The organism is Streptomyces sp. NPDC024632 (assembly GCF_055559175.1).
This window is the reverse complement of record NZ_JBVHLD010000002.1, coordinates 195574-240813: the sequence shown is the minus strand read 5'-3', so window position 1 is coordinate 240813 and position 45240 is coordinate 195574. Positions and strand designations below refer to the sequence as shown.

General features: G+C 70.3%; 42 protein-coding genes, 1 tRNA gene and 1 riboswitch (1 of these 44 only partly in view). Of the genes, 23 read left to right on the top strand and 20 right to left on the bottom strand.

Going from position 1 to position 45240, the window contains the following annotated elements; translation table 11 throughout:
* Positions 1–245: 245 nt before the first annotated feature.
* Complete coding sequence (locus tag ACZ37P_RS04405; RefSeq protein ID WP_467344815.1) at positions 246–1583, bottom strand: hypothetical protein; 1338 nt, start codon at positions 1581–1583, stop codon at positions 246–248.
* Between the two features lie 301 nt (positions 1584–1884).
* On the opposite strand from ACZ37P_RS04405, the gene ACZ37P_RS04400 reads away from it, so the two are divergent.
* The 3 genes from ACZ37P_RS04400 (at position 1885) to ACZ37P_RS04390 (ending at position 4738) form a co-directional block, all read left to right on the top strand.
* Positions 1885–2220, top strand: a complete 336-nt coding sequence (locus ACZ37P_RS04400; RefSeq protein ID WP_401310484.1) for a hypothetical protein — start codon at positions 1885–1887, stop codon at positions 2218–2220.
* 55 nt (positions 2221–2275) lie between these two features.
* Positions 2276–3862: a DHA2 family efflux MFS transporter permease subunit gene (locus tag ACZ37P_RS04395; RefSeq protein ID WP_355337808.1), complete on the top strand. Its 1587-nt coding sequence runs from the start codon at positions 2276–2278 to the stop codon at positions 3860–3862.
* A gap of 78 nt (positions 3863–3940) precedes the next feature.
* The gene (locus ACZ37P_RS04390; protein WP_467344813.1) at positions 3941–4738 is read left to right on the top strand and encodes an ABC transporter ATP-binding protein; all 798 of its coding nucleotides are present in this window, start codon (positions 3941–3943) and stop codon (positions 4736–4738) included.
* 60 nt (positions 4739–4798) lie between these two features.
* Here ACZ37P_RS04390 and ACZ37P_RS04385 read toward each other — a convergent pair whose 3' ends face one another.
* Entirely contained in the window at positions 4799–5284 is a 486-nt protein-coding gene (locus tag ACZ37P_RS04385; protein ID WP_391162382.1) for a MarR family winged helix-turn-helix transcriptional regulator, read from the bottom strand.
* Between the two features lie 287 nt (positions 5285–5571).
* Between ACZ37P_RS04385 and ACZ37P_RS04380 the strand changes: the two genes are divergently transcribed.
* A complete protein-coding gene (locus tag ACZ37P_RS04380; protein WP_391043333.1) occupies positions 5572–6255 on the top strand; it encodes a TetR/AcrR family transcriptional regulator in 684 nt (227 codons plus the stop codon).
* A 186-nt stretch (positions 6256–6441) separates the two neighbouring features.
* Positions 6442–7947, top strand: coding sequence for an MFS transporter (locus ACZ37P_RS04375; RefSeq protein ID WP_391162381.1), 1506 nt, complete (start codon positions 6442–6444; stop codon positions 7945–7947).
* Positions 7948–8072: 125 nt separating this feature from the next.
* Here the strand turns inward: ACZ37P_RS04375 and ACZ37P_RS04370 are convergent, their stop codons facing one another.
* The 3 genes from ACZ37P_RS04370 to ACZ37P_RS04360 form a co-directional block, all read right to left on the bottom strand.
* Positions 8073–8699 (bottom strand): hypothetical protein, encoded by a 627-nt coding sequence (locus ACZ37P_RS04370; protein ID WP_467344810.1) that lies wholly within the window; start codon positions 8697–8699, stop codon positions 8073–8075.
* Positions 8700–8718: 19 nt separating this feature from the next.
* Complete coding sequence (locus tag ACZ37P_RS04365) at positions 8719–9504, bottom strand: dioxygenase family protein (RefSeq protein ID WP_467344809.1); 786 nt, start codon at positions 9502–9504, stop codon at positions 8719–8721.
* A 130-nt stretch (positions 9505–9634) separates the two neighbouring features.
* Positions 9635–10156, bottom strand: coding sequence for a GNAT family N-acetyltransferase (locus ACZ37P_RS04360; RefSeq protein WP_401716308.1), 522 nt, complete (start codon positions 10154–10156; stop codon positions 9635–9637).
* A gap of 208 nt (positions 10157–10364) precedes the next feature.
* Here ACZ37P_RS04360 and ACZ37P_RS04355 point away from each other — a divergent pair, with 208 nt between their 5' ends.
* The gene (locus ACZ37P_RS04355) at positions 10365–11363 is read left to right on the top strand and encodes a sigma-70 family RNA polymerase sigma factor (RefSeq protein ID WP_355337827.1); all 999 of its coding nucleotides are present in this window, start codon (positions 10365–10367) and stop codon (positions 11361–11363) included.
* A gap of 123 nt (positions 11364–11486) precedes the next feature.
* Entirely contained in the window at positions 11487–12221 is a 735-nt protein-coding gene (locus tag ACZ37P_RS04350; protein WP_355337831.1) for a VIT1/CCC1 transporter family protein, read from the top strand.
* Here the strand turns inward: ACZ37P_RS04350 and ACZ37P_RS04345 are convergent.
* Both ACZ37P_RS04345 and ACZ37P_RS04340 read right to left on the bottom strand, forming a co-directional pair.
* The gene (locus tag ACZ37P_RS04345) at positions 12179–13411 is read right to left on the bottom strand and encodes a low temperature requirement protein A (protein WP_467344805.1); all 1233 of its coding nucleotides are present in this window, start codon (positions 13409–13411) and stop codon (positions 12179–12181) included. The two genes, ACZ37P_RS04350 and ACZ37P_RS04345, sit on opposite strands and share 43 nt — an antisense overlap.
* A gap of 62 nt (positions 13412–13473) precedes the next feature.
* Entirely contained in the window at positions 13474–14556 is a 1083-nt protein-coding gene (locus ACZ37P_RS04340; RefSeq protein WP_467344804.1) for a PLP-dependent cysteine synthase family protein, read from the bottom strand.
* 281 nt (positions 14557–14837) lie between these two features.
* Between ACZ37P_RS04340 and ACZ37P_RS04335 the strand changes: the two genes are divergently transcribed.
* Entirely contained in the window at positions 14838–15062 is a 225-nt protein-coding gene (locus tag ACZ37P_RS04335; protein ID WP_355337840.1) for a hypothetical protein, read from the top strand.
* A gap of 13 nt (positions 15063–15075) precedes the next feature.
* Here ACZ37P_RS04335 and mscL read toward each other — a convergent pair whose 3' ends face one another.
* The 6 genes from mscL to ACZ37P_RS04305 form a co-directional block, all read right to left on the bottom strand.
* Positions 15076–15546 carry a large conductance mechanosensitive channel protein MscL gene (gene mscL / locus ACZ37P_RS04330; RefSeq protein WP_317452500.1) on the bottom strand — a complete coding sequence of 157 codons (471 nt, stop codon included), beginning with the start codon at positions 15544–15546 and terminating at the stop codon, positions 15076–15078.
* A 102-nt stretch (positions 15547–15648) separates the two neighbouring features.
* A complete protein-coding gene (locus ACZ37P_RS04325; protein ID WP_467344801.1) occupies positions 15649–16095 on the bottom strand; it encodes a hypothetical protein in 447 nt (148 codons plus the stop codon).
* Positions 16096–16431: 336 nt separating this feature from the next.
* Positions 16432–17289, bottom strand: a complete 858-nt coding sequence (locus ACZ37P_RS04320) for an S-methyl-5'-thioadenosine phosphorylase (protein WP_401310451.1) — start codon at positions 17287–17289, stop codon at positions 16432–16434.
* Between the two features lie 93 nt (positions 17290–17382).
* Complete coding sequence (locus ACZ37P_RS04315; protein WP_467344798.1) at positions 17383–17715, bottom strand: FmdB family zinc ribbon protein; 333 nt, start codon at positions 17713–17715, stop codon at positions 17383–17385.
* A gap of 66 nt (positions 17716–17781) precedes the next feature.
* Entirely contained in the window at positions 17782–19035 is a 1254-nt protein-coding gene (locus ACZ37P_RS04310; RefSeq protein WP_467345223.1) for an MFS transporter, read from the bottom strand.
* Between the two features lie 291 nt (positions 19036–19326).
* Positions 19327–20856, bottom strand: coding sequence for a potassium/proton antiporter (locus ACZ37P_RS04305; RefSeq protein ID WP_391043588.1), 1530 nt, complete (start codon positions 20854–20856; stop codon positions 19327–19329).
* A gap of 157 nt (positions 20857–21013) precedes the next feature.
* On the opposite strand from ACZ37P_RS04305, the gene ACZ37P_RS04300 reads away from it, so the two are divergent.
* Positions 21014–23728, top strand: a complete 2715-nt coding sequence (locus ACZ37P_RS04300; protein WP_355337855.1) for a penicillin acylase family protein — start codon at positions 21014–21016, stop codon at positions 23726–23728.
* Between the two features lie 53 nt (positions 23729–23781).
* On the opposite strand, the gene ACZ37P_RS04295 is transcribed toward ACZ37P_RS04300, so the two are convergent.
* Positions 23782–24375, bottom strand: coding sequence for a 5-formyltetrahydrofolate cyclo-ligase (locus ACZ37P_RS04295; protein WP_467344796.1), 594 nt, complete (start codon positions 24373–24375; stop codon positions 23782–23784).
* An 82-nt stretch (positions 24376–24457) separates the two neighbouring features.
* Here ACZ37P_RS04295 and galU point away from each other — a divergent pair, with 82 nt between their 5' ends.
* From galU to ACZ37P_RS04250, 9 genes are all read left to right on the top strand, one after another.
* Positions 24458–25372 carry a UTP--glucose-1-phosphate uridylyltransferase GalU gene (gene galU / locus ACZ37P_RS04290; RefSeq protein WP_467344795.1) on the top strand — a complete coding sequence of 305 codons (915 nt, stop codon included), beginning with the start codon at positions 24458–24460 and terminating at the stop codon, positions 25370–25372.
* Positions 25369–26721: a molybdotransferase-like divisome protein Glp gene (gene glp, locus ACZ37P_RS04285; RefSeq protein WP_391162371.1), complete on the top strand. Its 1353-nt coding sequence runs from the start codon at positions 25369–25371 to the stop codon at positions 26719–26721. The genes galU and glp overlap by 4 nt, the downstream gene beginning before the upstream one ends.
* 106 nt (positions 26722–26827) lie before the next feature.
* Positions 26828–27310: a cyclic pyranopterin monophosphate synthase MoaC gene (gene moaC, locus ACZ37P_RS04280; RefSeq protein WP_467344793.1), complete on the top strand. Its 483-nt coding sequence runs from the start codon at positions 26828–26830 to the stop codon at positions 27308–27310.
* The gene (locus ACZ37P_RS04275; RefSeq protein ID WP_467344791.1) at positions 27307–27855 is read left to right on the top strand and encodes a MogA/MoaB family molybdenum cofactor biosynthesis protein; all 549 of its coding nucleotides are present in this window, start codon (positions 27307–27309) and stop codon (positions 27853–27855) included. Before moaC ends, ACZ37P_RS04275 begins: the two co-directional genes overlap by 4 nt.
* Entirely contained in the window at positions 27852–28472 is a 621-nt protein-coding gene (locus ACZ37P_RS04270) for a GNAT family N-acetyltransferase (RefSeq protein WP_188279753.1), read from the top strand. The genes ACZ37P_RS04275 and ACZ37P_RS04270 overlap by 4 nt, the downstream gene beginning before the upstream one ends.
* A gap of 117 nt (positions 28473–28589) precedes the next feature.
* The gene (sepX, locus tag ACZ37P_RS04265) at positions 28590–29654 is read left to right on the top strand and encodes a divisome protein SepX/GlpR (protein WP_467344790.1); all 1065 of its coding nucleotides are present in this window, start codon (positions 28590–28592) and stop codon (positions 29652–29654) included.
* Between the two features lie 87 nt (positions 29655–29741).
* Positions 29742–29815, top strand: a tRNA-Ala gene (locus ACZ37P_RS04260).
* A 190-nt stretch (positions 29816–30005) separates the two neighbouring features.
* Positions 30006–30092: riboswitch (ZMP/ZTP riboswitch) on the top strand.
* Positions 30093–30141: 49 nt separating this feature from the next.
* Positions 30142–30972 (top strand): bifunctional 5,10-methylenetetrahydrofolate dehydrogenase/5,10-methenyltetrahydrofolate cyclohydrolase, encoded by an 831-nt coding sequence (locus ACZ37P_RS04255; protein ID WP_355338087.1) that lies wholly within the window; start codon positions 30142–30144, stop codon positions 30970–30972.
* A gap of 108 nt (positions 30973–31080) precedes the next feature.
* Positions 31081–31710: a dihydrofolate reductase family protein gene (locus ACZ37P_RS04250; protein WP_467344788.1), complete on the top strand. Its 630-nt coding sequence runs from the start codon at positions 31081–31083 to the stop codon at positions 31708–31710.
* On the opposite strand, the gene ACZ37P_RS04245 is transcribed toward ACZ37P_RS04250, so the two are convergent.
* Entirely contained in the window at positions 31695–32324 is a 630-nt protein-coding gene (locus ACZ37P_RS04245) for an AEC family transporter (RefSeq protein WP_467344787.1), read from the bottom strand. The genes ACZ37P_RS04250 and ACZ37P_RS04245 overlap by 16 nt on opposite strands.
* Positions 32325–32532: 208 nt before the next feature.
* Between ACZ37P_RS04245 and ACZ37P_RS04240 the strand changes: the two genes are divergently transcribed.
* From ACZ37P_RS04240 to ACZ37P_RS04225, 4 genes are all read left to right on the top strand, one after another.
* Complete coding sequence (locus tag ACZ37P_RS04240; RefSeq protein WP_355337878.1) at positions 32533–33213, top strand: GTP cyclohydrolase II; 681 nt, start codon at positions 32533–32535, stop codon at positions 33211–33213.
* A gap of 182 nt (positions 33214–33395) precedes the next feature.
* On the top strand, positions 33396–33992 hold the full coding sequence (locus ACZ37P_RS04235; protein WP_188282412.1) for a TetR/AcrR family transcriptional regulator: 597 nt from the start codon (positions 33396–33398) through the stop codon (positions 33990–33992).
* Positions 33993–34188: 196 nt separating this feature from the next.
* On the top strand, positions 34189–36423 hold the full coding sequence (locus tag ACZ37P_RS04230; RefSeq protein WP_467344785.1) for an MMPL family transporter: 2235 nt from the start codon (positions 34189–34191) through the stop codon (positions 36421–36423).
* Between the two features lie 210 nt (positions 36424–36633).
* Complete coding sequence (locus ACZ37P_RS04225) at positions 36634–39423, top strand: YfhO family protein (RefSeq protein WP_467344784.1); 2790 nt, start codon at positions 36634–36636, stop codon at positions 39421–39423.
* 99 nt (positions 39424–39522) lie between these two features.
* Here ACZ37P_RS04225 and ACZ37P_RS04220 read toward each other — a convergent pair whose 3' ends face one another.
* From ACZ37P_RS04220 to ACZ37P_RS04200, 5 genes are all read right to left on the bottom strand, one after another.
* A complete protein-coding gene (locus tag ACZ37P_RS04220; RefSeq protein WP_355337888.1) occupies positions 39523–40050 on the bottom strand; it encodes a methylated-DNA--[protein]-cysteine S-methyltransferase in 528 nt (175 codons plus the stop codon).
* Positions 40047–41666, bottom strand: coding sequence for an AlkA N-terminal domain-containing protein (locus tag ACZ37P_RS04215; RefSeq protein WP_467344783.1), 1620 nt, complete (start codon positions 41664–41666; stop codon positions 40047–40049). The genes ACZ37P_RS04220 and ACZ37P_RS04215 overlap by 4 nt, the downstream gene beginning before the upstream one ends.
* Before the next feature lie 149 nt (positions 41667–41815).
* Positions 41816–42145, bottom strand: coding sequence for a GNAT family N-acetyltransferase (locus ACZ37P_RS04210; RefSeq protein WP_355337894.1), 330 nt, complete (start codon positions 42143–42145; stop codon positions 41816–41818).
* Positions 42142–42351: a DUF2630 family protein gene (locus ACZ37P_RS04205; protein ID WP_391043593.1), complete on the bottom strand. Its 210-nt coding sequence runs from the start codon at positions 42349–42351 to the stop codon at positions 42142–42144. Before ACZ37P_RS04205 ends, ACZ37P_RS04210 begins: the two co-directional genes overlap by 4 nt.
* A 182-nt stretch (positions 42352–42533) precedes the next feature.
* The gene (locus ACZ37P_RS04200) at positions 42534–43388 is read right to left on the bottom strand and encodes a MerR family transcriptional regulator (RefSeq protein WP_467345220.1); all 855 of its coding nucleotides are present in this window, start codon (positions 43386–43388) and stop codon (positions 42534–42536) included.
* 461 nt (positions 43389–43849) lie between these two features.
* Here ACZ37P_RS04200 and ACZ37P_RS04195 point away from each other — a divergent pair, with 461 nt between their 5' ends.
* Positions 43850–45240 carry the 5' portion of a flavin-containing monooxygenase gene (locus ACZ37P_RS04195; protein WP_467344782.1) on the top strand. The gene runs 112 nt beyond the window's last position, so 1391 of the gene's 1503 nt are visible here — the first part of the coding sequence; the start codon lies at positions 43850–43852; its stop codon lies beyond the right edge, outside the window.

The following is a 45240-nucleotide window of genomic DNA, read 5'->3' as shown; positions in this document are numbered from 1 at the left end:
TCTAACCCCCCCTCGCCGCTCTCACCGACAACCGCGCCCCCCCCCCCCCCCCCCTCACCCCCCCCCCCCCCCCCCCCCCGCCCCCGGCCGGGGGCGCGACGACGGACGCCGGTATGGGTGCCGGTGCCGACGACGAGGTCGTGCCGTTCGCCGAGCAGTTGGCGGCGCTCGGCGCGCGAGGGTGACGGCGCCACAAGAGTGACCGTGCGACGGAGCCGGGGCGAGGGACCCGACGACGGCGTCAACTACGACGTCAACGCCCCGGATCCGCGCTCACCCCCGCCGGTCGTATCAACGGCCGGACGCTCGTCCAGGAACTCGATGACCGCGAGCCCCGCCACCGTCACCAACGCGATCCAGAAGATCACCATGCCGGTCGGATACGGCCACAGCGCCAGGACCACCGACGCGACCGCGACGACGACCCACCGCAGCCAGACGCGGAAACGGTCCACCCACGGCCCCACCGGCCCGGTCGACCGCACCCCCGCCGCCTCCCGCACCGCCGCGATCCCCGACTCCCACATCGTCCGCACCCGTACCGCCCACTGCCCCGAACCGCTCAGCCACGCCCCCAGCGCCACCACCACCCCCAGGGTGATCACCATCCGAACGCTCGCCCGCAGAAACCGCACCACCTGGTCGTAGATCGCCGCGGCGGCCGCATGGTGCACATCGGGAGACAGGTGGTCGAGGTAGAAGGTGCGGAAGAGAGCGAGCGCGACGCCGAGTACGGCCACCCCCGCCGCGACACCCAGCGCGGCGGCGACCAGCGCGCGGCGACGCCGTACGGCCAGCAGCACCCCGGCGCCCGCGACGACGACGGTGACCACCGGCAGCCAGTCCCCGGCCAGTTGCAGCGCCCGGAAACCGGTCTTCACCCGCCCGATCTCGTCCGACTTCAGCAACGTGAAGTCGGTGTGCACGTCGGGCAGCCGCCCGGCGACCTTCAGCCCGCGGTCCACCAACTGCTGCTTCACCCCGGCCACCACGGGCGCGAGATCGAGCGTCACGGTGTTGTGCTCGACCTGCACCGCCGAATCGTTACTGCCGGTCAGCGCGTCGACGACCGTCGCGTGCGCCCTCCGGTTCAGCTCCTCCCAGATCGTCGAGAAGGCACTGCTCGACACGAACGTCGCCACCGTGCCGTGCACGAAATCCGTCACCCCCGACGTGATCGGGCCGCTGATCCCGCCCAGCGCCGCCTTCACCCCCGGCAGATCCGAGGGCGCCACGCTCGACAGCAGCGAGTCGAGGTCGATCCGGTCCATGACGGCCGCCGTCACCTGATCGGTGACGGCCCTCCGCACCTGCGGGTTGTCGGCGAGCGGCGCCATCGTCGCCACATAGCGGTCGGTGTTGCCGACGATGTCGGCGGCCCACACCGCCACGGCGCCGAGCGGAGCCAGTACCGCGGCCAGTGTGATGAGCAGCGCGGAGAAGAACGACCGCACCCGGTGCCGCGATCGCGACACCGCCAACCGCGCCCGCAGCGCCGTCAACTCCGCGCGCTCGTCGTCACCCAACGGTCCCGACCCTGACGCGCCGTCCCCGGCGGCGGGTCCGTCGGCGGTCGCCGCCATCCACGTACCCCCTGCCTGTGCGAGTGCCGCCCGACCGGGCCCGTTCCTCTCAGGGAACGTGCTGCCGGGCGGGTGCGCGCGCGGAGTTGGTACGTCAGGGTTGTCGCCAAATCGCCTTTCGCGCGGTGTGTGACGGTGTGCGGCGCTACCTCAGCGCACGCGGTCGCGCTCATTGGGTCGCGCCATTCGGGTGACGACGCGTTAGTCCTATGGGATGGGCGGTTACTGATCGTTGTGTCGGTGCCGCAGACCCGGTGAAGCGCGGGTCGCGCGGCGGTCAGGTTCGTGAAGGGCGCACCGCGTGATCACCACCCGTCTGCTGCTGGACAGGACAGGCACGGCCACCGCCGTGCGGTTCCCGGCCGCGCGGACGACGCCCGCCCACGCCGCCACCGCGGACCGCGGAGCGGCCGACCACTCCGTGACCGTCATCGCCACCCGGGACGGTCGTCCGATGGCGGTCGCGGTGGACTCCAGGGCCTTGCGGGCGACCACCGCCGCGGACGCGACGACCGACACCGAAGACGGAGGAGCCGCCGCGGTTCCGGTACGGGGACCGGACCGCGGCGGCTCCTCGGCACTGCCCAGGGCCCTTGCGCCGTCCGGGCGACGGCTTCCCGCGTGGCGAGGCCGCTGAGCTGCGCCTAGCGTGGAGTCCCCGGGGGGTGGTCGCGCCAAGGGAGAACTCCGTCATGGCCCGTAGCAGCCCGGACACCTCCGCTTCCGCCGCCGGCCTCGGCGGCGGCCCACAGCCCGACGGGAAGCCGGGCCGCAGCAGTGTCGTCGGCACCCCCTCCCACCGCTGGTGGGTACTCGGCGTGATCGGCCTGGCGCAGCTCATGGTGGTCCTCGACGCCACCATCGTGAACATCGCGCTGCCCTCCGCCCAGACGGCCCTCGGCTTCACCGACGGCAACCGTCAGTGGATCGTGACGGCGTACGCCCTCGCCTTCGGCTCGCTGCTGCTGCTCGGCGGCCGTCTCGCCGACCTGGTCGGCCGCAAGAGGGTCTTCCTGATCGGCCTGACCGGCTTCGCGCTCGCCTCCGCGATCGGCGGCGCCGCCCCCAACTTCGGCGTACTGGTCACCGCCCGCGCCCTCCAGGGCATGTTCGGCGCCCTGCTCGCCCCCGCCGCCCTCTCCTTGCTCACCACGACCTTCACCATCCCCAAGGAGCGCGCCAAGGCGTTCGGCATCTACGGCGCCATCGCGGGCGCGGGCGGCGCCGTCGGTCTGCTGCTCGGCGGTGTGCTGACCGAATACCTCGACTGGCGCTGGTGCCTGTACGTCAATCTGATCTTCGCCACGATCGCGTTCATCGGCGGCGTACGACTGCTGCAAGGCGGCACCCTGCCCGACCGTCCCAAGCTGGACATCCCCGGCACCGCCCTGGTGTCGGCCGGCCTGTTCTGCATCGTCTACGGCTTCTCCAACGCCGAGAAGCACCCTTGGAGCTCGCCGCAGACCTGGGGCTTCCTGGTGGCGAGCGTCGTCCTGCTGCTCGCCTTCGTCACCTGGCAGCGCCGCGCGGCGCACCCCTTGCTGCCGCTTCGGGTGGTGACCGACCGGGACCGGGGCGCGTCGTTCCTGGCGATGTTCATCTCCGGCGGCGGGATGTTCGGCGTCTTCCTGTTCCTGACGTACTACCTCCAGCAGAGCCTGCACTACTCGCCGGTCTCCACCGGACTCGCCTTTCTTCCGATGATCGCCGTGATGGTGGTGACGTCGGTGACCACCACCAATGTGCTGGTGCCGCGCTTCGGCGCCAAGCCGATCGTGCCGACCGGCATGGCCCTGGCCGGCGTCGCCATGGCGTGGCTGACCGCGCTCGACCTGCACAGCACCTATCCCGCGCACGTACTGCCGCCGCTGCTGATCCTCGGCCTCGGCCTCGGCTCGATCTTCGCCACGGCGATGAACCTCGCCACTGCGGGCGTACAAGCGCGTGACGCGGGTGTCGCGTCCGCCATGGTGAACACCTCGCAGCAGGTCGGCGGCTCCGTCGGCACCTCGCTGCTGAACACCCTCGCCACCAGCGCCGCCGCCAGCTACGTGGTCGGCAAGCAGAACACTCCCGCCGTCGCCGCGCAGGCCCAGTTGCACAGCTATTCGACCGCCTATTGGTGGGCGGCGGGCTTCTTCGCCGTCGGCACCGTGGTGACGGCCTTCCTCTACCGGCGCGGCAAGCCGCGCGCCCTGGCGCAGCCCAGCACGCTGCCCGACGATTCGCCCGCACCAGGTGACGCCGAACCCGACGCCCCGCCCGCCGCACATATGTGACGCCTCCCTCCCGCGCACGGCCGCTCACATCGTGGAATCCCGGGGCGTGAAGGTGGCGGATACAGCTACCGTGCCGTCATGACAGCCAACACCGTCGTGGCCGCTCTCGGCGCCGTCAGCGTCCGCCGCTTCACCACCGGCCAGGTCATCCTCGACGACGTCAACTGGACCGTACGGTCCGGCGAGCACTGGGCGCTGCTGGGCGCCAACGGCGCGGGCAAGACGACGATGCTGCGCCTCATCGGCGCCCTCATGCATCCCACCTCCGGCACAGTCGACGTGCTCGGCCACCGCCTCGGCCGTGTCGACATGCGCGAATTGCGCGCGCACATCGGCCTGGTGTCGTCCTCACAGAAGGTGCCGCTCGACGCCACCGCCCACACCGTCGTCCTGACCGGCCACACGGGCACCGTGCAGCCGCTGTGGCGCAAGTACGACGACGAGGTCCGCGAGCGCGCGCACGAGCTGCTGGCGGAGCTGGAGATCAAGGATCTGGCGGACCGGGCGTACGGGGTCTGCTCCGGCGGTCAGCGGGCCCGCGTTCTGGTCGCGCGGGCGCTGATGGCCGACCCGGCACTGATGCTCCTCGACGAGCCCTTCAACGCGCTCGACCTGCCCTCCCGCGAGGACCTGATCGACGCCATGCACCGCCTCGCGCTCACCCGTACGGCTCTGGCGACCATCACCGTCACCCACCACCTGGAAGAGCTGTCGCCCGCGATCGGGCACGTACTGCTGCTCAAGGAAGGACGGGTGCTGACGTCGGGGACCGCGCGGCAGGTGCTCACGGCCGAGTCGATGACCCAATGCTTCGGGCGGCCGATCGAGGTCAGCAGGCACGAGGGACGGTGGCTCGCCCGCTCCGGCCGGCGCTGACCGTATGGGGTGACTTCACGGGCGCGAGGTTGACGCTCCCGCGGTCGGTGACCGACCGTTTCAGCGCAGCCAGGGCAGGTCCGCGCGGTCCGGCTGGTGCAGGCCCTCGGCGATGATGCGGGAGATCTCCCCGAGCTGCGCCGTCTGCTCGGGGGTGAGCCGGTCGAAGATCGCGGAGCGGACGGCGGCGACGTGACCGGGCGCCGTACGCACCACCTCGTCGTAACCGGCGTCGGTGAGGACCGCGATCTGCCCGCGGCGGTCGGAGGGGCAGTTCTCGCGGCGCAGCCACCCGTTCCCCTCCAGGCGGGCGACGGCGTGCGACAGCCGGGAACGGGTGATCTTGGCGCGCTCGGCGAGCTCCGTCATGCGCATACTGCGGCCGGGCGTCTCGGAGAGCGTGCTGAGCAACGCGTAGTACATGTGCGGCATGCCCGCGTCACGCTGGAGCTGACGGTCGAGGTGGTCTTCCAGCAACGTCGTGGCGTGCAGGAACGCCCGCCAGGTCGCCTGCTCGTCTTCGGTCAGCCATGTCATGGCGTTCATGGTACGTGCACTTCTTGAAGCTTCAATAAAATGGCGTGTCCCGCCGTCGGTCCGCGACCGGGCGCGTCCGGCTCGTACGACCGGACGCCTCTTTGGTGAAGCCTCCCGCCAACCCCGCCAACCCCGCCAATCGCGTGACGCAGGTCACAAGCGTGACGGGAAATATCCGGGGACGCGCTCCCCGTTTAGACCAGGTGACCGCGAAACGGGGAGTGCCTGTCCGTTTCAACGACGGGGCCCGTACCCCCGTGAACGACCGCTGGATCGATCGGAAGGAGCCGCCCGCCGTGAGCCTCGACACTGTTGGTACGACCAGCGCCACCGCAACCACCAGCAGCACCAGGCCGCGCGCCGTGCGGCTGCGCGCGGACGCCACACGCAACCGCGAGCGCATCGTCGCCGCCGCCCGCGAGGCCATCGTGGAGTTCGGCCCGGACGTGCCGCTCGACGACGTGGCGCGCCGCGCGGGAGTGGGGAACGCCACGCTCTACCGGCACTTCACCGACCGCGCCGAACTGATCCGCCAGGTCACGCTCACCGTCATGGCCACGACCGCCGAGCGGGCCGAAGACGCCCTCGCTCAGGAGCCCGACGCCTTCGCCGCGCTGCGCCGCTTCGTCTTCGAAGCGGCCGAAGAGCGGATCGGGGCGCTGTGCCCGATGCTGTCGGACGCCTTCGACCGCCAGGACCCCGCCGTCACCCAGCAGATGGAACGGCTGGAGCGGTCGGTCAACGCCATCATGGAACGCGCGCAGAGCGCGGGCCTGCTCCGTACCGACATCGCCGTCGGTGACCTGATGGTCGCCCTGACGCAGCTCACCCGGCCGCTGCCGGGCACCGGCTGCATGGGCTTCGACCGCTTCGTCCACCGCCACCTGCAGCTCTTCCTCGACGGGCTGCGCGCCCCCGCCGGATCCGTACTCGTCGGGACGGCGGCCACCCTGGAGGACCTCAAAGCCGGAAACAAATAGTTCGCAACGCCCATGAACCGGGCGATAACGTAGGGAAGTTCGCCGACTTACCGAAGCGCAGTTCTCGGCCGCTCGACCGATGAACACCGCGACCGGATCCCGGACCACGATCCGCATCGTCCGGCGCCAGCTCGATGACACACGTCCCCACGTCCTGTCACTCCGCATCCATTAGTGAGATCAGTTATGCCTGAAACACGCTTGCCCGATCCGAAGCGCTGGACAGCGCTGATATTCATCGCCATCGCTCAGCTCATGGTCGTGCTCGACGCGACCGTGGTGAACATCGCACTTCCCTCCGCCCAGGCCGACCTCGGCATCTCGGACGGCAACCGCCAGTGGGTCGTCACGGCCTACACCCTCGCCTTCGGTGGCCTGCTGCTCTTCGGCGGCCGGATCGCGGACCTGTGGGGACGCAGGAACACCTTCATCGTCGGTCTGCTCGGCTTCGCCGCGGCCTCCGCGCTCGGCGGCGCCGCCGTCAACACGGCGATGCTGCTCGGCGCCCGCGCCCTCCAGGGTGTCTTCGGCGCCCTGCTCGCGCCCGCCGCGCTCTCCCTGATCTCGGTGATGTTCACCGACGCCAAGGAACGCGCCAAGGCGTTCGGCATCTACGGCGCCATCGCCGGCGCCGGCGCAGCGGTCGGCCTCATCCTCGGCGGTGTCCTCACCGAGTACCTGAACTGGCGCTGGGCGCTGTTCGTCAACATCTTCTTCGCCGTCGCCGCCGTCCTCGGCGCCATCGCCTTCATCCGCGAACCCGCCGAAGGCCGCAACCGCAACCGCCTGGACATCCCCGGCGTGGTCCTCGCCAGCACCGGTCTGGTCGCGCTCGTCTACGGCTTCAGCCGCGCCGAGTCCGACGGCTGGTCGTCCGGTGTGACCATCAGCCTGTTCGTCGCCTCCGTGGTGCTGCTCGCCTCGTTCGTGGCCGTGGAAGGCCGCGTCAAGGCCCCGCTGCTGCCGCTGCGCGTCATCACCGAGCGGAACCGGGGCGGCGTCTACCTGTCGCTGGGCCTCGCCATCATCGGCATGTTCGGCCTGTTCCTGTTCCTGACCTACTACCTCCAGCAGGTCATGGGCTACTCGGCGCTCAAGTCGGGCTTCGCGTTCCTGCCCATGGTCGGCGGTATGGTCATCGGCTCCACGCAGATCGGCACCCGGCTGATGCTGCGGGTCCGGCCGCGCTTCCTGATGGCGCCCGGCTTCCTGGTCGCCGCCGTCGGCATGGGCATCCTCGCCCAGATCAAGGTCGACTCCAACTACGCCGAAATCCTGCTGCCCGGCCTGGTCCTGATGGGCCTCGGCATGGGTACGGCGTTCATGCCCGCCATGAGCCTGTCCGCGCACGGTGTGCGCCCCGAGGACGCGGGCGTCGCGTCCGCCATGGTCAACACCTCGCAGCAGGTCGGCGGCTCCATCGGCACCGCCCTGCTGAACACCCTCGCGGCCAGCGCCACCACCACGTGGATCGGCTCGCACGCCAAGAGCCCGGCCGACCTGAAGAACCAGTTGTTCGTCAACCAGGCTGCCGTCCACGGCTACTCGGTCGCCATCTACTGGGCCACCGCCATCCTGGTGCTCTCCGCCGTCCTGGCCTTCGTCCTGGTCGACGCGGGTGTCCAGAACACCGGAGAGAGGGTCGCCGAGGGCGACTTCGAGGACATCCCGATCCCGGTCATCGCACACTGACCCGGCACGGCACTCACCCGATGGGGTGAGCGCGTGAAAACGGCAGGGCCCCGCCTCGTGAAGCACGAGGCGGGGCCCTGCCGTTGGTCATTCGTCATTCCATACGCAGCCCCGCGCGGCGACCGTCAGAGCCCCTCGGGCCACTTGTACGAGCTGGGCACCGTCACCTTGTCCGAAGGCGCGCCGTACACGAGCGCGATCTCCTCGTGCGCGCCCAGCTTGATCGCCGCCGGGTCGCCGGTCTGCTCCTTGCCGTTCACGTACACATGCAGCTCCTTGCCGCCGCCGGTCTTGAGCGAACCGAGCGTGTCCTTCGTGAGCGGCACGTTCCACTCGGTCATGAACTCGCCGAGCGTGAAGTCGGCCTGCACCGGCGACTCGATGTGCACGACGCCACTGGTGTCGTGCGTGTGCAGCGGGCTGATCGACTGCTTCGCCTCGTCGATGCCGATCAGGGCGGGCACGACGACGGCCTTGCCGTCCACGAACACATCGAGGTGACTGTGGATGTGCAGCACCTGCCCCTCCTGCCCGAGCATCGGCAGCCCCGCCGCCTTGACCTGCGCGGAGGCGTCGGCTGGCGCGGGCCACGAGACGGAACTGGCCGCGGGCTTGCTGTCACCGCCGCCTGCGGTCGTCGCCGTGTCGCTCGCTCCCTTGCCGCTGGCGGAGCTGGAGCCGGAGCCGCAGGCTGCCAGCGTCACGGCGCTGACCACTACGGCCACGCCGATCCCGATGCGTCGTTTCTGCATGAGCGTGGGGTCTCCCTGTTCAGCCGAACTGGACGGAACGCTTGGCGAGCCCCATCCAGAAACCGTCGATGATGCTGCGCTGGCTGCCGAGCTCGGACTCGGCGGCGCCGAGCGTAACGAACAGCGGGGCGAAGTGCTCGGTCCGCGGGTGCGCCAACCGCCCGGCGGGCGAGGTGTGTTCAAAGTCCAGCAGCGCGTCCACGTCCTGGGCTTCCAACGCCCGGTGACCCCAGTCGTCGAACTCCGCCGACCAGCTCGGCGGCCGCGGACCCGCGTTGCGCAGCGCCGCCAGATTGTGCGTGAAGAATCCGCTGCCCACGATCAGCACGCCCTCGTCGCGCAACGGCGCCAACTTGCGTCCGATGTCCAGCAGCTTCTCCGGGTCGAGCGTCGGCATCGACACCTGGAGCACCGGAATGTCGGCGGCGGGGAACATCTCCACCAGCGGTACGTACGCGCCGTGGTCGAGACCGCGGTCGGGCACGTCCTGCACGGGATTACCTGCGCCGCGCAGCAGTTTCCGCACGGAGTCGGCGAGCGCGGGCGCGCCGGGCGCCGCGTACCGCACCTGGTAGTAGTGCTCGGGGAAGCCCCAGAAGTCGTACACCAGGGGGACGGTGGTGGTCGCGCCGATCGCCAGCGGGGCCTCCTCCCAGTGCGCCGAGACCATCAGGATCGCCTTGGGGCGCGGCAGGTCGGCCGACCAGGCCGCCAGCTCTGCGGGCCACACCGGGTCGTCGGCGAGCGGCGGGGCGCCGTGCGAGAGGTAGAGCGCGGGCATGTGCTCCGGGGTTGCCGTGGTCATCGCGCACCCTCCTTGAAGTTTCAAGCGTACGGGAGCACCACCGTAACCCCATATGTTTGAACCTTCAAATAAGCTGCACGTGTCCGCACGTGTCCGCGCTGTCCACGCGTATCAGCGTGCGAGGCCGGCGTCAGCCCAGGCGCTTCTCGAACCACGCCACATCGTGGTACGCGCCGAATTTGTGGCCGACCTCCTCATACACCCCGACCGGCCGGAAGCCGAAACGCTCATGCAGCCGCAGCGACGCCGCGTTCGGCAGCGTGACGCCCGCGTACGCGCGATGCAGGTTCTCCTCCGCCAGGGCCTCGAAGAGCGCCGTGTAGAGCAGCGTGCCGATGCCGCGCCCGCCCGCGTCGTGCGCGAGATAGATCGTCGTCTCCACCGACGTCGCGTACGCGGCCTTCGGTCGGAAGGGGCTGCTGGTCGCATAACCCAGGATTCGTCCCGACGGGCCGGGAAAGTGAGCAACCAAGAGCCGGTGCGGGCCGTCTTTCGGGTGGGAGAGCAACCACGGACGACGTTGTTCGACGGTGAAGGGAACTACGTCGAACGTGATCGACGTTTCACGGATGTAGTGGTTGTAGATGTCGGTAAGAGCGGCCAGATCGCCCTCACTACCTGGTCTGACCTGGACTTCTGGACGTTCCGGCACCCTTTGGCCTCCCTGTGTGGCGAGACAGGGTACTGCATGATCACAAAATTCAGGTCACGAGATGGGAATTGTGTCCGGATTCCAATCGTTATCCCGATCAGGACGGGGCAACCGCAAGGCAAGAGCCGCACCTGACGGAACCATCCGGCAAGCGGCCCGACCGCCCGGTCCGACCGAGACCCGACCGCACCTTCGTAAGGGAGCACGCATGGCAACCCGTGCCGTCGCCCGTCGTCACGCTGGCGGGACCAGTAGCGTTCGCGCCGCAGGCGGGGAAGTCGCCGACCGCGACCTCGTCGGCATGTACCTGGACGAGATCGCGCGCACCCCGCTGCTCGACGCCGCCAGGGAAGTGGAACTGTCCCGCGACATCGAAGCGGGCGTCTACGCAGAACGCATACTCGCAGCCGATCCCGGACTGCCCGCAAAGGCCGGCGGTGACGCCCGCCGCGAGGAGCTCGAGGCCATCGTCGCCGCGGGCGAGCAGGCCAAGGACGTCTTCATCCGTTCCAACCTCCGGCTCGTCGTGGCCGTGGCCCGCCGCTACCCGCGCAGCGGACTGCCGCTCCTCGACCTGATCCAGGAGGGGAACGCCGGCCTGGTACGCGCCGTCGAGAAGTTCGACTACGCCAAGGGCTTCAAGTTCTCCACCTACGCGACCTGGTGGATCCGCCAGGCCATCACCCGCTCCATCGCCGACCAGTCCCGCACGATCCGGCTGCCCGTCCACCTCGTCGAGGAACTGGGCCGCATCCGCCGCGTGCAGCGCGAGTTCAACCGCGAGCACGGCCGCGACGCGGAGCCCGCCGAGATCGCCACCGAACTGGCCTCGACCCCCGAGCGCGTCACCGACGTCCTCGACTGGGCCCGCGACCCGGTGTCGCTCAACATGTCCGTCGACGCCGAGGGCGAGACCGAATTCGGTGACCTGGTGGAAGACGGCGCCGCGCCGTCCCCGGAGGACTCCGTGCTCGTGATGCTCCGCCGCGAGGAACTGGACGGGCTGATCGACCGCCTCGACGACCGCACCGCCTCCATCATCCGGGCCCGCTACGGCATCGTCGACGGCCGCGAGCGCACCCTCACCGAGGTCGGCAAGCAGCACGGACTGACGCGCGAGCGCATCCGGCAGATCGAGAAGCACGCACTGGCCGACCTCAAGCGGATGGCCCGCGCGACCGGCCTCGACCAATACGAAGCCGCCTGACCGGCGCGCTTCCCCACAGACCCGAACCCCGGTGCATTCCCCCCCGCACCGGGGTTCGGCCTGTCCGCGACACCCACAACCACCTGATCGGGCACGACCGCCGCAGGTGAGACGCTTCCGCCTATGGACGACCAGACCGACGCCCAAGCCGGGCCCCACAAGAACGAGCCCCACCACGACGGACTCGGGACCCGGCTCAACTGGCTGCGCGCCGCCGTACTCGGCGCCAACGACGGCATCGTGTCCACCGCGGGCCTGGTCGTCGGCGTCGCGGGAGCCACCGACTCCCGCTCCACACTCCTGACCGCGGGCATGGCCGGGCTCCTCGCGGGCTCCCTGTCGATGGCGGCGGGCGAATACGTCTCCGTCAGCACACAACGCGACTCCGAACAGGCCGCCCTCGCCCTGGAACGCGAAGAACTCGCCACCACCCCCCAAGCCGAACTCGACGAACTCACCGGCCTCCTCGAAGACCGCGGCATCAGCCAGGAACTCGCCCGCGAAGTCGCCGAGCAACTCACCGAGCGCGACGCCCTCGGCGCCCACGCCCGCGTCGAACTCGGCATCAACCCCGACGAACTCGCCAACCCCTGGCACGCGGCCGGCGCGAGCTTCGTCTCCTTCACCATCGGCGCCCTGCTCCCGCTGCTGGCCATCGTCCTGCCACCCACCTCATGGCGCCTGGCCGTCACCGTCGTCTCCGTCCTGCTGGCCCTCGTCGGCTGCGGCTGGGCGAGCGCCCGCCTCGGCAGCGCACCGACCGGCCCCGCCATCCTCCGCAACGCCGCGGGCGGCGCCATCGCGATGGCCATCACCTACGCCGTCGGCGAGCTCCTCGGCGCGACCGGCGCCGTCTGACTACCACCCCGCGCCTGCAACGTCACCCCCACCCCCACCGTGACCGCACACACCAACCCGGCCCACAACACGGCGTGCGACCCCGTGAAGGTGCACGCCAACACCACCACCCCCGAGACCGGCAGCGTGAGCTGCTGCGCGAGACCCCGCTTGTAGTGCCGTGAGTGCAACAGCCAGACAGTGATGAGAAACACCGCGGCGGGAACCGTGACCCAGGCCGCCGCCACCCGCGTCGAGATCTCCGCCTTCCCGACCGCCTGCTCGACTGCGATCTCCATCCCCGCCCCGATCGCCGCCGCCGAACCGAACACCGCGAAGTGGCCGTAACCCCAAAGGAACGCCTGCCTGTTCGACACCAGGTGGTCATGGATCGGCACCGCGAAATAGATCCACCACGCGGCGAAGACAATCAGCAACCCGCCGATGGCGATCGGCAACAACTCACCGAGCGCGTCGTGCTCGTCGGCCGCCGACTGCACGGCGATGGTCGCCGAGGACACCGACTCCCCGAGCACGATGATCGTGAACAATCCGTACCGCTCCGCGATGTGACGCGGATGCCACGTCGTCGGTGCCGCCCGCTCCGCCAGCACAGGCACCGACATCTCCGCCACCGCCAACAACACGAACGCCCACACCGGCGGTGCACCGTGCGGCAACAGCAACGCCATCCAGCCCACTTGGCACAACGTCACCCCGAACGCGTACCGCAGAGCCGTCCCCCGGGCGGCGCCCGTCTCCGCCCCGGCCGCCCGCAGCCACTGCGTCACCAACGCCAGCCGCATCACCGCGTATCCGCACACCGCCAACCGGAAGTCGCCGCTGTCGAAGGCGCGCGGCACACCTGCCGCCAGCATCAGCACACCGACGATCTGCACCAGCGTGGTGATCCGGTACGGCACATCATCCGTGTCGTATGCGGAGGCGAACCATGAAAAGTTGACCCACGCCCACCAGATGGCGAAGAAGACCAACAGGTAACCGGTCACGCCGTGTCCCGGATGCCCCTCCGCGGCGGCATGCACCAGCCGGACGCCCGCCTGCGCGACCGCCACCACGAAACACAGGTCGAAGAACAGCTCAAGTGGCGTGGACGCGCGGTCTTCCTCGTCGCGGCTGCGTGCCGTCATCCGGCGCAACGCGCCGCTGGTCCTGGCCATCGGACCTGCCGGAGTCGTCGGTTCAGTCATGGAGGACACCATGGAGTAGGGCAGGCACTACGCGCAGCGCGCCGCGCGGAATTCCATGCCGCTCAGCCCCGACTCGCCTGCCCGCTCGGCGAATCCGCCCGCGCCAGCTCCCCCGTGGTCAGGAAGCGTTCGACGCGCTCCACGTAAGGGCCGATCCGGATGCCCTGCTCCGCCAGCCAGCCGTCCGAATAGTACTTCTCCAGATACCGCTCACCCGGATCACACAACAAACCCACCACGCTGCCCTGTTCACCGCGTTCGCGCATCTCGGAGATGATCCGGAAGGCGGCCCACAGCCCGGTGCCGGTTGACGCGCCCGCCCGGCGGCCGAGCAGGCGCTCCAGGACGCGCACGCACGCGATGGAAGCGGCGTCCGGGACCCGCATCATGCGGTCGATCGCGCCCGGCATGAAACTCGGCTCCACCCGCTGGCGGCCGATCCCCTCGATACGGGACCCCGCTCCGGTCGTCACCGCCGGATCGTGATCCCGCCAGCCCGGAAAGAACGCCGAATTCTCCGGATCCGCGACGCAGATCCCCGTGGTCGCCTGGGCGTACCGCACGTACCTGGCCAGCGTCGCCGACGTCCCCCCGGTGCCGGCCGTCGCCACGATCCACGTCGGGACCGGGAACCGCTCGACCGCCATCTGCCGGAAGATCGACTCGGCGATGTTGTTGTTGCCCCGCCAGTCCGTCGCCCGCTCCGCGTACGTGAACTGATCCATGTAGTGGCCGCCGGTCTCCCGCGCCAGCCGTGCCGCCGTCCCGTACACCTCGCACGGGTCGTCGACCAGATGACATCGGCCCCCGTGGAACTCGATCAGCTCGATCTTGGACCGCACCGTCCCACGTGCCATCACGGCCACAAAGGGGACACCGATCAGCCGGGCGAAGTATGCCTCCGAGACCGCCGTCGACCCGCTGGACGCCTCGATCACCGGCCGCCCCGGCCGGATCCAGCCGTTGCACAGGGCGTACAGGAACAGCGAGCGCGCCAGGCGGTGCTTCAGCGAGCCCGTGGGATGCGTGGACTCGTCCTTCAGATAGAGGTCGACGCCCCAGTCCGCCGGGAGCGGAACTGACAGCAAATGGGTATCGGCGGACCGGTTGGCGTCGGCATGGACCTTCCCCACAGCCTCGCTCAACCAGCGACGGTACGCGAGGTCGCTTCGGTCGAGATCCTGTTCCCGCGCCTGCGCCTCTACGTGCTCCCGCTCCGGTACGTGTGCCTGTGCGCGTCGCTGTTCCACGCTCTCCGGGTCCGGGCGTACGGCTGCCGGTGCGGGCGAGGGCGTCGGGTCCGGTGTCTGCATGCGGCCAGGTATATCCGGCCGACTGCCTCAAACGGACACTTGGGGTATCTCCCTCCGGCCGCTTGAGCAGGGACGACAGCCCGGCCACCGACGCCCCGCCGTACCCTGGAGGCATGAGCAGCGCCCCCGATCGCACCCCGGCCGAGAACCCCGGCGACGAGCCCGCCCCGGCGGTCGTACCCCCGGTGGGCCCCTCGGGCCTCGTCTTCGACGATCCGCTCGACCGCCCCTCGGCCGACGACACCGACCGGGGCTGGGGCGACCGGCCCTCCGGCTCGGCGGCCGATGACGACGACTTCACGCGCTTCCTCAACGAGAAGCCGCCGCACCACCTCTGAGCCGAGCGGACGATCAGTTCCCGCCCCCGCTGCGCGGCGAGACCAGCGCGTCGCGGATGTCGCGCAGCAGTGTGATCTCCTCGACCTCGGCCGCCTTCTCCACCACCTCGTCGTGCTTGCGCTTGCTCGCCTGCCGCGCCAGGTAGCGGGACATCGGTACGACCATCAGGAAGTACACGACCGCCGCGGTGATCAGGAACGTCAGGACGGCGCTCAGCACCGAGCCCCACAGGATGTGGATCCCGCTGATCGTCTCGCCCTTGTCGTTGACGACGCACGGGCCTTTCAGACAGGACGAGTACCCAACGAGATCCTTCGTACCGAAGGCACCGACCAGGGGATTGATCACGCCGTTCACCACGGAGTTCACGATGTTGGTGAACGCGGCACCGATGACGACCGCGACCGCGAGGTCGATCACGTTCCCGCGCGTGATGAATTCCTTGAAGCCTGCCAGCACGCCCGGCTTGTTCTTGTCGGTCACCGCTATGCCTCTTCCGTGACGCCGATGTGGCGGAATGATGGGTTCCGCCATAGAAGGCAATGCGGGTTCGGCGTGTCCAATCGCCGTCCACGAACGGGTGATTCAGCACAATGTCACCGCCAGCGGTGACGAGACGGCCGCTCCGGAGAGCGCCGCCGCCGTACGGCGTGGCACGGCCACCACGACCAGTGCCCCGCCGCCTCCACCGCCACTGACATCGGGTGGGGCGGACTCTCCTGCGGGCTTCGAGCCGTCCGCGCGGCCCGGCACGGCCACAACGGTCGCGTTCGACGCCACCACCCGCGAACTGGCCAGCACATCGATCCGGTCACCAGGGCGCAGCAGCGCGACGGCCGCAGCGTCGGCGATCCGCACCGGCGCCCTGACCAGCACCTCGGCCACGTCATGGGGCGCCCGTACGGTCGCTGCGCGGGTGGTGTCGCCGGCCGGTGCGGGTCCGCGTGGGGCCGCCGCGTCATGACGCGGGCCGGTCCCGTGCGCCGCGGCCGCCGCCAGCGCGGCCGCCGTCAGCGCCAGACCGAAGGCCAATGAGCGCCGTCGGCGCCCCGGCGACCGCCGCAGGAGCTGCCGTCGGCCGCCCGCTCGGATCGGCGGGAAGTCCGGCACCGCGCAACGCGGCGGCGTGTACGGCTCGGGGCACCCCGGAGCCGAATAGGGAGTGGGGGAGCAGGACATGACGGACCACCGCCTGACGTGAGGTGCTCGATACCGGTATGTCCGGTCGATGCATCCACCATCGCGCACGGCGCCGACAGCGCTCCGATCCCTGTGGACAACTCCCGACTTGTGGATAACTCGGCCACCCGGAGGGGTGAATTACCGCTTCGCGGAAGGCAGGAGCCAAGGGATACGGGAGTCCGCGTGCTAGGGGAAAATGATCCCCGGGTCCTGGCCCCCCAGCGAGTCCACGCACAGGCAGTCCCGCGCGTCGTTGTCCGGCAGCTCGCCGATCAGGTCGAAGAGCACGTCCCGCATCCGGCCGACATTGGCCGCGAAGACCTCCAGCACCTCCTCGTGGGAGACGCCCTCTCCGGTGTCGGCGCCCGCGTCCAGATCGGTGACCAGCGTCAACGACGTGTAGCAAAGCCCCAGTTCGCGGGCGAGCACGGCCTCGGGGTGGCCGGTCATCCCGACCACGGACCAGCCCTGCGCCGCGTGCCAGAGCGATTCCGCGCGCGTCGAGAAGCGGGGACCCTCGACCACCACCAGCGTCCCGCCGTCGACCGCCTCCCAGCCACCCGACCGTGCCGTGCCGACGGCGGCCTTCCGGCCCACCGGGCAGTACGGGTCGGCAAAGGTCACATGGACCACGTTCGGCACCTGGCCGTCGGCTCGCGTCTCGCCGTCGAAGTACGACTGGGCGCGCGACTTTGTACGGTCCACGAGTTGGTCGGGCACCAGCAGCGTTCCGGGGCCGAACTCGGTGCGCAGACCGCCCACCGCGCACGGACCGAGCACCTGGCGCGCGCCGACGGACCGCAACGCCCACAGATTGGCGCGGTAATTGATCTTGTGCGGTGGCAGATGGTGCTTGCGACCGTGCCGGGGCAGGAACGCCACCCGGCGCCCCGCTACCTCGCCGACGAACAGCGAGTCGCTCGGCGGGCCGTAGGGAGTCTCGACCGTGATTTCGCTCACATCGTCGAGGAAGGAGTAGAAACCGGATCCGCCGATGACGCCGATCTCGGCCTGCGCGTCCGCCGCACTGCTGCTCTGCACCATGTCGATCACCCTATTGCGACGCCGGGCACACGACGAAACCCCCACCGCGAAAACGGCGGGGGTTCGTAAGGTCCGCGGAAGCCTCGGAAGGGCTCAGGCCGCCGACGTGCTGTTCGAGGACGAGGAGCCCGTGCCGGAACTCGAAGAGGAGCCGGACGATGAACCCGACGACGAGCCGGAGGACGGCTTGCTGTCGGACTTGCTGTCCGAGTTGCTGCTCTTGGCGGCAGGCGCGCTGCTCGTGGACGAGCCGCGGCTGTCGGTCCGGTAGAAACCGGAGCCCTTGAAGACCACGCCCACGGCGGAGAAGACCTTGCGCAGGCGTCCGCCGCAGTTGGGGCACTCGGTCAGCGCGTCATCGCTGAACTTCTGCACCGCCTCGAGGCCCTCGCCGCACTCGGTGCACTGGTACTGGTACGTCGGCACTTGCTCCTCCTGGCACTCTCACTCATTGAGTGCTAACGACGCTCAATAGTGCAGTATTTCCCGGCGTCAGTCCACCGGGACCGCCGCACGGTGACCGATCACACCCGACGCGACCACTCCTCGCGATTGTGGCACCAACCTCTCGCGCAGCCCCACCAGCACCATGAGCGCCAGCGCCGTACCGGCCAACGGCACCGTGAAACCGGCGTGCGAGCCGGCGTGGTCGGCCAGCAGCCCGGCCGTCGTGACGGCGGCCGCCTGCCCGAGCGCGACCGCCCCTGTCAGCCACGTGAACGCCTCGGTCCGGGACTCGCCCGGTACCAGGGCGTCCACCATCGTGTAGCCCGTGATGAGGGTGGGCGCGATGCACAGGCCCACCAGCAGCCCGAGCGGCGCCAGGACCGGCACGGCGTGCACGGCCCACAGCGGGGCGCAGGCGAGTGTCAGGGCCGCGTACGCCGCGAGCAGCCTGGCGCGGGGGCTGCGGCGCCAGGCGACCGCGCCGTAGACGACGCCCGCCAACATGTTTCCGGCGGCGAAGGTCCCGTACAACAGGCCGCTGATGCCGGGCCGGCCGATTTCCTGGGTGAAGGCGGTCAGCGACACCTGCATGCCGCCGAAGACGGCGCCGATGCCGAGGAAGGCGACGGCGAGCGCGCGCACTCCGGGTACGGACAAGGCTGAGGCGGGTTTTCCGCTGACGCCCCCCATGGTGGGGTGCGGAACGGGTGCGGTACTTCTCTGCGCGGCGAAGAGGATTCCTCCCGCAAGGGTCAGCGCCGCCTCGGTGATCAGCCCGGCCGCCGGGTGCACCGCGGTGCACAGCGCGGTGGCGAGCACAGGGCCGATGACGAAGGTGAACTCGTCGGTCACCGACTCGAAGGCCGCGGCCGTTGTCATCAAGGGGGAGGCGGCGCTGGACGGGGCGGTTGCCGAGCCGTTCAACGCCACCGCCCAGCGCGCGCGCACCATGGGCCCGATCTGCGGCACGGTGGCACCAGCGGGCACGGCCGCCGCGAACAGCGTCCAGGTAGGCGCATGGGTCAGCGCGAGCGTCACCAGTCCGATGACGGAGACGGTGTGCAGGGCGACGCCTGGTACCAGGACGGCACGTTGCCCGAAGCGGTCGGCCAGTCGGCCGCTCCTCGGGGCGCACAGGGCCATCGAGACCCCGGTGACGGCCGCGGCGGCTCCCGCTGTGCCGTAGGAGCCGGTGGTGTGCTCGACGAGCAGCACCATGCCGATGGTGAGCATCGCGAACGGCTGCCGGGCGGCGAAACCGGGGAGCAGGAAGGCCCAGGCGCCGGGGGTGCTCAGCAGTTGCCGGTAGCCGGTCTTTGCATCGACGCCGACGGGCGTGGGCGTTGTCCCGGGTGGGGACGTGGACGGGGAGGTGGGCACCTTGGATGCCACAGCCTGGTCTTTCTGCCGCCTGGTAGCGCGTGCGCGGATCCAGGTCCGCGAATGACCGCGCCGAGAGCCGTCCGCTCAGCGCGGGAATCCGCGCCGGCTCTGCGTCAGACAGAGGTTGAACTCGACAAATACCTCACCATGATACGCGGAGACCGGAGCCGTTTTCGCGCACCTGGCGCGGTCCGGACGTTGATCGGATTATCGGTCACCTGGTCGGCCGCGTTGCCGACCAGGCGGCTTCTCTCCGAGCCACCCGGCGAGCTTGCCGCCGCGCCCGACGGCCCGCAGCCGGGCCTCGGCCGCATCCCGTACCGGATCGGTGGTCACCACGAGCAGTTCGTCGCCGCGCCGCAGCACGGTCGACGGCAGCGGTACGAAACTGGCGCCCTCGCGTACCACCAGGGTGACGGCGGCGCCGGTGGGCAGCCGCAGCTCGTCCACCTCGACGCCGTGCATGCGTGAGCCGTTGGGGATGGCGACGGACAGCAGGTGGCCCTGGAGCCGTTCCAGCGGCGCGGATTCGATGCCGAGGTCGGCGGCGTCGCCGTTGCTGTCGCCGGACAGCCGCAGTCGGCGGGCGACCCATGGCAGGGTCGGGCCCTGCACCACGGTGTAGACGATCACCAGGACGAAGACGATGTTGAAGATCCGCTTGCTGTCGGTGATTCCCGCCACCATGGGGATGGTGGCGAGCACGATCGGCACCGCGCCGCGCAGCCCCGCCCAGGACATCAGCGCCTGTTCGCGCCAGGGGATGCGGAAGGGGAGCAGGCTCGCGATCACGGAGGCGGGCCGGGCGACCGCGGTCAGGAACAGTCCGATGATCAGCGCGGGGACGACATCGTCACCCAGTTCATGCGGTGTGATGAGCAGACCGAGCAGGACGAACAGGCCGATCTGAGCGATCCAGCCGAGCCCTTCGGCGAAACCGCGAGTCGCGGGCCGGTGTGGAAGTTTGGCGTTGCCGAGGATGAGCGAGGCGATGTAGACGGCGAGGAAGCCGGAGCCGTGCGCCATGGCACCTGCCGCGTAGGCGGTGACGGCGATCGCCATGACGGCGATCGGGTAGAGGCCGGAAGCGGGCAGGGCGACGTGTCTGAGGCCGTAGGCGCCGCACCAGCCGACCGCGAGTCCGATCGCGGCACCGATGACCAACTCCAGCGCGATCTCGCCCACCAGGTGGTACCAGTGGTCGACGGGACCCGCCGCCGAGAAGGCGACCACCAGGATCACGACAGGGGCGTCGTTGAAGCCGGACTCGGCCTCCAGGACGCCGGTCACGCGCTTGGGAAGCGCCACATTGCGCAGCACGGAGAAGACGGCGGCCGCGTCCGTTGATGACACCACCGCGCCGATGATCAGCGCCTGCCGCCAGTCGAGGCCCACCAGATAGTGCGCGGCGCCGGCCGTGACGAAGACGCTCAGCATCAGGCCGAATGTCGACAACACCGCGGCGGCGGGCAGTACCGGTTTGATTTCCTGCCATTTCGTACCAAGTCCGCCTTCGGCGAGGATCACCACCAGTGCGGCATAACCCAGGACTTGGGTGAGCTGGACGTCGTTGAAGGTGAAGCCGAAGACGCCGTCCTGGCCCATGATGACGCCAATGCCCAGGTAGATGAGCAGGGTGGGAAGGCCACTGCGTGAGGCGAGGCGCACGGCCACGACCGCGACCAGCAGTACTGAGGCGCCGACCAGCAGGATCTCGTTGAGATGGTGGACAGTCAGGGTGCCGGTCCTTTCAACTTCGTTGCCTTACCTAACATTTTACGCTCTCTTGACATTCCACGGCCCACCGGCCGCCGACCGCTGGGCTGCCCCTATGGTTGCCCTTGCACAACGAGCACCTTGATCACCGGTCCGCCCTGCCCCTCGAAGGACAGCGATGCCCGCACGGAAGAAATCCCGCCGCGTACGCTTCATCGTGATCGCGTTCGTGCTGCTGCTCGTAGCGGGCATCGGATTCGGGTCCTACTGGAGCGTGAGCACCGTCCGCGCCTCCTTCCCGCAGACATCGGGCTCGCTGAAGCTCAAGGGCCTGTCAGGGCCCGTCGACGTCATGCGCGACGCGAACGGGATCCCCCAGGTCTACGCCGACAGCCCCGAGGACCTTTTCCGCGCCCAGGGCTTCGTCCAGGCGCAGGATCGGTTCTACGAGATGGACGTACGCCGCCATCTCACCTCGGGACGGCTGTCCGAGATGTTCGGCAAGGGCCAGGTCGAGACCGACGCCTTCCTGCGCACCCTGAACTGGCGCGGCGTCGCGCAGAAGGAATACGACACCAAGCTCGACGCCACCACCAAGACGTACCTCCAGGCGTACTCCGACGGGGTCAACGCCTACCTCAAGGACCACAGCGGCGCCGGACTGTCGGTCGAGTACGCGGCGCTGTCGTTCAGCAACGACTACAAACCCGCACCCTGGACGCCGGTCGACTCCGTCGCCTGGCTCAAGGCGATGGCCTGGGACCTGCGCGGCAACATGCAGGACGAGATCGACCGCGCCCTGATGACCAGCCGCCTCAGCCAGGCGCAGATCAAGCAGCTCTACCCGGCGTATCCGTACGACCGCAACCGGCCGATCGTGGACGGCGGTTCCGTCAACAAGATCACCGGCGCGTACGAGCCCGCGTCGTCCGGCGGCCCGCAGGGACTCAGCAGCTCGGTCAACACACAGCTTTCGGGTATCTCGCAGATCATCGACCAGATGCCCGCGCTGCTCGGCCCGTCAGGTGACGGCATCGGCTCCAACTCATGGGTGGTGTCCGGCACCTACACCACCACGGGCAAGCCGTTGCTGGCCAATGACCCGCACCTGGCGCCGCAGCTTCCCTCGCTCTGGTACCAGATGGGCCTGCACTGCCGGGTGGTGAATGCCGCCTGCCCGTACGACGTCGCCGGTTACACCTTCTCAGGAATGCCAGGGGTCGTCATCGGCCACAACCAGAGCATCGCCTGGGGAATGACCAACCTGGGGGCGGACGTCACCGACCTCTATCTGGAGAAGGTCACGGCGGGCACCTACCTTTACGACGGCAAGCAACTGCCCTTCAAGACGCGCCAGGAGACCATCAAGGTCGCGGGTGGTAAAAGCCGCACCATTACGGTGCGCGAAACCAACAACGGCCCCGTGATCTCCGACCGCAGCGACGAGATCCGCACCGTCGGACAGACCGCACCCGTCACCGATCCACCGGGCGGCGTCAACAGTGGTTATGCCGTCGCTCTGCGATGGACGGCGCTTGAGCCCTCGAAGACCATGGACGCCGTCTTCGAACTCGACAAGGCGACGGACTTCGACCAGTTCCGGGCCGCCGCCGCCGACTTCGCGGTCCCGTCGCAGAATCTGATCTACGCCGACACCAAGGGCAATATCGGCTACCAGGCGCCGGGCCAGGTGCCGACGCGCGCCGACGGTGTGGACGGTACGTACCCGGTGCCCGGCTGGGACTCGCACTACGACTGGACGGGCACGATCCCGTTCAAGTCGATGCCGTACGAGTACAACCCCTCCCGCGGATACATCGTGACCGCCAACCAGGCCGTCATCGATCAGAGCAAGTACCCGTACCTGCTGACCGAGGACTGGGGATACGGCACCAGGAGCCAGCGCATCAACGACCTCATCGCGTCCAAGATCAAGGACGGCGGCAAGGTCTCCATGGACGACATGCAGTCGATGCAGGGCGACAGCAGCAGTGAGATCGCCAAGCTTCTCGTTCCATATCTTCTGAAGATCAACATCACGAACGACAAGGGCGACTACGTACGCAAGGCGCAGCAACTGCTGGAGGGCTGGGACTTCAACCAGGACGCCGATTCCGCCGCCGCCGCGTACTTCAACGCGGTGTGGCGCAATGTCCTGAAGCTGGCCTTCGGCAACAAGCTGCCCAAGGAATTGCGTCCCGAGGGTCAGTGCCTGCGGGTGCCCCCGGCCGGGCAGACCGGGCCGGTCGACAATCTCGACGGCAGCAGCGGCACGGTCCACGAGTGCGGCGAGCGGGATGCCGACGAGGCGCAGCCGGACGGTGGCGACCGGTGGTTCGAGGTCGTTCGCAAGATGCTGCCGCAGCAGAACAGCCCCTGGTGGACGATGTCGACAACGGCGTTCTTCAGCGGAGACCCCGACAAGAAGCACCACAGCGATCGTGACCAGCTCCTTGGGCAGGCCATGAAGGACGCCCGCTACGAACTGACCGCCAAGCTCGGCAAGGACATCGACACCTGGAGCTGGGGCCGCCTCCACAAGCTGGAGCTGAAGAACCAGACGCTGGGAACCGAAGGCCCCGCCGTGCTCAAGTGGCTGCTCAACCGCGGCCCCTGGCAGCTCGGCGGCGGTGAGGCGGCCGTGAACGCGACCGGCTGGAACGCGGCGGGCGGTTACGACGTCGTCTGGGTCCCGTCCATGCGGATGATCGTCAATCTCCAGGACCTCGACAAGTCCCGGTGGATCAATCTGACGGGCGCGTCAGGTCACGTCTACAACGCGCATTACACCGACCAGACCAATATGTGGGCGAACGGCGAACTTCTCCCCTGGGTGTTCTCCGCCGAGCAGGTGGACAAGGCCACCAAGGCGAAGATGGCACTCACTCCGTAAATCACACCGGTAATCGCGCACCTGGTGACGGAAAACGTCACGCGCGAATGACATCACCTGGCAAAGCGGTGCACTCCTTCCGGTGTCACCGCCAGGTCTACGAGGTGGTCGTGCGGTTCCCGCGGAACCCGTTCGACCACCTCGTGCGCGTAGAGCAGCACCATGAGAAGCGGATCGACCGCGGCCTCCCTCAGCCGACCGAGGACCCGGTCGTACGAGCCGCCGCCGCGGCCAAGGCGTACACCGCGCGCGTCCACGGCGAGGCCGGGCAGCAGAACGGCCCGCGCCGTGGTGACGGCTTGGGGCCCGAGGCGTTCGCCGGTCGGCTCGAACAGGCCGCGGGCGGTGCGTCGCAGGGCGTTGGGGCCGTCGTATGCGGCCCAGTCCAAGTCGTTGTCGGGGAGCAGGACGGGCAGTAGGACGCGCGTACCGGCGTTCCGCAGGGTGTCGATCAACTCCCGGGTGCCGGGCTCCGCGCCGATCGACACATAGGCGGCCACCGGTCCGGGGGTGGCCAGTTCGGGCAGGCCGCGTACGGTCTGCGAGAGCGCTGTCGCTGCGGCGGCACGCTCGGCGGCGGTAAGGTCGCGTCGGGTGCGCAGGAGCCGGGTCCGCAGTGCTGCTTTTCGCTCGCGGGCGTCGCTCATACCACACACATCCGTCACCAATCCGTCACAACCAGTCGTACCTTCGTCTTCGGGCAAATACTTGCCCGCTATGGTGCACGGCATGACGCAATCACATCCTCGTACCCGGATCAGCAAGGCTGTGATCCCTGCCGCCGGTCTTGGTACCCGCTTCCTGCCGGCGACCAAGGCGACGCCCAAGGAAATGCTTCCCGTGGTCGACAAGCCGGCCATTCAATACGTGGTCGAGGAAGCCGTGTCCGCACAGCTCTCCGATGTGCTCATGATCACAGGTCGCAACAAGCGCGCCCTGGAGGACCATTTCGACCGCAACTACGAGCTGGAGGAAGCACTCACCCGCAAGGGTGACGAGTCCCGGCTCGCGCGGGTACGCGAATCCAGCGGTCTGGCGACCATGCACTATGTGCGCCAGGGTGACCCGAAAGGCCTCGGTCACGCGGTGCTGTGCGCCGAACCGCACGTCGGTGACCAGCCGTTCGCCGTGCTGCTCGGTGATGACCTCATCGACCCCCGCGACCCGTTGCTGGCGCGCATGGTGGAGGTGCAGGAACGGCACGGCGGCAGTGTCGTCGCCTTGATGCGGGTCGATCGTTCGCAGATCCACCTCTATGGTGCAGCCGCCGTGGTGCCGACGAGCGACGACGATGTCGTGCGCGTCACCGACATGGTGGAGAAGCCGAACCCCGACCAGGCACCGTCGTCGTACGCGGTCATCGGCCGCTATGTGCTCGACGCCGCCGTCTTCGACGTGCTGAAGAAGACCGAGCCGGGGCGTGGCGGCGAGATCCAGCTCACCGACGCGTTGCGTGAGTTGTCGCACCGGGACCACACCGGCGGGCCGGTGCACGGTGTGGTGTTCACCGGGCGGCGTTACGACACCGGTGACCGCAGTGACTATCTGCGTGCGATTGTCCGACTGGCATGCGAACGTGATGACCTGGGGCCAGATTTCCGGACCTGGCTTCGTTCGTACGTCACCGAGGAGATGCAAGAGTGAGTCATGACGCCGACCGGGTGTGGTCCGTCTCCGAACATCTCGACAGCATCCTGGGTCAACTGACCCCGCTGGAACCGATCGAGTTGCAGATCCTCGACGCGCAGGGGTGTGTGCTGGTCGAGGACGTCACGGTGCCGGTGGCGCTGCCGCCGTTCGAGAACAGTTCCATGGACGGCTACGCGGTGCGGGTCGCCGACACCAAGGCGGCGACCGAGGAGCACCCGGCGGTGCTCGACGTGGTCGGCGATGTGGCGGCGGGAAGCGGTGAACTGCCCACGGTGGGACCGGGCCAGGCCGCCAGGATCATGACAGGCGCCCCGCTGCCGCCCGGCGCTGAGGGTGTCGTGCCGGTGGAGTGGACCGACGGCGGCACCGGTGGCGGCCCGGCGGCGAGCATGAGCGCGCACAGCACCGATCCGGCCGGCGCGGCGGGTGAGGTGCGGGTGCACCGGCCGGTGGAGCACGGGCAGTTCGTGCGGGCTCGCGGCAGTGATGTCGCCGCGGGGGAGTTGGCGTTGGCCGCCGGTACGATTCTCGGCCCGGCACAGATCGGGCTGCTCGCGGCGATCGGGCGCGGCGCCGTCAAGGTGCGGCCCCGGCCGCGGGTGGTCGTGGTGTCCACCGGCAGCGAGTTGGTGCAGCCGGGTGAGGACCTCGGACCCGGTCAGATTTACGACTCCAACAGTTTCGCGCTCACCGCCGCCGCGCGGGCGGCGGGCGCCATCGCGTATCGCGTCGGCGCCGTCGCCGACGAGGTGGAGACGCTTCGCGCCACCATCGAGGACCAGCTCATCCGCGCCGACATCATCGTCACCAGCGGCGGGGTGAGCGTCGGCGCGTACGACGTCGTCAAAGAAGCGCTGTCGTCGATCGCGGACGGCAGTGAGATGAACGTCAACGGCGACGACGGTGAGGGTGACATCTCCGCGCCAAGTGGACATGTCGACTTCCGCAAGCTCGCGATGCAACCGGGCAAGCCGCAGGGCTTCGGGCGGATCGGCCCCGACCGCACACCGCTGCTCGCGCTGCCCGGCAATCCGGTGAGCGCGTACGTGTCCTTCGAGCTGTTCGTCCGCCCCGCGATCCGCACGCTGATGGGTGCCGGGTCGGTGCACCGGGAGGTCGTGCGCGCGGTGTGCGTCACCGCGATCGAGAGGTCGCCGGAAGGCAGGCGGCAGTTCCTGCGCGGTCACTACGACCGGGCGTCCGGTACGGTCACGGCGGTCGGCGGTTCCGGGTCGCACCTGGTCAGGGCGCTCGCGCATGCCGACGCGCTGATTGTCGTACCGGAAGCCGACACCTCGGTCGAGGCCGGAGCGGATGTCGAAGTGGTGGTGCTGGAGCCGTAGGCGATCGGCCGCCGGGCGGTCCGCGCGCACACCGGCGCGGACCCGCGGGCCGCGCGGAGGTCCCTGCCGGTACGGTGTCTGCCCAAGAGACCGCACCGGGAGAACGATGAGCAGCGCGCAGCAGCACCTCACCCACCTCGACGAGGCAGGCGCGGCCCGAATGGTCGACGTCTCCGCCAAGGACGTCACCGCGCGGACGGCCAGGGCGACAGGACGGGTCCTGGTCGATTCCGGCGTCATCAAACTTCTGCGCGGCGCAGGCGTTCCGAAGGGCGACGCCATCGCCACCGCGCGGATCGCCGGGATCATGGGCGCCAAGCGCACCCCTGACCTGATCCCGCTCTGTCACCCGTTGGCGGTGTCCGGTGTGACAGTCGACCTGGTGGTCGCCGACGACGCCGTGGAGATCACCGCCACCGTGAAGACCACCGACCGCACCGGGGTGGAGATGGAGGCGCTGACCGCGGTCACCGTCGCCGCGCTCACAGTCATCGACATGGTGAAGGCCGTCGACAAGGCGGCGGTCATCACCGATGTGCGGGTCGAGGAGAAGACCGGCGGCAAGTCCGGCGACTGGCACCGCGCATGACCGCGCCCGCCGTACCGCAGGCCGCGCCGGGCCGCACCCTGCGCGCGCTCGCCGTCACCGCGTCCAACCGCGCCTCCGCGGGGGTGTACGAGGACCGCGGCGGCCCGCTGATCGTCGCCGCGCTCCGGGAGTGGGGTTTCACCGTGGACGGCCCGCGGGTCGTACCCGACGGCGCGCCCGTCGGCGAGGCGCTGCGGGAGGCGGCCGAGGCCGCGTACGACGTGGTGGTGACCACCGGCGGCACCGGTATCTCGCCGACGGACCGTACCCCCGAGGTCACCCGGGAACTGCTCGACTACGAGATCCCCGGTATCGCCGAGGCGATCCGCGCGGCGGGCCGGGAGAAGGTGCCGACCGCCGTGCTCTCCCGTGGCGTGGCGGGGGTGTGCGGACGCACGCTGGTGGTGAACCTTCCCGGTTCGAGCGGCGGGGTCAAGGACGGCCTCGCCGTACTCGCCCCGCTCCTGGTGCACGCCGTCGACCAGATCCATGGCGGCGATCACGTGAATGACCAAACGACTTCAGTCCCTGGGAGACCGAGCTGAACGGGTCCTGGCCGGTTGAGTTGGTGGACGGTGACATCACCCTCCGCCCGATCCGGATGCGTGACCAGCGCGCCTGGCGCGAGGTCAACCGGCGCAACCGCGACTGGCTGCGTCCGTGGGAGGCCACCGTGCCGCCCGCCCCGCCCGGCCATGTCGCGCAGCGCCCCACGTACCGTCAGATGGTGCGGCACCTGCGCTCGGAGGCGAGCGCGGGCAGGATGCTGCCGTTCGTGATCGAGTACCAGGGGCGGCTCGCGGGGCAGCTCACCGTCGCGGGCATCACCTGGGGGTCGATGTGCTCGGCGCACGTCGGTTACTGGGTGGACGAGGCGGTCGCCGGGCGCGGTGTGATGCCGACGTCGGTGGCGCTCGCCGTCGACCACTGTTTCCGGCGCGTCGGACTGCACCGCATCGAGGTGTGCATTCGCCCGGAGAACGGTCCCAGCCGCAGGGTGGCCGAAAAGCTCGGTTTCCGGGAGGAGGGGCTGCGTCCGCGCTATCTGCATATCGACGGTGGATGGCGGGACCATCTGGTCTACGCGCTGACGGCGGAGGAAGTCCCCGAGGGGTTGCTGAACCGCTGGCGGCAGGCCAGGCCCGGGACGCACCAGAAATAAAACAATTGTTCGAAAATGAAGCCAATCGCAAAAAAATCTCGGCATATCAGCCAGATCGTGCGACACACCGGGCCAAATTGCGTATGGCGTGTCTCGATCACCCCTACCGTGTAACGCGTGAGCAGTAGTGGCCTCATCTACGCAGTCATCGTCGGGGCCTGGGCTGCCTACTTGGTGCCCATGTGGCTCCGTAGGCAGGATGAGCTCAACGAAGCGCGTCCGACGGAACGCTTCAGCACCGCCATCCGGCTTCTGTCCGGGCGCGCGGCGATGGAGCGGCGTGTCGCGAAGGTGCGAGGTGAGAGCGTCGAACCCGCGGAAGACGCAGCCGACGACGTATCCGAGGACGACCTCGCCGGAGCGGTGGACGTCCGCGGACTCGCCGTGCCCGCGACCGAGGTGCGGCCGGGCATCCCGCAGGGCGCCCACGGCGTCCACGGAGCACGCGGTACTCAGGGCGCGGCCGGCGCGCATGGTGCGCACACCGCGCATGGTGCCCGCCCCGGCGTGCTCAATCCGCGTGCCAAGGTGCTCGCGCGCCGTCGCCGCACCACGACACTGCTCTTCCTCGGCTTCACCGTCGGCGCCGTCGCGGCGGCCGTCGGCGGCGTCGCGCTGCTCTGGGCGCCCGCCATCCCGGCCGTTCTGCTGACGGTCTACATCGGCCAGATGCGTCGCCAGGAGCGGCGTCGCTTCGAGGTGCGCATCGACCAGCGGTACGCCGCCGAGGCCGCCCGACGCCTGCGCGCCCGCCCCGAACCGGCCGCCGAGGAGCACCAGCACCAGCACCAGGCGGCGCCCGCCGAACGCCCCGCGCCCTCGCCGCGTACGGCCGACCGGCGCGCCCTCGTCGAGCAGACCGACCACGCCGAGTGGGTCGACCAGCAGCGCGCGCAACAGAACAACGACGACGGCTGGGAGCCCGTACCGGTCCCGCTGCCCACCTATGTGACTGCTCCGGTCGCCCCCCGTACGCCGGGCGGCGTCGACCCCGGCGCGCCCGACACGTGGAGCGCCGCCAGGTCCGGCACCGCCGCCGCAGAATCCGCCCCGGCGGCTGCCACGCAGGAGTCGGCCCCGGCCGCCCCCCAGCCGCGCCGCCCGCGCCCGCGCACCCCCCGCACCCCGCTCTTCGACCAGTACGCCGACCCCTCCGACCGCCCCCGCGCCGCCAACGAGTAGTGCCGCCAGGCTTCCCGGCCATCCGGACCAGCGTGAATCGCGTTCACGACCACCCGTCTCGGGATGCTAGAGTTTTCCTCGTTGCAAGGGCCTGTGGCGCAGTCCGGTAGCGCACCTCGTTCGCATCGAGGGGGTCAGGGGTTCGAATCCCCTCAGGTCCACAACAAGGCCGTTCCTGGGCGATTTCGGGAACGTTTGACGGAATCCCGCCGGTCTTCATGATCGGACGGGATTTCTGTCGTTTTACGGGGTCCGTTCGCGACGGTTCAGGGCGGCGGAGCTTTTCGGCGGCTTGCGGTCCCGGCCCGGCGCCGGCGACACGGGACGGGGGCGGCGGGGGCGGATAGAGTGCGGGTGGGCCGTGACTGGCGCTGAGGTGGAGTACCACCGGGGAGCGGCCTGACGCATACGTCGGTGCCGTGCGCCTGGGCGAGTGGACTGAACACGCCTGGAGGCAACGGTGGCATCGACACATACCGCGCGGCTCATGGACGGGGCCGGTCTGGCCCGGCGCATCATGGGGGAGACCGCCGCCAAGGCGTCGATCCTTGCGCGGCGCACAGGATTCGCGCCGTGCCTGGCGACGGTGCTGGTGGGTGAGGATCCCGCGTCGGTGACGTATGTGCGGATGAAGCAGTCGCGCAGCGCGAAGGCCGGAATCCTGTCGCGCCATGTGGCGCTTCCCGCGCGGACCAGTACGGCGGAACTCGTGGAGACGCTCGGCGCGCTGTCGGCCGACCCCGAGGTGCACGGCATCTTGTTGCAGCATCCGGTGGGCCCGCACATCGACGAGCGGGCGGCGTTCGAGGCCATCGCGCCGGAGAAGGACGTCGACGGCGTCACGGTCAGCTCGTTCGGCGCGATGAGTTTCGGCCTGCCGGGATTCGTGTCGTGCACGCCGGGCGGCATCATGCGGCTGCTGGAGGAGTACGAGGTCGGGCTCGCGGGGAAGCGCGCGGTCGTGGTGGGCCGCAGCGCGATCCTGGGCAAGCCGGTCGGGATGCTGCTGCTCGCGAAGGACGCGACGGTGACGTACTGTCACTCGCGTACCGAGGACTTGGCCGCGGTGGTCGCGGAGGCGGACGTCGTGGTGGCGGCGGTGGGGCGGGCCCGGCTGATCCGGGGTCAGGACATCAAGCCGGGCGCGGTGGTGATCGACGCCGGGTACAACGCGGGCAATGTCGGCGACGTGGACTTCGAGACGGCCCGCGGTCGTGCGCGGCTGATCACGCCGGTGCCGGGCGGGGTCGGGCCGATGACGATCGCCGTGCTGCTGGCGCAGACGGTGGACGCCGCCGCACGCCAGCTCGGGGTGTGAGGGCCCGGGACCGGGACGGGCCGCCGTTGCCGCGGTGTTGAGCGCGGCCGACCTGCGCCGATGTCCGCTTGAGGGGCAATTGTCAGTGGTGGGTGGCAGGCTGTGACGGTGACCAGGACTCAGTACTACACAGCGACCACGCTCGACGGATTCCTCGCCGATGAGGCGAATTCGCTCGACTGGCTCTTCGAGGTGGACACCGAACCCGGAGAGCCGTTCGAGCGCTTCATAGCGGGCGTCGGGGTGCTGGCGATGGGTGCGACGACGTACCGCTGGGTGCTGGAGCACGAGAAGGTGGTGGACCGGCCGGAGGAGTGGCGGCGCTGGTACGGGGACCGGCCGTGCTGGGTCTTCACGCACCGGGACGATCTGCCCGCCGTGCCGGGGGCGGACATCCGCTTCGTCCAGGGCGACGTACGGCCGGTGCACGCGGAGATGGTGGCCGCGGCGCGGGAGGGGAGCGGTGGCAGCCGCGGCTACGGGGAGAACGTGTGGCTGCTCGGCGGCGGCGAGTTGGTCGGGAACTTCGCCGACGCCGGGCTGCTGGACGACATCATCCTCGGCGTCGCGCCGGTGACGCTGGGAGCGGGGGCGCCGCTGCTGCCCCGACGGCTGGACGGGGGGCGGCTGCGGTTGACGGACGTGGAGCGGGTCGGCCAATTCGCCTATCTCACGTACGAGGTGGGGCAGCCGGTGACGCCGTCAGCCGGTGGGGGCGGGGGTCAGCCGAGCGCGTAGGCGATCAGGGTGAGGGTGACCATCGAGAGCAGGGTGGTGAGCAGGACGGTGTCGCGGGGGAGGTCGGTGGGGAGCCGGTATTCGGAGGCGAAGATGAAGGCGTTCTGCGCGGTCGGAAGTCCGGCGCACAGGACGACGGCGAAGAGGGCGTGGCCGGAGAGGGCGAAGGCGTAGCGGGCCAGCAGATAGGCCAGGAGGGGGTGGACGACGGTCTTGAGACCGACCAGCAGGCGGCGTTCGGTGCGCGCGGCCGGGGTGGGGCGGGAACGGGCGTGCAGCGACATGCCGAGGGCGAAGAGCGCGGAGGGAACGCCCGCGCCGCCGAGCAGTTGGACGGGGGAGACCACTTCGGCGGGCAGGGCCAGTCCGGTGGTGGCCACCGCCAGGCCCGTGGCGGAGGCGGCGATCACCGGGTTGCGGAAGGGGGGTCGGAGCATGCGCCGCCACAGCGCGCCGACGCCGCGGAGGGTGTCGAGGTCGATCAGGACGAGGATCAGCGGGGTGACGAAGAGCATCTGGAAGAGCGCCGCGCACACGATGAAGAACGTGTCGTGCAGGACGTGTGCGGCGACCGGGATGCCGAGGTTGGCGGAGTTGACGTAAGACGCGCACATCGCGCCGATCGCCTGGTCGGCCTGGCGGTGCCGGAACAGCTTGCGGCTGACGGTCAGTGCGCATGGCGGACCCGGGGGCGGCCGTATCGGGCGGGTCGAGGGGGGGGACGGCGACTCATGCGTGTGGCCTGGGTCACATCTCGGGGTGGGGGAAATAATCCGACCGCCAAAAGAGCTTGATGTTTCAAGATCTTATGAGGGGGTCAGCATGGCGTCGAAGGTGTCGACCAGTGCGTCGGGCACGGCAGTCAACGCGGCGCGGGGCGGGGAGAATCCGCTGCCGGCCGCCGGGATACGGACGAAGGTGCGGGTGCCGCTGCGGTTCTCGGACGGGTGGGGGACGACGGCGGACGTGTTCACGTTCACCGGTCTGGTGGACGGCAAGGAGCACCTGGCGCTGGGACTCGGGGACTACGAGGGCGCCGAGTCGCCGTTGGTCAGACCGCATTCGGAGTGCCTGACGGGGGACGTGTTCGGGTCGCAGCGGTGCGACTGCGGGCCGCAGTTGCGCGAGGCGGTCGAGCGGATCGCGGAGACCGGCGGGTATCTGCTGTATCTGCGGCAGGAGGGCCGGGGGATCGGTCTGTACGCGAAGCTCGACGCGTACGCGCTCCAGGACGACGGCCTCGACACGTACGAGGCGAATCGCGCGCTCGGGCGCGGCGAGGACGAGCGGGACTACACCGCGGCGGCCCAGATGCTGGCGGCGCTCGGGGTCGACGGCATACGGCTGCTGAGCAACAACCCGGACAAGGCGCGGCAGCTCACCGCGCTCGGGACGGCCGTGGTCGAGCGGATTCCGACCGCCGTCCACGTGTCGGCGGCGAATGTCAGCTACCTGCGGGCGAAGGTCGAGCACACCGGTCACACGCTGGCGCTTCCCGCCTGAGCCGGGACGCGACGTCGACCGCGGCACAGCAGATCGGCGGTGCGGATCCGTACGCGCGAGGGCGCGGGCACGGTTGAGCGTCGTGAACGTGATTCGACCCACGATCGAAACGGTGGCGTTTCGATCGCGGGCCGTCTATGGTTATGTGTACGACATCGTTTCGACTCGGAGGGCAGGGCGACATGACGGCTGAGGTTTCCGCCACGCGTCGTACGCGCCTGACCCCCGAGCGCGAGCACGAGCTCTACGCGGCGGTGGTCGAGCTGCTGCGTGAGGTCGGCTACGAGGCGCTGACGATGGACGCGGTCGCGTCCCGTACGCGTTCCAGCAAGGCGACCCTCTACCGCCAGTGGAAGGGCAAGCCGGAACTCGTGGCCACCGCGCTGCGGCACTCCAAGTCGGTGTCCACGGCGGACATCGACACGGGCTCGCTCAGCGGTGACCTGCACGAACTCATCCGCTGTCACGACCAGGACGAGACCAAGCGGGACCAGGAACTCATGCGCGGGCTCGCTCACGCGGCCTTCAGGAACGAGGACCTGTTCCGCGCCCTGCGGGAGCTGCTCATCGAGCCGGAGCTGGTCAGCTTCCGGGCTCTTGTGCAGCGCGCCGTGGACCGCGGTGAGCTGGCCGCCGACAATCCGGCACGCGACTTCGTCCCGCACCTGCTGTTCGGGGCCGCATTGGCGCGGCCCATCATCGAAGGTCTCGACCCCGACCCCGACTTCTCACACAGATACATCGACGCGGTGGTCGTCCCCGCCCTGCGTCTGTCGTGACGAAGCGCACTGGCCACTGATGTGATCTGACTTTTCCCCGCGCCACTCAGCACGACTCGGCGCCCCGGCACGACTCAGCACCACTTCCTCAGCACGACATTCCCCGCACCACCGCTCCACCTGACACGCCGCTCTCGTCGTCGGGCTGGTTCCTCACGCCCACATTTCCATCCTCCTGACGGGAGCCCATGCCCCCATGGCCACATTCCTCTACAAGCTGGGCCGGCTCGCTTTCCGGCGACGGCGGTTCGTCGTACTGATATGGGTGGCGCTGCTGGCGCTCGCCGGTGTCGGCGCGGCGACCGCGCCGTCCGCGCCGAGCGACAACTTCACGGTGCCCGGCACCGAGGCGCAGCAGGCGTTCGACCTGCTGCATGAGCGTTTTCCCGGCACGAACGCCGACGGCGCGAGCGCGCGCATGGTCTTCCAGGCACCCGACGGTCAGAAGATCACCGCGGGACCGAACAAGGCGGCGGTCGAGAAGGTCGTCGACGAGCTGAAGAGCACACCGCAGAAGGCGACGGTCGCCGATCCGTTCGCCGCCGGCGGTGACGCGATCAGCAAGGACGGCACCACCGCTTACGCGTCGGTCAGTTACACGGCCAAGTCCTCCGACATCACCGACGCCACGCACACGGCGCTGGAGGACGCGGCGCAGCACGGCAGGGACGCCGGGCTGATGGTGGAGACCGGCGGTACGGCGCTCCAGGCGTCGGTGGAGACCGGGAACAGCGAGATCATCGGTGTCGGCATCGCGGCGGTCGTGCTGCTGATCACGTTCAGTTCGCTGGTCGCCGCCGGGCTCCCGCTGCTGACCGCGATCATGGGTGTGGGTATCGGTATCGCGTCGATCACCGCGCTGGCCAGCACGCTCGGTCTGTCCAGCACGTCGTCCACGCTCGCGTCGATGATCGGACTGGCGGTCGGTATCGACTATGCGCTGTTCATCGTGTCGCGGCACCGGCATGAGCTGATGGAGGGCCGAGAGGGTGAGGACGCGGCCGGCCGGGCGGTCGGCACGGCGGGCTCCGCGGTGGTCTTCGCCGGTCTGACCGTGCTGATCGCGCTGGCGGGCCTGGCCGTGGTCAACATCCCGATGCTGACCAAGATGGGGCTGGCCGCGGCGGCCACCGTCGCCATCGCCGTACTGATCGCGCTCACCCTGATTCCCGCGCTGCTCGGCTTCGCGGGACCGAAGGCGCTCAGCCGCAAGGTCCGCAAGGGGCGCGCGGTCGACACCGGCAAGCCGAACATGGGCACCCGCTGGGCGCGCATGGTGGTACGCCGCCGGGTGCCGATCCTGGTCGCGGGCGTCGTGGCGCTGGGCCTGGCCGCGATCCCGATGACGAGCATGCAACTGGGCCTGCCCGACGACGGTTCGCAGCCGGTCAGCACGACCCAGCGCAAGGCGTACGACCTGCTGTCCGACGGTTACGGGCCGGGCTTCAACGGGCCGCTGATGGTGGTGGTCGACGCCGCGGCGAGCGACGACCCGAAGGCGGCGGTCGACCGGATCAAGACGACCATCACCGGCTTCCCCGATGTGAAGACGGTCAACGCGCCCGCCTTCAACACCAAGGGCGACACGGCCACCCTTTCGGTGGTGCCGGACTCCAAGCCGAGCAGCGCGCAGACCGAGGACCTGGTGCACGCGATCCGCGGGCATCAGGGTGAGTTCACCGGTACGACCGGCGCGCACGTCCTGGTCACCGGCACCACGGCGATGAACATCGACGTGTCGCAGAAGCTGAACGACGCGCTGGTGCCCTACCTGGCGCTGGTCGTCGGCCTGGCGTTCCTGCTGCTGATGCTCGTGTTCCGGTCGGTGCTGGTGCCGCTCAAGGCGGCGCTCGGCTTCCTGCTGTCGGTGCTCGCGGCGCTGGGCGCGGTCGTGGCGGTCTTCCAGTGGGGCTGGCTGTCCGGCCTGATGGGCGTCGAGCAGACCGGGCCGATCATGAGCATGATGCCGATCTTCATGATCGGTGTGGTGTTCGGTCTCGCGATGGACTACGAGGTCTTCCTCGTCACCCGGATGCGGGAGGCGTACGTCCACGGGGAGTCGCCGAGCCAGGCCGTCGTCACCGGCTTCAACCACGGTGCGCGGGTGGTGTCCGCCGCGGCGGTCATCATGATCAGCGTCTTCGCGGGCTTCATCGGCTCCTCCGAGTCGATGATCAAGATGATGGGCTTCGGCCTCGCGATCGCGGTCGCCTTCGACGCGTTCATCGTTCGTATGACCATCGTCCCCGCCGTGCTGGCACTGCTCGGGCGCTCCGCCTGGTGGCTGCCGCGCTGGCTCGACCGCGCGCTGCCCAATGTGGACGTCGAGGGTGAGCAGCTCCGCAAGAGCCTCGGCGACACGGTGACTTCCGGCGGCGGCGCCTCGGGGACCGGTGCTTCGGAGGAGGAGCACGAACCCGTACGCGTCTGATCATGTGACGCCGTCGGTTGTGGCTTCGTCCAGTCGGACGCGGCACCAGGTGACGCCGTCCGCTGTGTGATCCTCCACCCGTCCGGTTGCCTTCGGGCACCGGGCGGGTGTTTGACGTTCACCTCGGAGTCGGTGGAATGTCGCGTTCCTGTCTGTCGGGGATGCCTAATATCTGGCGACATTCACAGAACATGCGTACCGGGGGAACCGATGGCACCTCAAGAAGTCCCTCCGGAAGCCGTCGGGCGCGTGAGGTCATGGTTCCTCGCCGCGCGCACACGGGCGGCGCTGCTCGCCGCGGGCGTCGCGGCGGTCGCCTTCTGCATCGGGGACGCGGTCGCGGGCAGCTACCCGTTCGGCTCGCGCACGCGCAGCGTCAATGACCTGGGCAACCAGTTCGTCCCGTACCACGCGCACCTGTGGGACCTGCTGCACGGCAGGGCCGACGGCGGGCTCCTGCTCAACTGGCAGTCCGGCTACGGCAGCAGCTTCCTGCCGGACCTCGGCACGTATGTCTCCAGCCCCTTCGCGCTGCTGGTCGCCTTCTTCCCGCGCGACCGGATCGACCTCGCCGTCTACGCCGTGACCGTGCTGAAGATCGGCGCCGCCGCCGCGGCGATGGCCGTACTGCTGCTGGCGCTGCGCCCCGGCCGGTGGTGGGCGGCGGGCGCGCTCGGCGCGTCGTACGCGCTGTGCGGCTGGACGGTGATGCTCGCGTCGTACAACCCGATGTGGCTGGACGGCCTGATCGCGTTCCCGCTGCTGTGCCTGGTGGGGGAGTGGGCGCGGACCGCGCGGCGGCCGTATCTGAGCGTCCTCGTGGTCGCCCTGTGCTGGATCGCGAATTTCTACACCGCGTATATGGCGACGATCGGCGCCGGGCTCGTCCTCATCGCCCGGCTGCTGACCGAGCCCGACCGCGGCGACACGACCGCGCCGGACGCGGGCGCACAGGACGGGACCGCACAGGACGGGACCGCACCGGGCGTCGGCGGCCCCGGCGGTACGCGTGAGCCGCGCGAGTGGCTGCGCGCGCTCGGCAGGGCCGCGCGCAGCATGGTGCTCGGCATCGGCCTGTCCGCGCCGCTGGTGCTGACCATCTTCAAGGGGACGAAGCTCGCCTACCCCGGCCTGGTGCAGGAGTTCGAGCCCAAGCCGTGGTCGGACCTGCTCGGCCGGATGCTCCCCGGCACGTACGGCTTCACGACGCCGTCCACGTACATCGACACCGCGGCGCTGCTGCTGGCCTTCGCGCTGCCCTTCCACCCGGCGGTGCCGCGCCGCACGCGCACGGTGTGGACGGTGCTGGTGCTGGTGGTCACCGCGTCGTTCCAGTGGAAGCCGACGCATCTGCTGTGGCACGCCTTCACCACGCCCAACGGCAGCGCGTACCGCGAGACGTTCGTGCTCAGCGGGATGATGGTGATCGCCGGGTGGTTCGCCTTCGCGCACGGTCTGCCCGGCCGGCGTCAACTCGCCTGGGCCACAGGCGTGATGGCGGCGCTGGTGGCCGTCACGCGCTTCGGTGCGGAGAAGGGCGTCACCGGGCAGGGCACGTATCCGCTGCTCGCGCTCGGCCTGGTGGCCACGATCGGCGCCCTGTTGCTGCTGCGCTGGGCGGCGGACCGGTCGCAAGGCGGTGCCGCGCCCACCGGGGCTACCGCGGCCACCAGTGCTTCCGCGCCCGCCACGCTGCCCGTGGTGCTGGCCGCGACGCTGCTGATCGGCGCCCAGATCGGGCAGTCGGCGTTCACCAACGCCTGGGACGTCAGGAAGCGGCTGGCGACCATGGACGACTACGGGCAGTGGGGCCAGCGCGAGACGTACCAGTACGACGCCGTCGCGAAGGCCGACGGCTGGCCGGACTACCGCACCGATCCCGGACGCGAACAGACCGTCGGGAACGACCCGTTGATGGTCGACGGCCAGGGCGCGCAGTACTACAGCAGCCTCACCGCCGATGTGTGGACGAAGACCCTGATGGCGCTCGGCGGCGGCTGGACCTCGCGCGGCCGGTCGTTGCAGAGCCTCGACAACCCCGTCACCGACGTCATCTTCTCGGTCGGCGCGCGCGTCCACTCGCGCCGCGACCCGCACCAGGTGCATGTGAACCCGCCGCCGAATGTGCCGCCGACCGTCACCCGGCAGGAGGTGCCGCCGCTGGTGACGATGCGCGACGCCGCACCGGCAGGGCGCTACGGCCTCTCGCCGTACCGGAACCAGGAGTTGCTGCTCGGTTCCGCCGTCTACACCCCGACCAGCGCCGAACTGCGCGACAGCAAGGGCCGGTTGATGCCGCGCACCCCGAAGGGGTACCGGGTCACCGGGTACGTGCGGCAGCCGCGGACCAGTACGTACTCGCTGCGGACGTCCTGCCCCGCGGGCAGCGAAGTGTACTTCTGGTCACCGGACTTCAAGGGTCAGGTCACGCTCCCGGGCGCCGCGCCGGTCGACTTCCTCGGCCGGATGCCCACCCACCGCGCCGCCGTCGAGCGCCTGGGCGATGTGCCGCGCGGCGGCGGGAAGTTCGCCCTGAAGGTACGGGCCCTGGAACCCGGCACCCTCTCCTCGGACGGCGTCGGCTGCCTCGACCGGGGCAGGCTCGCCGCCGCCGAGCGGAAGCTGGCGGCGGGCGCCGCCACCCGCGTCCAGGTGACCGACGACGGCATCAGCGCCCAACTCCCCTCCGGCGCGCACGGATTCGCGGTCGTCGCGGCCCCGGCCATCACGGGCTGGAGCTGCGCCACCGACAACGGCTCCAGGCACCCCGCGCGCTCCTACCTCGGGCTGATCTCCGTGCCCGTCACCGCGGGCGCCACCTCGGTCTCCTGCTCCTTCACCCCGCCCGGCCTGCACCTTGGCGAGGCGATCGGCGGCGCCTCACTGCTCGGCGTCGCGGCCCTCGCGGCGTTCGGCTGGTGGCGCGGGCGGCGCCGCCCCGAGGAGGACGGTGACAGCGAACCGGTACGGCCGGTGCCCGCGGCACTGGTCGAGAGCTGAGGCGGCTCCCGCGCCTCAGAGCGGCACCGGAGGCTCCCGCACCTCAGAGCGGTACCGGAGACTTCCGCGCCTCAGAGCAGCACCGGAGACTTCCGCACCTCAGAGCAGCACCGGCTGCTGGACGCCGTTCTCCATCGCCAGCAGCCACCGCTTGCGCGGCAGCCCGCCGCCGTAGCCCGTCAGGTCGCCGCCCGCGCCGACGACGCGGTGGCACGGCACGATGACGCCGATCGGATTCCTGCCGTTGGCCAGGCCCACCGCGCGGGAGGCGGTGGGATGGCCGAGGATCGCGGCGAGTTCGCCGTACGAGACGGTCTCGCCGTACGGGATGTCGCGCAGCGCCGACCAGACGCGCTGCTGGAAGGGTGTGCCCGACATCGCCAACGGCAGGTCGAAGCGGGTGAGTTCGCCCGCGAAGTAGGCGTCGAGCTGGGCGCGGGCGGCGGCGAAGACGGGGCTGTCGCCGCGCGGGCCGAAGGTCTCCTGCGCGGGGCGGTGCCGCTGCTCGGTCATGTAGAGGCCGGTGAGGGCGCAGCCGCGGGCGACGAGGGTCAGTTCGCCGCAGGGGCTGTCCACGACGGTGTGGACCGGGTGCTCCGCCGAGGGGGCGGGGCGGGTGGCGGTCATGAGGGTGAAGTCCCTTTCTCATCGCTGGTGTTGGGGGGCAGGACGTTGATCGGGTGGTCACCCGTCGCCCACAAGTACTGCGTGGCGTAGGCCCGCCACGGCGACCAGGCGGCGGAGTGCCGTACCAGCGCCGCCGGAGTCGTCGGCAGGCCGAGGTCGCGGGCGGCGTACCGCACGCCGAGGTCGGTGGCCAGGAAGGCGTCGGGGTCGCCGAGCGCCCGCATCGCGATCGTCTCGACCGTCCACGGCCCGAATCCGGGCAGCGCCGAGAGCTGGGCGCGGGTCCGTACCCAGTCGCTGCCGACGTCGAGGTCCAACTCGCCGCTCTCCAGGGCCCGTACGAGCGCGGCGAGGGTGTTCCTGCGGGTCTGCGGCATCGCGAGGGCGGCGGGGTCGAGTCCGGCGAGCGCGGCGGGAGCGGGGAAGAGGTGGGTGAGGCCGCCGCCGGGGTCGGTGACGGGCTCGCCGTGCGCGAGCACCAGACGGGCGGCGTGCGTACGGGCCGCCGCCGTCGAGATCTGCTGCCCGAGGACGGCGCGGACCGCGAACTCCGGCCCGTCCGTGACCCGCGGCACCCGCCGCCCCGGCGCCTTCGCCACCAGCGGCGCGAGCACCGGGTCCGCGGACAGCAGCGCGTCCACTGCTTGCGGGTCCGCGTCCAGGTCGAGCAACCGGCGGCAGCGGCTGATCGCCTGCGCCAGGTCACGCCAGTCGGTAAGCCACAACTGGCAGGCGATGTGGTCGGGTTGGGGCCGCAGCGCCACGATCCCGGTGCCGTGCGGCAGCCGCAGCGTGCGCCGGTACGCGCCCGCCCGCCACTCCTCGACGCCCGGTACCGCGGTCGCGGCCAGGTGCCCGAAGAGATTGTCCGGGGTGAGCGGGCGGCGGAACGGCAGCCGCAGTGACAAGGTGCCGGTCCCCGCGGCCGGACGCCCCTTGGCGACCCGCGCCCGCAGCTCGCTCGGCGACAGCGCGAAGACCTCGCGCACGGTGTCGTTGAAGGCGCGGATGCTGGCGAAGCCGGCCGCGAAGGCCACTTCGCCCATCGGCATCGCGCTCGTCTCGATCAGCAGCCGCGCGGTCTGCGCGCGCTGGGCACGCGCCAGGGCCAGCGGCCCGGCGCCCAGCTCCGCCAGCAGCTGCCGCTCGACCTGCCGGGCGCTGTAGCCGAGCCGCGCCGCGAGGCCCGGCACCCCGTCGCGGTCCACCACCCCGTCGGCGATCAGCCGCATCGCGCGCGCCACCAGGTCGGCCCGCTCGTTCCACTGCGGCGAGCCGGGGCTGGCGTCCGGGCGGCACCGCTTGCAGGCCCGGAAACCGGCCTGCTGCGCGGCGGCGGCGCTCGGGTGGAAGGTCATGTTCTCGGCCTTCGGCGGCACCACGGGGCAGCTCGGGCGGCAGTAGATGCCGGTGGTCAGCACCGCGGTGTAGAACCATCCGTCGAAGCGGGCGTCCTTCGACCGGACGGCGCGTACGCAGGTGTCGAAGTCCGGGACGGCCGCGGCCGACCCGGAGTCCCGGACCGTTCCCCCGGCGGCGTTCCCGCTCGCGGCCCTGCCCGCAGCCGCGACCGCAGCCCCAGCCCTGTCCGTATCCCTGTCCGTATCCGTGTCCACCCCACCAGCATCGCCCGTCGTCAGGCTTCCGGTCTGGCGGAAATCCGACATGGACGTCGGGGCGCGTGCGGTGCGGGGGCGGCGGTACGGGCGCGGCGCTGCGGGCGGGTCGGTACGGGCGGGTTGGGGACGCCCGTACGTACGGGTGCTCAGTCGGAGACGTTGCTCGCCGGTACGTAGAGCAGATCCGCGTACTCCGGGTGCTTGCCGAGCCAGCCCTCGAAGAACGGGCAGATCGCCAGGACCCGCAGGCCCTGCGCGCGGGCGGCGTCCAGGGCGGTACGGGCGAGCGCGGAGCCGACGCCGCGGCCCTCGTAGGCGTCCTTCACCTCGGTGTGGATGAACGCGATCATGTCCGGGGTGCGCAGATACGCGGCCACCCCGGCGATGTCGTCGCCGATACGTGCCTCGTACCGCTTGCTCTCGGGCGCGTCGGTGACCGTGACGTCACCGTGGACGGAGGCGGCGCCGTCGCTCATGAGCGGTAGTTCTCGACGGTGGAGGCCGGGCGGACCTTCGCGTCGCCGGGGTCCTCGCCCGCGTCGGTCAGGGCGCGGCGCTGCCGCAGCAGGTCCCAGCACTGGTCGAGCTCGCGCTCCAGGGCGGCGAGCCGCTCCTGTTCCGTCGCGCCGTCGATGCTGCCTGCGGCGAGCAGATCGCGCAGCGCCTTCTCGTCCGCGACCATCGCGCTGATCCGGCCCAGAATGGCCTGGTCTGCCGAGGAGTCGTTGGGCTGTTGCACGGGGCACCTCCCGGGTCGGTACGGCCTTGTGGTCCACTCTCGCAGGTCGTGCGGCGGCGCGCTCGCGATGTGCGGGGTGATGTGACGGGTCAGACGCGGCCGGTACGTCGGGCGCGGTGCGTACGTCAGGCGCCGGCGGTGGGTTCGGCCGGGTCCGTACCGATTTTCGTACCGCCGTCCACACCGGCCTCCGCGCCGCCGTCCGTACCGGCTATGGCGCCGCCGTCCGTACCACCGTCCGTACCGCAGTCCGCGCCGCCCTCCGCCCGCTCCGCCTGCTGCCGCAGCCAGGCGTCGATCTCGGCCCGTACCCGCCGCTCCATCGCGAGCCCCATCTCGGCGTCGACGATGTTCTTGGCGAGGGGCCGCAGGCGTTGCAGGGACTCGGCTATGCGGTGGGCCTCGGCGGGCGGGAGGTCGTCCATGGGCCCGATGACGTGGGTGCGGATGACCTGGGTGAAGAGGTCGGCGAGCGCGTCGGTGTGGGCGCGTACGCCGCGTCCGGCGGCGAGGACGGCGGCCAGCGGCACGCCCTCGTGGACGAGGGCGGCGGAGGCGTCGAGCAGGCGGCGGCTGATGTGGATGACGTTCTCGCCGTCGACGCCGATGTAGCCGATGTCGAGGGCCGTCGTCAGATTCTCCGGGGTGACGTCCTCGCCGAAGTAGTCGGCCAGCTCCTCGGGGGTGAGGCGGACCGGGGTCTCCTCCGACCAGGGCGCGGTGAGCGCGCCCTCCAGGCCGAGCAGTTCGGCGACGCCGCCGAGCGTGCGGCCGTTCTCCCACGCGCCGATCAGTTCGGCGATGCCGCCGAGGGTGTGGCCGCGCTCCAGCAGCCCCGCGATGGTCCGCAGCCGGGCGAGGTGGGCCTCGGAGTACCAGGCGATCCGGCCCTCCCGGCGCGGTGGCGGGAGCAGCCGCCGCTCACGGTAGAACCGCAGCGTCCTGACGGGGATACCGGCCGCCTTGGCCAGCTCCTCCACGCGGTACTCGCGCTCGGCCGCCGAGCCGCTGCCGGAGCCGTCGCCCGCGCCGTGGTCCCCCGCGCCGCCGCTTCCGTTGTCGTCCACGCGGCCAGCCTATGTGCTGTTCGGGGCTGTCCGACCCCGCCCCTGGGCAGGTATTCCGTCGTGACATCCGCCGCCGCGCGCCTGGCCGTACGCCCCCGTGTCCGGACCCGTACGCTCCGTCGCGCACCCCGCCGCCCGGACGCGTACGCCCCCGCCGTACGCCTCGTGTCCTGGCGCGTACGCCCCACCGCGCGCCCGTCGTCCGCCACCGCGCGCCCCGCCGTCCGGGACCCCGCGCGCCACCCCGCGCTCCACGTACGGACGACTTCCGCCCCTACCCCTACCGGAGGTAACCCGGCATGGTCTACAGTCCGAACCGTGCCAGTGATTGCTGGCATGATCGACGGGGGCACAATTCGGCGGAAGGCGGTGCCATGGACGAGCTCGAACACGTGCGGGTGGCGGTGATCGGGTCCGGGTTCGGCGGGCTGGGGGCCGCGGTACGGCTGCGGCGCGAGGGCATCACGGACTTCGTGATTCTGGAGCGCGCGGACTCGGTCGGCGGGACCTGGCGCGACAACAGCTATCCGGGCTGCGCCTGCGACGTGCCGTCGCACCTGTACTCGTTCTCCTTCGCGCCCAACCCCGACTGGCCGCGCGCCTTCTCCGGGCAGGAGCACATCCGGGCGTATCTGGAGCGGGTCACCGACACCTTCGGGCTCCGCCCGCACCTGCGGTTCGGCGCCGAGGTGCGGCAGGCCCGCTGGGACGGCGAGGCCAACCGCTGGCACCTGACGACCGCGGCGGGCGAGCTGACCGCCGATGTCGTCGTCTCCGCGACCGGGCCGCTGTCCGACCCGAAGATCCCCGACATCCCCGGGATCGAGGACTTCCCCGGGCGCGTCTTCCACTCCTCGCGCTGGGACCACGACTTCGACCTCAAGGGCAAGCGCGTCGCCATGGTCGGCACGGGCGCGTCCGCGATCCAGATCGTGCCGTCCATCCAGCCGGAGGTCGCCCGGCTGACCGTCGTGCAGCGCACCCCGCCGTGGGTGATGCCGCGCGTCGACCGCGGGGTCAGCGCCGCCGAGCGCTGGCTGCACGGCAAGGTCCCGGCCACCGCCAAGGCGCGCCGCGGCCTGCTCTGGCTGATCAGGGAGTTCCAGGTCGGTGCCTTCGTACGGCACCCGAAGCTGCTCAAGGCCGCCGAGCGGATCGCGGCCAACCACCTGAAGCGGTCGGTGAAGGACCCGGAGCTGCGCGCCCGCCTCACCCCCGACTACACCATCGGCTGCAAGCGCATCCTGCTGTCCAACACCTACTATCCGGCGCTCGCGCAGCCCAACACCGAGGTCGTCACCTCCGCGCTCAGCGAGGTCCGCGGCTCGACGATCGTCACCGCCGACGGCACCGAGCGCGAGGTGGACGCGATCGTCTTCGGCACCGGCTTCCATGTCACCGACATGCCGATCGGCGACCGGGTGATCGGCGCGGACGGCCGCACGCTCGCCGAGCACTGGAAGGACGGCATGGCCGCGCTGCGCGGCTGCGCGGTCGACGGCTTCCCCAACCTCCTGTTCATCATCGGCCCCAACACCGGCCTCGGTAACAGCTCGATGATCCTGATGATCGAGTCGTCGCTGAACTACGTCGCCGACTTCATGCGCACCCTCGACGCCACCGGCGCCGCCGCCCTCCAGGCCAGGCCCGAGGCCGTCACCGCCTGGAACGAGGAGATGCAGCGCCGCGCCGCCCGTACGGTCTGGAACACCGGCGGCTGCGAGAGCTGGTACCTCGACGCGAACGGGCGCAACACCACCGCCTG

Excerpts from the sequence above, each read along its gene's own strand:
- ACZ37P_RS04405 (WP_467344815.1), bottom strand. The coding sequence starts at position 1,583 with ATGGCGGCGACCGCCGACGGACCCGCCGCCGGGGACGGCGCGTCAGGG.
- ACZ37P_RS04395 (WP_355337808.1), top strand. The coding sequence starts at position 2,276 with ATGGCCCGTAGCAGCCCGGACACCTCCGCTTCCGCCGCCGGCCTCGGC.
- ACZ37P_RS04390 (WP_467344813.1), top strand. The coding sequence starts at position 3,941 with ATGACAGCCAACACCGTCGTGGCCGCTCTCGGCGCCGTCAGCGTCCGC.
- ACZ37P_RS04385 (WP_391162382.1), bottom strand. The coding sequence starts at position 5,284 with ATGAACGCCATGACATGGCTGACCGAAGACGAGCAGGCGACCTGGCGG.
- ACZ37P_RS04375 (WP_391162381.1), top strand. The coding sequence starts at position 6,442 with ATGCCTGAAACACGCTTGCCCGATCCGAAGCGCTGGACAGCGCTGATA.
- ACZ37P_RS04370 (WP_467344810.1), bottom strand. The coding sequence starts at position 8,699 with ATGCAGAAACGACGCATCGGGATCGGCGTGGCCGTAGTGGTCAGCGCC.
- ACZ37P_RS04365 (WP_467344809.1), bottom strand. The coding sequence starts at position 9,504 with ATGACCACGGCAACCCCGGAGCACATGCCCGCGCTCTACCTCTCGCAC.
- ACZ37P_RS04355 (WP_355337827.1), top strand. The coding sequence starts at position 10,365 with ATGGCAACCCGTGCCGTCGCCCGTCGTCACGCTGGCGGGACCAGTAGC.
- ACZ37P_RS04350 (WP_355337831.1), top strand. The coding sequence starts at position 11,487 with ATGGACGACCAGACCGACGCCCAAGCCGGGCCCCACAAGAACGAGCCC.
- ACZ37P_RS04345 (WP_467344805.1), bottom strand. The coding sequence starts at position 13,411 with ATGACTGAACCGACGACTCCGGCAGGTCCGATGGCCAGGACCAGCGGC.
- ACZ37P_RS04335 (WP_355337840.1), top strand. The coding sequence starts at position 14,838 with ATGAGCAGCGCCCCCGATCGCACCCCGGCCGAGAACCCCGGCGACGAG.
- ACZ37P_RS04320 (WP_401310451.1), bottom strand. The coding sequence starts at position 17,289 with ATGGTGCAGAGCAGCAGTGCGGCGGACGCGCAGGCCGAGATCGGCGTC.
- ACZ37P_RS04300 (WP_355337855.1), top strand. The coding sequence starts at position 21,014 with ATGCCCGCACGGAAGAAATCCCGCCGCGTACGCTTCATCGTGATCGCG.
- ACZ37P_RS04295 (WP_467344796.1), bottom strand. The coding sequence starts at position 24,375 with ATGAGCGACGCCCGCGAGCGAAAAGCAGCACTGCGGACCCGGCTCCTG.
- galU (WP_467344795.1), top strand. The coding sequence starts at position 24,458 with ATGACGCAATCACATCCTCGTACCCGGATCAGCAAGGCTGTGATCCCT.
- moaC (WP_467344793.1), top strand. The coding sequence starts at position 26,828 with ATGAGCAGCGCGCAGCAGCACCTCACCCACCTCGACGAGGCAGGCGCG.
- ACZ37P_RS04275 (WP_467344791.1), top strand. The coding sequence starts at position 27,307 with ATGACCGCGCCCGCCGTACCGCAGGCCGCGCCGGGCCGCACCCTGCGC.
- ACZ37P_RS04255 (WP_355338087.1), top strand. The coding sequence starts at position 30,142 with ATGGACGGGGCCGGTCTGGCCCGGCGCATCATGGGGGAGACCGCCGCC.
- ACZ37P_RS04245 (WP_467344787.1), bottom strand. The coding sequence starts at position 32,324 with ATGTGCGCGTCTTACGTCAACTCCGCCAACCTCGGCATCCCGGTCGCC.
- ACZ37P_RS04240 (WP_355337878.1), top strand. The coding sequence starts at position 32,533 with ATGGCGTCGAAGGTGTCGACCAGTGCGTCGGGCACGGCAGTCAACGCG.
- ACZ37P_RS04235 (WP_188282412.1), top strand. The coding sequence starts at position 33,396 with ATGACGGCTGAGGTTTCCGCCACGCGTCGTACGCGCCTGACCCCCGAG.
- ACZ37P_RS04230 (WP_467344785.1), top strand. The coding sequence starts at position 34,189 with ATGGCCACATTCCTCTACAAGCTGGGCCGGCTCGCTTTCCGGCGACGG.
- ACZ37P_RS04225 (WP_467344784.1), top strand. The coding sequence starts at position 36,634 with ATGGCACCTCAAGAAGTCCCTCCGGAAGCCGTCGGGCGCGTGAGGTCA.
- ACZ37P_RS04220 (WP_355337888.1), bottom strand. The coding sequence starts at position 40,050 with ATGACCGCCACCCGCCCCGCCCCCTCGGCGGAGCACCCGGTCCACACC.
- ACZ37P_RS04210 (WP_355337894.1), bottom strand. The coding sequence starts at position 42,145 with ATGAGCGACGGCGCCGCCTCCGTCCACGGTGACGTCACGGTCACCGAC.
- ACZ37P_RS04205 (WP_391043593.1), bottom strand. The coding sequence starts at position 42,351 with ATGGTCGCGGACGAGAAGGCGCTGCGCGATCTGCTCGCCGCAGGCAGC.